This window comes from Catenuloplanes atrovinosus, from assembly GCF_031458235.1.
Lineage (GTDB): Bacteria > Actinomycetota > Actinomycetes > Mycobacteriales > Micromonosporaceae > Catenuloplanes > Catenuloplanes atrovinosus.
Genome location: NZ_JAVDYB010000001.1, coordinates 7,465,001 through 7,522,671 on the forward strand (window position 1 = coordinate 7,465,001; position 57,671 = coordinate 7,522,671).

Here is a 57,671-nt window from a genome sequence, read left to right on the forward strand (position 1 = left end):
CGCGGCCGCGCGCGGCACCCGGATCAGCGCCTGCTCCAGATCGAACGGCCACGGCGTCCAGCCCTCGGCCTCGGCCCGGCTCAGCCGCGCGAGCAGCACCTCGGCGTCGAGCGAGCCGGTCACGTGAGTGGGCGTCGCCATCAGGAACGGCACCGGCTCACGCCGGAGCCTGACGGAGAGCTCGGAGATCCGCAGCGCCAGCAGGTCGGCGGGTGAGCCGGTGACGCCGGCGCGCTGCGCGAGTGATGCGTCCTGCCACGCGTCGCGGATCGCAGTGATCATCCGCTGCCAGGCGCGACCCTGGCGGTCGCCCCGGTCGCTGATCAGCTGGCGGAGCGCGACCCCGAGCAGGACCGTGCGAGGCAGGCGGTTCCACCCGGCGTCCGAGAACGCATGGGCGTACCGCTCGAGCACCGGCAGCACCGCGTCGGTGAGCGCCGCCCGGTCGCCGGCGGCGTTGAGCGTCACGATCGCGGCGAGGAGCCGCTCCCAGCCGACCGCGGTTTCCTTCCCCGGCTGCACGAGGGTGACGAGTTCCTCCGCCAGCTCGGCGACGCCGGCGATCGGCGGCGGCATCTCCGCGACCGGCGGTGGCGGCGGCAACGCGCCGGCGGCCTCGTCGGGGCCGGGGTCCGGCGGCGCGCTGCCGAAGATCTCGGCGGCGCGGCCGGGCAGGTCGCCGCCGAGCGCGACGGCGTGACCGGCGAGCAGCGCCACGTCGTCCGGGTGGAGCCGCGGCACCTGCCGGGCGATCAGCGTGAGCGCGCGCTCCTGGATGTCGAGCGCGGGGTGGCCGAACGCCACCGCGACCGTCTCCAGGATCTCGGCGCGCCGGTCCGGCACCCGGCGGGTCACCTTCTCCAGCCAGGAGAGCTGCGCCTTGACGAGCACCTTTTCCTTGCGGAGCAGGACGCCGGCGCTGGCGTCGAGCAGCGTCTCCAACTTCAGCCGGCCGGCCTCGTCGACGGTGCGGAGCATGCGCTGCGCGAGGCCGGCGACCGGGGAACCGGCGGCGGGGAGGAGTTGCGCGTAGTCGTGCGCGTGCGCGGTGAGCTCGTCGAGCGTGGGCGCCAGGGCCTCGTGCAGCGCGGTGAACGTGCGCAACGCGGTCGGCTTGTCGCCGCGCAGCAGCCGGTCGAGCGTGCCGGACAGCAGCTCGCCGCGGTCGAGGCGGCCCTCCGCGGCGAGCCGGGCCAGCGCGAGCGGGAAGTCCGGGGTGTCGTCCCCATCGCCGTCGCCGGTGGCCGCGCCCAGACCGTCGAGCTCGAAGAACGCCGGGAGCAGCAGGTCCAGGTACGGACTGTCGCGGAGCCGGTCGACGAGCGGGGCCGGGATCTCCCGGCGGCGGGGCGGGGTGAGCTCGCTGAGCCAGCCGCGCGCCACCGCCTCGGTGACCGGCGGCATGGTGCCGGACTCCCGCAGCATCGCCTCGACGAACGTCCACTCGCCGGACCATTCGACCGTCTGCGCGTTGATGTCGCCGGCCAGGCGGGTGGCGAGATCGCCGAGCCACGGTGGGCGGCGGGCGCGCACCAGGTCGAGCAGGTGCGGCAGCGGCACACCGCCCCAGCCGTCGCGCATGGTGCGGCGGGTGAGCAGCGCCGCGGCCTTGGCGGCGGACGGCGCGGTGCCGATCACGATCAGGCCGAGGCCGGCCGGCTGTGGTGGCAGCGCCGGTTTCCACCAGTCGTCGCCCTTGAGCGACCTGATGTGCGCGTCGACCAGCGGTGCGACCGCGAGTCGGCGCTCCTCGGGCATCTTGGTGAGCAGGCGGACCACGCCGGTGAAGTCGTTGTTGCGCTGGCGGCGGTCGAGCCACTCGAGGAGCGTGCCGGCGTCGGTGGGGAGCTCGGCGGTCATGCGCGCGTCTCCGCGGGCTCGTCGAGGTCGGCCGCCTCGCCGGTGCGGACCATGCGGACGGCCAGCGCGTGCTTGCACGGGCCGCGGTCGCCGCGGTGCTTGGCCCACCAGGCGCAGGTGCAGGTGAACGTGTCGTCGGAGACCACGCGCACCCGGTAGGTCTCGGCACCGCTTCGTACCGCCGCGGTCTCGCCGTCGATGGTCACGGCGCCGGAGGTGACCAGCGCCCGCGCGTGCACGAGCCGCGGGTTCATCGACGCGGCCGCGGCGGCGTCGTAAGGGAGCGTGCGGTGGAAGTAGCCGGCCTCGGCCACGTCGTAGCCGACCCGGCCGGCGGTGCCGAGCTGGGTGAGCGCGTCGCGGACGCGCGAGGCGGGCAGGCCGGACGCGACCGCGAGCGCGTCCACGTCGACGGTCGGGTCCCAGGAGAGCAGCGCGCTGATCAGGTCTGCGTCGTCGGCCGCGTCGTCCGCGGCGAGCGACTCCAGGACCGCGCCCTCGCCGGAAAACCCACGGTACGGCTCCGGGGAGAGCGTGAGCGACAGGCGCATGGCCGGCGAGCTGAGCTCCCAGGTGCTGGCGACCGGGCCGCTGCCCGTGGCGACCGGCGGGCCGTAGACGCGCAGCGTGGTGGCGAAGCGCAGGAACGGTCGGAGCGCGACGAGCCGGCCGGCGCCGGGGAGGCAGACCGCGCCGGGCACCGGGCGGGAGGTCAGGCGCAGCGAGCGGCCGGCCGGGACGGCCCAGAGCACGCCGCGCTCCGCCACCGGCAGGCGGTGCAGCAGCGCACGGGCCTCGGCGGCACCCACCTCGGCGCGCGGGTCGAACCGGGACGTGATCACCTGGGCCTCGGCGAAGCCGCGCAGCCAGCGGGACGGCAACGGCACCTTCCGCTCGACCAGCGACCCGTCGAACGTGGTCACGGTGAGGTCGTCCGGGCCGACCGCGAGGTGCATCGGGTCGGCGCGGCCCACTCGCGAGAGCGCGCGCTGGAGCGGCACGTTGACGTCGACGTTGGTGGTGCCGTGGGCGATGATGCTGCCGTCGACGCCGGCCGGCAGCACGTCGAGCCGCGCGTAGACGCCGCAGCAGCCGGAGAACGACTCGAACCGCAGCCGGTCGGAGCCGGCCGTGACGACCGGGTCGAGGCTCGCGGGGCTGACCGGCCGGAAGTATCGGGTGCGCGCGACCTCGGCGACGGCCAGCAGGCCGACGGCGGCGGCACCGGGCTGGGTGAGGAACCCGTCGAAGAACCGGGGGTGGGCGGACGGTCCGCCGGACGTCTGAAGCGTGAGCCCGCCGTCCGGCACGAGCGCCGAGTGATCGAGGTAGGCGTATGCCGCCGCGTTGGCCATGCGGTCACGCTAATAGTGGGGTACGACACTTCCAGGCCACGTCGGCGGGCTCGATTCCGTCTACTCCTCGCAACGACGTACCGCTGGGCAGTTTTTGAGCTGGTCTTGAGCAGTCGGTCCAGGGATCGTCGACCAGGGTTTGGCGCCCGCGGAGGGTGGGCGCCGTATGGGGGGAGTCGGCCGGTGCGGATGCGTGCGGGTCTGGTCGTCGGGGTGTTCGCCCTGGTCACATCGTTGTCCGCGTGCGGAACCGCCTCGTCCGCGGAGAGCGAGTGGCGGGTCGGGGACGTGACTACGGCGCCGGAGACCCCCAGCTCCAGCCCGAGCCCGTCGCCGAGCCCGAAGGCGGTGACCGACGAGCAGGTCCCGGACAGCGGCGAGGGCGCCTACGACACCGCCCGCGGCTCGCAGCACGTGATCGGCACGGGCCGGACGCTGATCACGTACCGGGTGGAGGTGGAGCGCGGCGTCGACTGGGGCGAGCTGACGCCGGTGATGACGGACGACTTCGCGGCCTCGATCGAGGACGTGCTGGAGCACCCGCAGGGCTGGATCGGGTCGGCCGAGAACCCGGTCACCGAGCCGGAGCACGGCGTGCACAACCAGTCGTGGCGCTTCCAGCGGGTCAGCGGGCCGCAGTACAGCGTGCGCATCCGGCTGGCCTCGCCGGGCACGGTGGACAACGTGTGCCGGTCGGTCGGGCTGGACACCGAGGGCAAGTTCTCCTGCAAGGTCGGCAACATCATCATGATCAACCTGCGGCGCTGGTTGCAGGGCTCGGGCGTCGCGACGGTGGACGAGTACCCGGCCGCGGTCATCAACCACGAGATGGGGCACTACCTCGGGTTCGACCACCAGGGCTGCTCCGGCCCGGGCGAACTCGCGCCCATCATGATGCAGCAGTCGCTCGATCTCGCGGGATGCAAGCCGAACGTCTACCCGTTCACGAAGGACGGCGAGTTCGTCACCGGGCCGTACCTGCCGAGCTAGGGCTTAGAGCGTCGACGCGAGCCGGTCGGCGAGCAGCCGGGTGAACCGGGACGGGTCGGACAGTTCGCCGCCCTCGGCCAGCAGCGCCATGCCGTAGATCAGCTCCGCGGTGTCCCGCAGGCCGGCCGCGTCCGGCGACGCCGCGTGGGCGGTGCGCAGGCCGGTGACCAGCGGGTGCGTCGGGTTCAGCTCCAGGATGCGCTTGACGTGCGGCACGTCCTGGCCCATCGCCCGGTACATCTTCTCCAGCGTCGGCGTCACGTCGTGGTCGTCGCCGACGATGCACGCGGCCGACGTGGTCAGCCGGGAGGAGAGCCGGACCTCCTTGACGTTCTCGTCCAGCACGCCGGCCATCCAGCCGAGCAGCTCCGCGAAGTCCTTCTTCCGCTGCTCCTGCTCCGGCTTGGCGGCCTCCTTCTCCTCCTCGGACTCGAGGTCGACCTGCCCCTTCGCGATCGACTGGAGCGGCTTGCCGTCGAACTCGGTGACCCGCTCCACCCAGACCTCGTCGACCGGGTCGGTGAGCAGCAGCACCTCGTACCCCTTGGCGCGGAACGCCTCCATGTGCGGCGAGTTCTCGATCATCGCGCGGGACTCGCCGGTCATGTAGTAGATGTGCTGCTGACCGTCCTTCATCCGGCCGACGTAGTCGCGCAGCGTGGTCACGCCGTCCTCGGAGTGCGTGGACGCCGCGGACACGATGTCCAGGATCGCGCCCTGGTTGTCCGTGTCGTTGATCAGGCCTTCCTTCACCGCGCGGCCGAACTCGCGCCAGAAGGTCTGGTACTTGTCGTTCTCCTTCTCCTGCAGATCCTTGATCGTCGACAGGATCTTCTTGACCAGGCGCCGGCGTACGGCCTGGATCTGCCGGTCCTGCTGGAGGATCTCCCGGGAGATGTTCAGCGACAGGTCGTGCGCGTCGACGACACCCTTGATGAAGCGCAGGTAGTCGGGGAGCAGCGCCTCCGCGTCGTCCATGATGAAGACGCGCTTCACGTACAGCTGCGGGCCGCGCTTGCCCTCGCGCATGAACAGGTCGAACGGCGCGTGCGACGGGATGAACAGCAGGGCCTCGTACTCGAACGTGCCCTCGGCCCGCATGTGGATCGTCTCCAGCGGGTCGGTCCAGTCGTGGCTGATGTGGCGGTAGAAGTCGTTGTACTCGGACTGCTCCACCTCCTTGCGGGGGCGGGCCCACAGCGCCTTCATCGAGTTGAGCGTCTGCGTCTCGTACTCGACGGTCTCGTCCTCGCCGGTCTTCTCCGTGGTCATCCGGATCGGCCAGGAGATGAAGTCCGAGTACCGCTTGACGATCTCGCGGATCTTCCACTCGGAGGTGTAGTCGTACAGGTGGTCCTCGCTGTCCTCCGGCTTGAGGTGCAGCGTGACGCTCGTGCCCTGCGGCGCGTCCTCGACCGCCTCGATCGTGTACGTGCCCTCGCCGGCGGACTCCCACCTCGTACCCTCGGACTCCCCTGCCTTCCGGGTCGTCAGCGTGACCCGGTCGGCGACCATGAAGGTCGAGTAGAAGCCCACGCCGAACTGGCCGATCAGCTCCGCGTTCTCCTTCGCCTCGCGCAGCTTCGCCAGCACCTCCGCGGTGCCGGACTTGGCGATCGTGCCGATCAGCCGGACGACGTCCTCCCGCGACATGCCGATGCCGTTGTCGCGCACGGTCAGCGTGCGCGCCTCCCGGTCGGCCTCGATCGCGATGTGCAGGTCCGTCGTGTCCGCGCCGAGCTCCTTGTCGACCAGCGACTCCAGGCGCAGCTTGTCGAGGGCGTCGGACGCGTTCGAGATGAGCTCCCGCAGGAAGATGTCCTTGTTCGAGTAGATCGAGTGGACCATCAGCTGCAGCAGCTGGCGCGCCTCGGCCTGAAACTCCAGCGTCTCGGTGCTCATGTGACTCCGTGACTCCTCGGGTCGAATCGGTCGCGGAAAAGTCCCGCAGAAATGAAGAATAAAGCCGATTGTGCGCCGGCCCCGGCACCGGTAGCTTCCCGTGCCGACACGGGGAGGAATCCAATGACGACAGCGTTCCGGGCGCTGATCTCCATCATCATGCTGGCCGGCTTCTACCTGGTGGCGCTGCTGCTGTTCGTGGCCGGCACCGCGCTCGCCATCTGGGTCGGCAGCAACACCAGCGGCACCGCGGCCGCCAAGTTCGGCTTCTTCGTCTTCGCCGCCACGGTGTGGGCCGTCGGCTACGGCACCTGGAAGGCGCTGCGCGCGCAGAACGGCGACCCGCACGGCATCCCGCTCAGCCGGCAGCAGGCGCCGTACCTCTGGGCCACCGTGGACGAGTTGGCGCAGGCGGTCGGCACCCGCACGCCGGACGAGATCTTCCTGGTGCCGGCGGTCAACGCGGCGGTCTCCGAGAAGAGCCGGCTGATGGGCCTGATCGGCGGGCGCCGCACGCTGCAGATCGGCATGCCGCTGTTGCAGACCTTCACGGTGGCGCAGCTGCGCTCCGTGCTCGCGCACGAACTCGGCCACTTCTCCGGCTCGCACACGCGGCTCGCGGCGGTGTCGTACCGGGGCCGGATGGCGATGGGCCGCACCATCGAGCATCTCGGCGCCGGCAACCTGGTCGGCTACGTCTACCGCGGGTACGGCCGACTGTTCCTCCTGGTCGACAACGCGGTCAGCCGCCGCCAGGAGCTGGAGGCCGACCTCGCGTCCGTGCGCGTCGCGGGCCGGGACGCGGCAGCGAGCGCGCTGGAGGAGGTGCGCGTGCTCGCCGCCGCCTTCGACTTCTACCTCTCCCGGTACGTCGGCCCGGGCCTGGACGCCGGCGCCGCGCCGGACGACCTGTTCGCCGGGTTCCGCGAGCTGCTCACCGCGCGCGCGGACGAGATCGCCGCGCTGCGCCAGGCCGAGTTCGAGGAGCGGCAGTCCCGGTGGGACAGCCACCCGCCGATCGGGGTGCGCGTCGCCGCCATCCAGGCCGCGCCCGAGCCCGCGGTCACCCCGGACGACCGGCCCGCCGAGGTGCTGCTCCCCGGCATCGGGCAGGCCGGGCTGGCGCTCCAGCAGCACATCTTCGGCGGCCGGAACCTGACCGTGATGCCCTGGCAGCAGTTCATCGGGCACGGCGCCAGCGGACGCCTGCAGGAGAACATGGACGGCCTGCTCCGCGCGCTGACCCGGGCGGTCGGCACGCCGGTCACCGACGTCGGCGTGGTCCTGGACCAGATCGAGGCCGGCCGGCTGTCCGTGATGGCCGCCGCGATCTTCCCGTCCGCCTCGCCGGAGGAGGCCGCGAAGCTCTTCGCCGACCCGCTCGACGCGCTGTTCTCGCTGGCCGCGGTCCGGTCCGGGGTGGCGCGATGGGATCACTCGTGGACCGGCGCGCCGCGGCTGCTCGACGCGCAGGGCGCGGAGCTGGACCTCGCGCCGGTCGCGCTGCTGGCCGTCGACCCGGGCACGCTGGGCGAGGCGCGGGCCCGGCTGGCCGCGCTGGGCATCGACGTGACCGCCGCGAAGCAGGTGGCCGCCACGGTGCCGCTGCGCCGCGCGTCCGTGCTGGCCGGCGTGATCAACATGAGGGTGGCGGGCGCGCGTACCGATGTGATCGTGCTGGACACCGGCCTGGCGCTGGTCCCGTCGTTCGGCCGGATGACGATGGCGCACAAGATGCGCGGCCGGGTGATGGACTGGGTGCAGAAGGGCGACGCGGAGGCCGTGGTGTCCACGCCCGGCACGCGGTACCTGCCGCTGGAGGAGATCGCCTCGGGCGGGCAGATCCGCACGTTCCCGAAGCGGTTCGAGGTGGTGCTGCGCAGCGGGGAGCGGGTGTACCTGGACTGGTCGTTCCAGGCGGAGGACCAGAACAACGCCTATGCCCGCCTCCGCGAGCTGCTCAAGGCCGCGTCATCCTAAGATCAAGATCATCCGGGGGTACGGCGGGCGCCGCACCCCCGGATGTTTCATGTGAAACAGGGCGGTTCAGCCCTTGATCTGCTGCCGGCCGCTGTTGCCGGACCCGATCTCGATCCGGCGCGGCTTGGCCCGGTCGGACACCGGGATGGTCAGCGTCAGCACGCCGTTGTCGTACACGGCCTCCAGCTTCTCGGTGTTCAGCGTGTCGCCGAGGAACAGCTGCCGGCTGAACACGCCCATCGGCCGCTCGCTGATCACGGACTCGGTGCCGTCCTTGGTGCGGCGCTGCCGCTGCGCCCGCACCTGGAGCACGTTGCGCTCGACGGTCACGTCGATGGAGCCGGGGTCGACGCCCGGCAGGTCGAAGTAGACGTAGAAGGTGTCGCCGTCACGCTCGGCGTCGACGTGCATCACCGCAGGGCGGGCACTGGTGCCGGTCAGCTGCTCGAACACGCGGTCGAGGTCGCGGAACGGGTCGGTACGCAGAAGCATGGTCATCTCCTCCTTGGTGCCCCTTCACCAAAGCCTCGGTCGGGTCCGCTTACTTGAGTGTCCCCGACTCAACTCCCTCTTCAGAGATACAACGCGGCACGGCGGCCGTCAAGCCCTTCGCCCGTCATGAGCTGGTAAGACGCCCGATCATGGAATGCGCCGCGGCCGTGACCAGCGACCGGTCGTAGCTGACCACGAACTCGAACTGCCGATCGCCGTCCGGCCCGGTGTCGCCGAGATCCCGGGCCATCAGCGCCGCCGCGGTATGCGCACCGAGAACCACCACGGTCCACTCGCTCGCCAGCGGATCCTGGATCTCCAGAGCGCCGCCGTGCACGCCCGGCGCCGGCCACCGCGGCATGTCCACGCCCAGCGCCGCCACGAACGGCAACTGCGCCGCCAGCTCCGTGAACCGCCGAATCGTGGACGGCCGGAAGAACTGCACATGCTCGAACGCCGCGAACAGCACCGGCGGCACCGGCGCCTGCAACGCCATCAGCTCCAGCGTCTTCGACAGCGGCACCAGCAGATGCTTCGGCGCATGCCGGATATGCCGCCCCGAGCCGATCAGCTCATACGGAGTCGCACACAGCGCCGCGCCGATCGGCCGGCCCGCGAACCGCTCCGGCCGGAACGTCGACGGCGTGAACCGCCGCTCCCCACGGCTCCACAACCAGCCCTGCCCGAGCGTGGCACCCAGCACCAGCGCGCGCGTCAAATCCTCGGCCGTCTCGATCCCCTCCGCAACCACCTCCGCACCGGTCTGCTCCGCGTACGCCCGGACCGCCCCCGCGACCACCACCGTCTCCGGATCCTTGACCGTGCGCAGCAGCTTCAGATCGAGCTTCACCACCTCCGGCCGCAGCAGCGGAATGAACGCCAGCGACTCCGGATGCACCCCCACGTCGTCCAGCGCGATCGCGCAGCCGGCCGCGCGCAGCTGCTCGGCCCCGGTCAGCACCGCCGCGAGATCCTCCGCCAGCGCGCGCTCGGTAATCTCGACCACCACCTGCACGTGCGGGGCACGGGTGGCGAGCGCCTCCAGCACGAGGTCGAGCCGCTGAGTCAGGGTGGTCGGCTCAAGGTTGACGAACAGCGTCACAGGGCGGCCCTGCGACAACTCCTTCGCGTCCGTCAGCGACGCGCGCAGGGAGGCGCGCTCCAGATCCGCGAGCCGGCCGGCGGCCCGGGCCGCGTCCAGCAAGGCCATCGGGGAGCGCAGGGCCGAGTCCTCCGGCCCGCGGAGCAGCGCCTCGAAGGCCAGCACCGCACCGGTGTCCAGATCGACGAACGGCTGGTACACGCAGTGCACACCACCACCGGCCAGCACCTCATCGACCCCGGCTGTCGCGCCGTCCCGCGTGTCCATGAACCCCATAACGATCCATTCGGCACCCCAGCCGCTCTGCTGAGCCCCTCACCCCAAGCGTCGCGTGCCGCCCATGCCACGGCGAAGCCCCGATATCCGGTCATGCGGCGACGCGGCCAGCATGGGGATGGCCGGGTCGTGATAGTCGTGGACCTCGACGCGGTCCTTGTGCCCTGCGGGAGGCCGAGAAGGGGCCGGCGTTCGGCATCCTGATCAACAGCCGGTACAGCAGGCACTACCTCGGTCTTCCAGGCTCGGGGATCGCTTCTGCCGCCGCGACGGCGAAAGCTCGGTGGTGTCAGCTCCACAGCACGCCGCAGGGAGAGCCCGATGCCGAGTACCTCGACCGCTGCCGTACCGTCCCCCGCCCGATCACCGAAGCGCCGCCGTGTGGTCGTATCGCTTGCCGCCGCCGGCGGGATCGCGCTGAGCAGCATTTTCGCGGCGCCCGTGGCGCACGCGGAATTGACCGGCGGCCATCGCTCGGACACCGTCCAGCAGAGCGCGGACAGGCTGGTCAAAGACGCCCAGTTCCCCGGCGCGCTGATCTCGGTACGCGAGCCCGGCGGCCGGGTCCAGAACTACACGGCCGGCGTCGCGGACCTCAAGACGAAGACGAAGATGCCGGTCGACGGCCGCATCCGGATCGGCAGCAACACCAAGATGTTCACCTCCACGGTGCTGCTCCAGCTCGTCGGTGAAGGCAAGGTCAAGCTCGACGAGCCGGTCGAGACGTACCTGCCCGGCCTCGTCCGGGGGCCCGGCATCGACGGCAAGAAGATCACTGTTCGCCACCTGCTGCAGCAGACCAGCGGACTGCAAGACTACGACGACGTGATCTTCGAGGACTTCCTCAACGCGCTCGGCACGTTCTACGAGCCGCACGACCTACTGGACATCGCGCTCGCCCGCCAGCCCGAGTCCGCACCGGGTGAGAAGTTCGCCTACTCGAACACCAACTACATTCTGGCCGGCCTGATCGTGCAGAAGGTGACCGGGCGGCCGGTCGCCGAACAGATCACCAAGCGCGTCATCGAACCGCTTCGCCTGCGGGACACCTATTGGCCGGCCGAGGGAGACAAGACGATCCGGGGCACCCACCCGCGCGGCTACTTCCCGGCCAACGACGGCAAACCGCCGGTCGACATCACCGAGTCGGAGGCCTCGCCCGCCTGGTCCGCCGGTGCCCTGATCGGCACGCCGAGCGACATCAACCGATTCCTCACCGGGCTGCTCGGCGGCAAGCTGCTCAAGCCGGCCCAGCTGGCGGAGATGAAGAAGACGGTGGACGCCCCCGGCTTCGACACCGTGGGCGGCTCGCGCTACGGCCTCGGCATCGCCACCTTCAAACTAAGCTGCGGCGGCTTCTCCTGGGGCCACGGCGGCATCGCGCCCGGGTACGTCTCCCAGGTCGGCATCACGTCCTCCGGCAAAACCGCCACGGTCGCCGTGACCTCGCTGATCGGATCCGAGGAGCAGGCCGCGGCCATCGACAAGGCGCTGGACGCCGCGCTCTGCAGCTGATCCAGCCCTATCCCTGGTGCCGCCCGCCGCTTGGCGCGGGCGGCACCGTCCAGATCCGGCACGCCCGCGGCAACCGCAACGACATCATCCAACTGCTGCCATTCTCGCCAGTCGTGGCTGAGCGGGGACTGCCCGGGTTTAGTTGCCTCGCGGATTGAGTGGTTCAGACCGCGGTCGCGCGCCTGTTAACTGGCTCAAATTCGATCGGGGCGAGCCGGCCAAGCCGGTAGCGACCGGGAGCTCATGACGCCGTTGCCGACGGCGTAGGTGCAGTAGCCCTGCCAGCGCTGTTCGTGGGTGAGGTCAGTCGGCCTGGACGACGATGCCGGTCCTTGGTCGTGGCCGCCGCGGCGAGATACCGCGGATGCGCGGCATCGGCGTGCCGAGGTCGTCGACGCCGGGCGTCGCCGTGACGTACGACGTGCCGTAGCCGAGCGCGGCCCGGTGAATCGCGGACCACCGAGCGTCCCAGGCCGTTGGCCTGCCACCAACGCCACGCCGGCGCCTGAGCGCTGAAATCCAACCGCCGGTACCCCTCGATGTAGCACGCCGTTGACGACCTGGGGCAGCAGATTCGTCCGTAAGCGTTCGGCGAGCAGCTTGTATTCGGTGGTCGCGGTCTTCGGCATGTACGGGCCGTCGTGGTCACCGCGCAGGTACCGGTCGATACGGTCAAGGCAGGCCCGCTCACTGCGAAACCTGGACAAGATCGACCTAGCTATAGCCGCGGCATCCGATTGACTGAGTGGCACTCTTCACTACCTCGGATACATTGAGAGAATGCCGAGCGAGCACACCCGACGGACACGGCCCGGCGGACCGCCTCCGATGGATCTTGGCCCCATCATCTGGGCGGCCGAGAACGCAAAAGACATTGCCGTGTACGTAGGCAGTTCGATCGTTGCCGGCGTGGCGGCAATTCTGCCTACGAATATCTGCGCGCCGCACTAGCCCGCAGGTGGGCGCGAACTGGTAAGTCCACTCCGGCCGACCACAACGACGTAGTCGCTTTCGCCATATCTGCGGTCCACGAGAGGTGCGGACAACTCGGCATATCGCGGCCATCCAATGACACTCTCCGTGAGGTAAAAGCCGCCCGCAACGCGGACGATTCCTGGACTGTCGATCTCGACTGGGGAGCCGTGGCTGCGAATTTGATCATCAGGCAGGACCCTGAGGGACTTCCCTACGAGAAGGTCCATTTCGTCAAGCATCCCGAGCTCTAAAGTGCCCACACTCCTCCCAGAGCGTTCGCGCTTGCTGGAGCCGGCGGCGAGCACGTCGGCGCGGGCGAGAGGGGCGAGCACCGGGGCGGCGAGCGCGTTGACTTTCCGCGGGGACTCGCGGTGTTCCTTGCCGAACGACACGCCCAGCGGCTTGGCCGGCGGCGGGCGTTGAGCACGTGTCGGCGGATGACCGATGTGGCGCAGGGTCTTGTCGACGATCGCAGCGTTCATGCTCTCGGTGCCGCGGCTGCTGAAGTCGCCCGTGCGGGCGCGCATGTCCCAGCCGACCGCCGAGCGCGGGGGGCGAGCACCTGCACAACGCGTCGCGGTAGCGCTCGCTCCACACGTCGATGTATGACTTCCAGCCGTACACATCGGCGAACATGGCGACGACGTGGTACCGGCCGAACACGTGGCCGCACACGTCGTCGACGAGCTCGCGCTGCACCTCCCAGCCGTCGCCGGCCGGACCGTCCGGGCCTTCCCAGACCGCGGCCAGGTCGAGCAGGCCGTCGCTGATGCGGCACAGTATGAGCGCGGTCGCGTCGTCGGAGCGGGAGCCGTCGAAGCCGACCGCGACGGTCTCGCCCGGGGCGATGAGGTCATCGACGGCGCACGCGTCCCATTCCGGGGCGGTGATCCATGCGTCCTCGGCCGCCACGATCTGATTGAGGTAGAAGCGGCGCGCCTCGCTCGGCAGGGTGATCGGGTCGTAGATCTCCTCCACGAGCCGGTCCAGGTCGGCCCACGTGCTGTCGCCGTACGCGGGTGCCAGGCCGGCGCGCAGGCTCACGGGGTCTGCCATGTCGGTCTCGGGTGGAGCCTCGCGGGAGTCGTAGCCCGCTGGTGCGGCCCTCGGCCATCCCCTGCCACGCCTCGTAGGACTACTCCGCGACGGAGTCCAAGCCGGGCTCGTGGGCGTTGGTCAGCTCGACCAGGCGGGCCGCGCCGTCGCGGGACTTGCCGAGGTTGCGCCGGATGACTCTCGCCATCGCGTGCCCCTCGTTGTTCGCCATCCACTGCTGCGCCTCCCCGGCGATCACCAGGGCTGGCCGGCCACCCTCCAACGCGCGGCCTCGGTGGTGATCAGGTCGTTCATCGCTGACCACAGGGCGGCGAGCATCTGCGCGGAGACCCGCCCGGAGTGGAGGTGTCGGGTCAGGTCGAATGCGATCAACTTTGCAGCGGCCCAGTCGGACGGCTCGTAGAACACGGCCTGCCCGGACTCGGCCAGAGACCGATACCAGTGCGCGGCGACCTGGTGGGCGGGGAAGTCGAGCGGCGGCTGCTCCACCGGCGCGCGGGGCGGCCACGACGGTGGCCGGGTCGGACTTGTTGCGCCGGCGGCGCTGAGCGTCGCGCTTCGGCACCGGGCCACTGGTACCCATCCGATCACCCCCTTCCGGCGTCAGGTCCAGCAGGCGCCGTTGTCACAGGTGATGTCGTCGGCCGGGGAGTCGAACCCGGGAAGTATGTCGGGCGCCGGCGGTATCGCCTCGGCCAGAGGCCGGGCGTAGCGGGTCAGCCAGACCGAGTCGCGGCCAAGCTCGGCGCAGCGCGCGTTGAGCGAGTCCTCGAGGTGGCATGCGCGCGCGAACAACTCCGGGTCGTCGCGCCGGCGCTCGGCTCACGTCGCCGGCCGTGTGAACGGGCAGAACCAGCACGCCGACTTGCCCGGGACAGGTAGGCCGGCCTCCCGGATGATCCGCAGGCACGCCGACCGGTCCAGGCGCAGATCCAGCAGCGGATACGTCACCCGCTCGTAGCGGTGCTCACGCCGGTTGTGCACGCGGTGCAACTCGTCGAGCGAGATCCCCACCGCCACCGTCGCCGGCCGCGCTGGCGTCGCGCCGTTCTCCCGCAACCACCCGGCCAACACCTTGATCTTGAAATCCGCCGTACAGCTCCGGGTGCCCGGAGCACCGTTCGACATCCGAACCGATATCGGCAACGACCGCGAGCCGGCCCGGGTTAGCCGACCGCACAGCGTCTCCGTCGTCCCGTCACGGCGGGTCCGCCGGCGCTCGACCAGCTCGATACCGTGCCGGCGCGCGTACGGGCCGGCCACGTCGCGTATGTAGGCGAGGGTCGACGGATGCTCGGAGTCGGCGCCCACATTGGCGAACACGAGCGTACGGAAGTCGATGCGGTCAGCCGCGGCGAGCGCCAAGAGCGCGGTCGACTGCACACCGCCGCCGTAGGAGACCACTCGGAGCGTGGACACGCTGACCCCCTTACCGTCTTACTGACAGGTTCTGGTCAGGGGGTTTGTGTGTGGCGGCTAGCGTCAATGGGATGGACGGATGGGCTCTTGTCGTCTCCATTGCGGCGCTCGGGATTTCGATCCTGGCGGCTTGGTATACGCGAGAGACGGCGCGACGTGACCGCGAGCGTCGGCATGACGAACTTGCCCCACGGTTCCGCCTGACCTGCCGACCTTGGGGCTCCGGTATGCAGACGCTACGGCTGGGCGTAACACTGATCGGGCCACCGTCGCTTCGACGACTGCACGCCTTCCAGCTCTCGATTCGAGACCCGAATCCCCATCGCGGCGGACCGAAGCCCGAGGACGGCGGGCCGGTGTGGTCTCCGTACAAGTTGCAGCCTCACGCCGGCCCGATCTTCAATCCACCGCACGACCCGGGAGCCGATTCGGCCGGTGTGACGTGCCCAACCAGCGGGATGGCGCAAGGCCAGGAGTTGGTATTCCAGCTCATCCCAACCACGCCAGCCCGTGAGGGGCAGACCGACGAAGCCTGGCGCGCGGAAATCGGCACGGTAGTCCGTTTCACATTTGAGTCTCGGCATAAAGACTGGGAGCAGGCTTGGATTCTCACGCCGGAAATCGACGTGGGGGCGGGCGGCGAGGAGCTAGCAGGACTCCACCAGCGCGAGATTCGAGCGGATTTTCCCTAAATGCGAGTGGTTGATCGGGGTTGCTTCTTGATCGACTGGCTTCAGCACAAACGATCGGATAGCTTGCTGCTCACTCGACAGTGCAGTCGAGCAACGTTCGCATTGGAGTATCGATGGAAACCGAAGACAAGCGGAAGCTGCGTACAGCCTTTATGAACTGGCTGTTCGAGGTGACCGGCGGTAGCGAATCGGAAGGGATGCACGCTGCGGGCTTTAAGGTCCCGGATGGCTGGACCGGGGCGCAGCCAAACGAGAATGATGTCTGGGACGCGCTGAAGTTCCTAGAAGGCGAGCGGCTCATTCGCGCGCATTGGCCGTTGGGTGGACTGCCGACCGTTATGCTGACGCACCGCGGCATCCGCGAGATGGAAAAGGCGATCGAGGAGCCGAAGAAGAGAACCGAGCACTTCGTTCCGCTGATCAATATCATGCACGTCGGGACGATCGTTGGCTCGCAGATCTCGCAAGGGAGTCCTGGGGCTCACCAGTCCGGCACGTTCAACGTCAATCAGCGCGAGAGCGCCGAGAGCTTCGTCGCCGCCGTGCGCAAGATTCTCGACGAGAACGAGGTCGATCCGACGGTCAAACGCCGCACAGAGCGGGACCTGACGATGATGAACGATGAGCTTGCCGAGGCAGAGCCCCGGTGGCGGATTCTTCGCACCATGGCCGAATCCGTCAGTGACGCTCTCGTCAAGGCCGTTGGGACTTCCGTAGCGGGTGAGCTTCTCAGCTCATGGCCGATTTGAGCTGCGGGTAGTCAGCAGATACTTCACTCTGCGTGTAAGCCGGCAAGCCGTAAACCCGTACAGGATCCCAGGTGCTATGACGTTCCGGTGTCGGCGCCCTCAGAAGGACGTCGGGGTGGCGGGCGTTGGCGTTCCGCCAGCGCAGGTATTTGTGTAGTTGGCGGCTTTGGGCGGTGTGGTTGGGGTGGTTGGAGCCGGCCATGACGAACGTGCGGAGCGGTCCGAACTGGGCCTCGATCGGGTTGGCCCAGGACGCGCTGGTCGGCGTCAGGCACAACTCGACCTTGTTCCGGGCCACCCATGCGCGGATCTTCGCGGTCTTGTTCGCCGAGAGGTTGTCGAGGATTACGTAGATCGGTGCGCCGTCCGGCCGCGCGGCTCGGATCGATTTCAGTGCGGCGAGGCTGTGGTCTGCGCCTTTGCGGTGGCGAACGACTCCCCAGAGCTAATCGTCGCCGAGGCTGTAGCAGCCGTGGAAGTAGCGGATGCCGTGCGTGCGGTGATAGGTGGCAGGCAGCCGGCCAGGCTCACCGGCCAGCGCCCATCTCGCTCCCTGCTGCGGCCGGATCGCCAGCGGCCCGAACTGGTCGAAGGCGAAACATCGGTCCGGGAATGCGTTCGTGACGTGCTCTATCCGGCCGAGTTTCGCGTCGAAGTCAGGGTCAGTCGATTCCTTCCAGGTCCTCGTCCGCTGCCAGGACACGTCGTTGGCGTGCAAGAGCTGCCGGAGTCGTTCCGGGCTGAGGACCACTCGCCGGTTGCTGTCCCGGCCAGCGAGGTAATCGGCAAGTTTCCGCAGGCTCCAGCGGGTGAAAGGCCGGCCGAGCCGACGCGGATGAGATGTGGCCGTCGCGACGATGAATGCCTCATCGTCTTCACTGATCTGGCGGGGACGGCCGCCCGCCCACTGAGGGTTTAAGCAGGCCAAGCCCATCTGGTTGAACATGTGGATCACATCCCGGACCGTGTCCTCGTGCGCGGCGACCAGCCGGGCGATCGCCGGGACCGGCGTCCCGGACGCCGACGCCATGATGATCAACGCCCGACGCACCCGGACCGAGTCGTGTTTGCCGCGCCGGACGAGTTGTTGCAGCCTGCGGCCCTCGTCCTGGGTCAACCGCCGTGCCCGTAACGGCTCGGCCACCCCACACCACCCACCCTCATCAACAACAATGCTGACGAGACTGCCCTCGGTCTACCGCCAGGCGGCGCAAGCCGCCCGGCGTGTCTCAGACCCGGTGAACGTTCGTGGACAGCCCACTAGCCACGGCGCGAAGGCCCAGACGCCACGACTTGACATTGCCAGGCAACAGAGCGCGGATATCTAGGACATACAACTCAGGCAAAATTCGCGAAGCCGTAATCCGGGCCATAACGAACCACGGACCTGTCGGTTGATCTTGTGCGGACTTGTGCCTGGCACGGAAGTTCGCACAGTCGCGCCAACCAGTCTGAAGGCATCGAGGTCAATCGAATGTTCAGTCCACGCAGCGAGCAACCTTCCCGGCCGCGCTCGGACGAAACCGCGACGGCCGCTGACCGCTCTACTGTCTCTCCCTCGAGAGGTCACCCTCGCCAGGTGTATACCCTTCCTCCATCATCAAGTTGGCTAGAGGCAGCATCCGCTGGCCTCATCGCCCGTGGAGGTACGGACAAGATGCCGAACGAGCGCACAACGGAAGACATCGTCCGGGAGCACCTCAAGCGGACCGCGACTGAGGGCCAGCAGGTCGACGAGCAGACGTCAGGACTACCTCGGATCAAGCAAGCACTTGCCGCAGCCAGTAAGGCCGGCGCCGGGGCAGGTAAGCCCGAGTTCATCATCACATTTCCCACGGAGGCGCCGGACCTCGTCATCGTGGTCGAATGCAAAGCTGACGTTAGAAAGCACGAAAGTTCAGATAGATCAAAGCCCGCCGAGTATGCCGTGGATGGCGTTCTTCACTACTCACGCCACCTGGCTAGCTACTACGATGTCATCGCCTTGGCTGTCAGCGGGACCACTAATGACCAACTTCAGGTGTCCACTTTTAGGCAGCTTAAAGGAAGCCCTCAACCTGAACTGCTGCAGTCTCCGCATGGAACACCAACGTCCCTGATACCAGTCCGCGATTACATCGACTTGCTCACGTTTGACCCGGCCGTGAAGGCAAGGACCGAAGCGGAGTTGATCGCCTTCAGTCGTGACCTCCACAACTATATGCGGGACTATGCCAAGCTTTCTGAATCCGAGAAGCCACTCGTCGTTTCGGGAATCCTTCTAGCCTTAAGAGATGATGCATTTTCCCGAACATGGAGCCGACTTAAGGCGCGACACTTGGCTACGGAGCTCTATGCTGCTATCGAGCGCGTAGCCATTGATGCCGACATTCCAGAAAAGAAGCGAGTGACTATGCTCGCGCCATACCAGTTTGTGAAGACACACCCGGAACTTACCCGCCAGAATAGTCAAGGTGAAACCCCGCTTAACCGCCTGATTGGTGACATCGATCGCCATGTTCGGCCCTTCCTCCAGGCTTACCATGATGTAGATGTAATCGGTCAATTCTACGGCGAGTTTCTCCGGTACACGGGCGGAGACAAAAAGGGCCTTGGAATCGTCCTCACCCCACGGCATTTGACTGAGCTTTTTGTTCGGATCGCCAACGTAAGCCCTCTCGATACAGTTGTGGATACATGCGCCGGCACTGGCGGATTCCTTATTTCTGCGATGATGGAGATGGACCGCCGAGCGGGAGCAGACATGGAACGACGAATTGAAATCCGCAGACGGCAACTTGTGGGTGTCGAGCAACAGCCGCATATGTTCGCCCTAGCTGCTTCAAACATGATCCTTCGAGGTGATGGTAAAGCGAATCTCTACCAGGCATCTTGCTTCGATGCCGATGTAGTCGCTTTGCTGAAAAACTCCGAGGGAAATCATCGCCGACCAACTATCGGGTTGATCAATCCTCCTTTTTCCCAGAAGGGCGAGGGCCTCCATGAACTAAACTTTGTACTCCAACTGCTCGACATACTTGCACCCGGCGGGACCGCGGTGGTCGTGCTTCCCATGTCATGCGCAATTGAACCGCATCCCGTGAAGAAGACTCTGCTGGAAAGACATACCCTTGTTGCACAAATGTCTTTGCCGAACGACCTCTTTCACCCCGTGGGCGTCATCACCTGTGCCATGGTTTTCAAAGCGCACGAGCCACATCAATACTCGCCGCAGCCCACCTGGTTCGGCTACTGGAAGGACGACGGCTTCGTCAAGACAAAGGACCGGGGCCGCATCGACCTTAACGGGAAGTGGTCCGCCACCGCGGATAGTTGGGTGGCCGCGTACCATGCAAAATTAGTGCAGCCCGGCCTGAGCATAGCCCGCAAAGTTGATCACAAAGACGAGTGGTGCGCTGAGGCATACATGGAGACCGACTACTCAACTATATCGCGTAGCGATTTTGAGGCATCCTTGAGAAATTATGCGATCTTCCGCCTCGTTCACGGCGGCCCCGAAAGCGCAGACCACGAAGGCCAGGACTAGGCAATGTACGTACCTCTTTCGGAACACTTTTTGATTGAGTACGGGACATCCTTGGCGCTCAACAAGCTGACGATGTCAGACGGTGACAGCGGCATCGCTTTTGTTTCCCGAACCGCCAAAAACAATGGTGTGTCCGCCTGGGTCGAGAAATTGCCTGCAACGCCGCCCCTGCCAGCTGGCCTTCTAACCGTCTCTCTGCGCTCCCGGAACCACGCTCTCGCCACTTTTGTTCAACCCCGCGACTTTTACACAGGATTTCACGTATTTGTGCTACGCCCAAGGCATGCGATGTCAATCAATGAAAAGATCTGGTGGGCGCAATGCATCGAACACAACCGATATCGTTACAATTTCGGACGGCAGGCCAACAGGAGTTTGGCTGATCTTTTGGTACCCAATTCGGCACCAGAATGGGTTAGCCTAGTTGTCCCTCCGCGTTTAACGTCAACCTCGACGGAGGACCTAGCCGACCTGAATCAGGTGCCATGGTCGAAGATTTCTCTGACCGACGTATTTGACATCAAACGCGGCAGCGGTGGCACCACCCGAGATCTACGCGAGGGCGCCACTCCCTTTGTAAGCGCAATCGCTCACTCGAATGGCATCTCCGCCCGCGTTGACCGGCTGGCCGCTCACCCAGCAGGTTCCATCTCGGTCGTCAGCAACGGCAACGGCGGGATGGGTTTCGCCTTCTACCAACCTGAGGCCTTCGTGGCCTCAGGTGATGTCTCCGTACTGGAACCTCACGAGCCGTTAACAGTAGGCGCGGCACTCTTCATATGTACCGTCATCAAGAACGAGCGGTACAGGTGGCACTTCAACCGAAAATGGACTACTTCGCGCCTAAAAGATTCTGGGATCTATCTACCAGTCGATGGTAACGGAAAGCCGTATTGGGCATTAATGGAGAAGTACATGCGCTCATTGCCCTTGGCGGATCTAGCGTTAGAATAGTGTTAGCGCCGGCCGGACAAAGCGGGCGCAATGGCAGCCTGCGAGGAAGTTGCGATCCAGAAAGGCCGCGCCATCGAGGGGCCCTTCTCGAGGCTCGTAGGCTGGCTCCGCTGGTACGCCCACGCCGTCGCGCTTGCTCCGTAGGACAGACTTAAGGTTGTCCCGTGCGCCGGCACGCAGATGCAGTGCGGGTCGCCACTGATACCGGGGGTGTGTCGGGCGCCAGGCCCCGCCGTGGCCGGCACGGCAGCGGCATTCCGGGCGGCTGTCGACCAACAGCGGCGGGGGGACGATCGCCGAAGGCGGGCCGGAGGAGTCAGCCACCGAGCTCGTCATGCGAATCTTCGAGCGTCTTCACCACGTGGGTCAGGTGGTGTGCCGTAGCCCAGGCTCGGCCATCCTGCCGCGTTCCCGGGGCCGCCGACCATGGCGGTTCGTTGCGCGATCTCGGCATCACCCCCGGCAGCCCGGTTTCCCCGTCGCACGGACTCGTCACAGGCGACGGTCAGAAAGGGAAGCGTTCGGCTGCCAACAGCAACGCGAGATCCTGACTGCGGTCAGGGCCTCGGCGCTCCCCTGGCACCCGAACCAGACAACAGTGGCAATGTCCGCTCCCCTTGCCGGTCACATACAGCCCGGTCTCGATCTTGTCGCGTCCGCTAGCTGTAGCTGGATACTCTTGCACGGGCACTCGTAATAATGGGCAGCCTGCTGATTCGCACAGTTGATCTTAAGTAGGCAGGGAGGCTCTGTGCAGCTGAGTAGGGTGCACATCCGAAACTTTCGGAACTTCGCCAACCTCAAGATCGACCCGTTCCCGAATCCCGCGGTGATCGTCGGTGAAAACGGCGTCGGGAAGAGCAATCTGTTGTTCGCTCTGAGGCTGGTCTTGGACCCCGACTTCCCTGACCGGCGTCGGTGGCTACAACCGGACGACATCCATGACGGCGGCCCACCGATGACGGACGATGCCGAGGTCTCGGTCCAATTCGAGCTGACCGATTTCGACGAGGGCGACGACGCACGAAGCGAACTCGACGGAGCGATCGTCGACACGGATCCCTTGGTGGCACGGCTGACCTATCTCTTCAAGCCGAAGACCTCATTGGCAGCGGTGCTGGGCACCGCAGCGAGGCCGCCGCTGACGCCGGATGACTATCAGTGGACGATCTATGGCGCCGACGATCCGTCCAACGCGATGCTGGCCGCCAAACGCTACGCGGCCTTGTCGGTGCTGCCCCCGCTCCGCGATGCCGAGGGAGACCTCGACCGACCCGAGCGCAGCCCGCTCACCCGGCTGCTTCGAGAGCTGCCCCCATCGGACGCGAATCTCGGCGATGCGTTGCGCGCGATGCAGGCGGCCCGCGACAAACTGGGCCGGGATCCGAACTTACGAAAAGTTCGAGGCATGATCCATGACCGCATTGCCGATATGGCCGGTCCGCAGCTTGTCCTGGCCCCGTCGCTGGCGTTCGCCGGCCGCCAGGAGGACTTGATACAGCAAGGGCAACCCGCAGTCACCGTCGGCACTCCACCACCTGCGCACCACCTTGCGCGCGGCGCTGAACCTAGCCGTACGCGAGGAGCTGATCGCATCGAACCCGGCCCGGCACGTCGAGATCGTCGGCTACCGGCGCCCGCACGCCCAGGTCTGGACGGAAGGCCGCGTCGAGCAGTGGGAGCTCACCGGGGAACACCCGACGGTCGCCGTGTGGATCGCCGCACAACTCGCGTCGTTCTTAGAGGGCGTCGTCGAGGACTCCCTGTTCGCGTTCTGGTGGCTCGCGGCGCTACGCGGGCTGCGCCGCGGCGAGCTCTGCGGGCTGCGATGGGCGGCTGTCGACCTTGACCGCGGACTGCTGTTCGTCGAACGCCAGCGCACCACCGCCGGCTACACCGTCATCGAAGGCGAACCCAAGACCGCCGCCGGCCGCCGGGCCGTCGCCCTGGACAAGCACACCGTCACGATCCTGCGTCCACACCGCAGCCGCCAGCTCACCCACCGAGACAACGCCACGGCAACAACCAGGTATGGATCGACTCCGGCTACGTCTTCACCCGCAAGGACGGCGAATCGATCAACCCGAGCTACGCCACCACCCGGTTCCGGAAACTCACCAACCGCGCTGGCCTACCCCCGGTCCGGCTCCACGACCTCCGCCACGGCGCCGCCTCCCTCGCCCACGAAGCCGGCGCGGACCTCAAGACGCTCCAGGACCTGCTCGGGCACTCCAGCATCGTGGTCACCGCCGACACCTACACCAGCGTCCTACCCGATTCCCAGCGCCGCTGCGCCGACGCCACCGCCGCCCTGGTCCTGGCCGCGGCCCGGCATACCCGCAAACGCATCAAGGAAAAGGCCGCCAAGAACCGGTCAGCGGGGCGCGGCGAAGAAGAGACACCTTCGGAGGAACGGCCCACCGGCAAGAAGCGAAGCCACAGGTCACGCAGCCGCCGCCACCCGTTCCGCCACGTAAAGTGACGACACCCATGTGCCACCCACACGCCACCCAACCTGCACAAAGGCTGGACAACGAAAAAGGCCCGAACTGCGTTTCCGCAGCTCAGGCCTTAAACGAAGAAGTGCGCCCGAAGGGACTCGAACCCCTAACCTTCTGATCCGTAGCACGTTTCCGCAGGTCCAGGCCGAGTACATGAGCTGAGCGCCTCGCCGATCGATAGCCGCCACTCGGACGTGCTGATGCGGTCGCGCCCGTGCTGAAACGGTCGCCGACATCCGATCACCACCGGATCACCACGCGACGCCATCACGCTGCGTAGGAACCGCTTAATCAGTACGGCTCAAGCGAAGAGCCAAGGCCCCCTGCCGCCGAGGCTACTGCGTCATGACATCCCGCCGTTGCGACATGCGATCACCTACGGATCACCATCCTCGACGCGGCTGCGACCCATCACCCCGAGCCGCCGCCGAGGACAGTAACCCTGAAGGAAGGCATCCGATCCATAGATCAGACCGCCTGATCACTCGCCGCTTGACCGTAGGAGTTGTCACCCCTGGTCCCGCAGCTCTTCGAGGCTGATGCCGAGGGCCGTCGCCAGGGACAAGACGGTGAAGTAGCCGGGCTCGATCACATGTCCTCGTTCGATCTTTCTGAGCGTTGACACAGCGACCTGTGCAAGAGCTGCGAGCTGCTCCTGGGTCATTCCATGCTCGTCACGCAACGAGCGCAGCCTCGTTCCGAGCCGCTTCGCTTCCTCACGGAACCGGCTCTCCTCTCGCTTCGCGCGCCCCGCTGGCATGTCAACCAGCGTAGTGATAAATTTTGAGCGGTCAAGATTTATCACTTAGGCCCTCAGTCGCGGACGAGGCGCTTTCGCGTCGCTACAGGGGTCAGCTCGACGGCTCCTCGTCAGGCAGGATGGACCCAGGGGAACCGGACAGCGGCAAGCGAAGGGCGGGTGTGAGGCTCACGTGGCAACGGCAGACCAAGTGAAAGCACTCGTCAAGAGCCATGGCGAGGGCGACAGCGCACGCTTCTACTCTGTGGCGTTGCAGGTAGCCGCAAGTGCAGCGCGTAGCGGGCAAGGCCGATTCGCTCAGGAGCTACGCGACCTCGTGGACGGCCTTCAAACCCGGCCAAGTCGTATCACTAATGCTGGTCGACCGGTTCCTGTTGCCCGTCCGCGAGGTGAGCTCGCCGACCTTCTGACCGTCGCATATCCCGATAGCCGACTCGCGGACTTGTGTCTTGAGGATGGTGTGCGGCAGCGGCTAGATCGGGCGTTGCTCGAGCAGCGTCAGCAAGACCGCCTCCGGGAGCGAGGTTTTCATCCGCTGCGTCGGCTATTGCTGCTCGGCCCTCCCGGGACCGGCAAGACGATGACCGCCAACGTGCTCGCCGGTGAGCTGCGCCTGCCCTTGTTCACCATCCGGCTTGACGGCCTGATCACGAAGATGATGGGCGAGACGGCCGCCAAGTTGCGCCTAGTCTTCGACGCCCTGGCGGAGACGCGCGGGGTGTACTTGTTCGACGAATTGGACGCCCTAGCCGGCGAACGCACGCTGGGCAACGACGTCGGGGAAATCCGGCGAGTCCTCAACTCGTTCCTTCAGTTCCTCGACCAGCCCGACTCGCCAAGTCTCTTAATCGGCGCGTCGAATCACCCGCAGCTACTCGACCGGGCACTGTTCCGACGATTCGATCTGGTAGTGGACTACCCACTACCAACACGCGACGTCGCCCGAGCGGTCATTCGCAACCGATTGGCTACGATGAGTCCGCGGCGTTGGGCGTGGGAACGAGTTGACGAGGCTGCAGCCGGCCTGAGCCACGCAGAGATCACCGTCGCCTGCGAGTTGGCAGCGAAGGAGGCCATCCTGTCCGAGCAGCAGCACGTCACGATCGCCTCGCTGATCGTCGCACTGAAAGAACGGCGACGCGCAGCGCCTGGCGTCCGATAACCCATGCAACCTCGCAACCGCGTACATCTCATCCTCCGCGCCCGCGCATCCGCCGAGCCGTATACCCGTCCCCCGGGCGGCGGGGGAGGCGCACAAATTCCTGCCCCGACGGACCGGCAGTCGCACATCCAGCACCTCCGCGACCAACTTGAGGAAGTCGAAGCCACCGCCGCCAGTTCCCGCACTGATCGGCCCTACGCCGTCGACGGCGCTATTGACGGCGTCTACCTGGGGTTCGACAGCTTCCCGGGCATTCATCTGGCTCTCGAATCACTCGATCCACGCGCCGGTCGGCAGCACCCTGAACTCATTTCCGTCCAGGAGGTCGCCACTGCATCAGGCGTAGTGGAGCACGCGACGGTGTTCGTGCCCGACGGAACAATGGGATACTTCATCTCGCGGCTGCAGGAATACGCAGAGACAGCGGCACAAGACAACCCCCGCCATCGCAACCTCATCGACCGCATCCACCAGATCAGTCTGGCGACGATCGAAACGCTATGGACTGATCCACCTGGTGAGTTCCCCGAACCGACCACCGTGGTGTGGTGGGAGGTCTGGCTACGCCGACGCGATGGCGAAGAGCTGACTCGGTTCAGACACTTCGCTTCCCAGGCCGATATCCAGGTCAGCGGGCAAACGCTCGGCTTCGGTGAACGCGTCGTCGTCTTGGCCCACGCTACGGCAGAGCAACTCGCCGGGGCCCTTGACGTCCTCGACGATCTTGCTGAGCTCCGTCGTGCGCACGAGCTGACACCGATCATTGCGTTGGAGCCCGCCGCTGAGCAGGCCGACTGGGTCACACAACTGGCGACGAGAACCCGACCAGCCGACACGGATGCTCCCACGGTCTGCGTTCTCGATACCGGAGTACACCGCACCCACCCGCTGCTCGCGGGCTCGCTATCGGAATCCGACAGCCACGCCAGCGACGCCAGCTGGGGCATCCATGATCACGACGGGCACGGCACCGAAATGGCCGGCCTGGCGCTGTACGGGCCGTTCGGCGACGAACTCCTTTCGAACCGCGAGATTCGACTCCGCCATCGACTCGAGTCCGTGAAACTGCGGCCGCCACCACCGCGGTTTAACCCGCCAGAGCTCTACGCCGCCGTCACCGCCACTGCAACCAGCCGGGTCGAGATCGCCGCACCCGAGAGACGGCGGGTCTTCTCGCTGGCCATGACCGCCAGCGACTCCACCGGGCCCGACGGAGCCTCTGCAATCATGATCGGCCAGCCGACATCCTGGTCCGCGTCCATCGACGCACTGGCCGCGGGCCGATCCGTCGCCACAACCAGCGAAGGGCTGGTCTTCGTCGAGGCACCAGACAACGACGGACGCCGACTGTTCCTCGTCTCGGCCGGAAATGTCGATTCATCACGCTTCGAGACAGACCACCTGCAGCGAAGCGATCTTGAAGCGGTCCAGGATCCCGCACAGGCATGGAACGCTCTGACAGTCGGTGCCTACACCCGCAAAGACAGCCTCGCCACAGCCCGCCGGGACTGGAACGGCTGGACACCCGTCGCGTCACGAGGCGAACTGTCGCCCCACTCACGCACGTCGGTCGCGTACCACTCCGCATGGCCCGTCAAACCGGATGTGGTATTCGAGGGCGGCAACATCGCCCGTTCTCCGGACGGCACCAGCTTCGACACCCCCGAAGAACTCCAACTGCTTACCACCAGGGCTCCGTTGAGAGACTCCCGACTACTGTCGGTTACCTGCGCCACCAGCGCCGCGACCGCGCAGGCCGCACACCTCGCCGCATCCATCATGGCGGACTACCCGTCGCTGTGGCCTGAAACGGTGCGCGCCTTAATCGTGCACTCCGCCGAGTGGACCGACGCCATGCGCATACACGTAGACGACGCCACCAAGAAAGCCGATCTCCGTGCCGTTCACCGCCGCTACGGCATGGGCGTACCCGACCTGGAACGCGCCACCCGCAGCGCGGGCGATGCGCTTACCCTCATCGCCCAGGATGTCATACACCCGTTCCGTAATGGTGAGACATGCGAGATGCACCTGCACGATCTTCCGTGGCCGGCTGACATCCTCGCCGACCTGGGTGACGCGACGGTCAGACTCCGGGTCACCCTGTCTTATTTCATCGAGCCGAACCCCGGACGTCGAGGCTGGAAAGGCCGATACAGCTACGCCTCCCACAACCTGCGCTTCGACATACGCCGGGCAACGGAGTCCACCGACGATTTCCGTAAGCGCCTCAACCGACGCGCTCTCGCCGAGGAGGAAAACCGGCCTCGCAGTGCCGACGACACCGGACGCTGGACTCTGGGCCCTACCCTGCGCACCGCAGGCTCACTACACACGGATATTTGGGAGGGCACCGCAGCCGACCTGGCAAATCGCGGCGCCATCGCGGTCTACCCGGTAACCGGCTGGTGGAAGGACAATAAGCGCCGTGACGGCAGCGACCTCGGCGCCCGTTACGCGCTCGTGGTATCGATCGAGACTCCGGAGTCAGAGGTGGACATCTGGACACCCGTCGCACAACAGATCGGCGTGCCAGTTTTGATCGAGATCTCCCACCACTGATCGTTGGGAGATAGCCTGGATCGTTCTTCTGCCAAGGCCACCACCCCGCCCCTGGCTGGTAGGTCCACCACGTCGGGAACTGCAACCACCGACCGCAACCGACCCACCCGGTGTGCGGGCTGGCAGCGCCCCGGACTGACATCACCACGGTATTTGTCAGACTTCCGACCTAGCTATGCCACTCCTCGGTTTACGACCGTGACTGCTTTGCCCGTATACCGCCCGGCCGAGTAGGCGCGAGGGTCTAGCCGGATGATTCTCTTCGGCGACTCGCGTCGCGGTCGACGTACCCCGCAACGCGCGGGTGACTCCGGTCGGGGCAACCGGCCGCATGGGCCTAGGCTGGGCGCTTGCACGGCACACGGTTGAGCGCAGAGGGTGGAGCGGGTGCGGAAGTTGACGTTGCCGCAGTTGGAGCGGCATCTGTTCGCGGCGGCGGACATCCTGCGGGGCAAGATGGATGCCTCCGAGTTCAAGGAGTACATCTTCGGGATGCTGTTCCTGAAGCGCGCATCGGACATGTTCGACGCCGAACGGGAACGGGTCCTGGCACGCTACGCCAGCCGCGGCGAGCAGGACGCCGAGCACCGCGCCGAGCAGCCCGAGTCGTACCGGGAGGCGTTCTTCGTCCCGAAGACCGCCCGCTGGCACCACCTGCGCCGGCTGCACGACAACGTCGGCGACGGCATCAACAAGGCGCTCTCGGCACTGGAACAGGCCAACCCGGAGTCGCTGGAGGGCGTGGTCCAACACATCGACTTCAACCGGCAGGTCGGCAACTCCCGCATCCCCGACAAGAAGCTGCGCGACCTGATCGCCCACTTCAGCCATTACCGGCTGCGCACCGAGGACTTCGAGTTCCCCGACCTGCTTGGCGCGGCCTACGAATATCTAATCAAGGAGTTCGCGGACTCGGCCGGCAAGAAGGGCGGCGAGTTTTATACCCCGCGCGCCGTGGTCCGAATGATGGTGCGGCTCGTCAAGCCGACCGAAGCCATGAGCGTGTACGACCCGTGCTCCGGCTCAGGCGGCATGCTCATCCACGCCAAGGAGTATGTCGAGGAGCACGGCGGTAACCCGCGCAATCTGCTCCTGGCCGGGCAAGAGAACGCAGGCAGCGTCTGGTCCATCTCGAAGATGAACCTTCTGCTGCACGGCATCCCCGACGCGAAGATCGAAAACGACGACACCCTGGCCAACCCGCGCCACGCCCACAGCGGCCAACTCGACCTGTTCGACCGGGTACTGTCCAACCCGCCGTTCTCGCTGAACTACTCGAGCGACGGCATGAAGTACAGCAACCGCTTCCGGTGGGGTTGGGCGCCCGAGGGCGGCAAGAAGGCCGACCTCATGTTCGTCCAGCACATGGTTGCCGTCCTCAAGAACAGCGGCGTCGCCGCCACCGTCATGCCGCACGGCGTGCTGTTCCGCGGCGGCGCCGAGCGGGAGATCCGCACCAACCTGCTCAACGACGACGTCATCGAGGCCATCATCGGGCTGCCGCCGAACCTGTTCTACGGCACAGGCATTCCCGCCTGCGTGCTGGTGCTGCGTGCCCCCAAGAGTAAGCCAGCCGCCCGGACGAACAGGGTGCTGTTCATCAATGCCGACCACGAGTATGCTACCGGCCGCGCACAGAACTACCTGCTGCCCGAGCACATCGAAAAGATCGTGTACGCGTACGAGGCATTCACGGACATCCCCGGCTACGCCCGCGTGGCAACCCGCGACGAGCTGCGCGACAACGACGACAACCTCAACATCCGCCGCTACGCCGACAACGCCCCACCGCCGGAGCCGCACGACGTGCGCGCCCACCTTCACGGCGGCGTACCGAAGTCCGAGGTCGCTGACAAGGCCGACCTGTTTGCCGCGCACGGCTTCACTTCCAACGCCGTGTTCGTCGACCGAGACGACGCCTACTACGACTTCGCGCCGGGCGTCGACCGTGCGGCGCTCGACACCCTGGTCATCGACCATGCCGGGGTACGCGGCCGGGAGGCGACGCTGGCCACCGCGCAGCGCGAGTGGTGGGACGAGCACCATAAGCTCGTTGTCGAACTGCCGTCGACGAAGCGGCTGATGGCCGCCCGGACCGAGCTGATCGACTCCTTCACCACGGCGCTGCTGCCGGTCGGGCTACTTGACCGGTTCCAGATCGCGGGCGTGATCGTACGCTGGTGGGACTCCAACCAGTATGATTTGCGCACTTTGACCACGCACGGTTTCGGTGGCGTGGTTGACGGCTGGGTCACAACTATCGGCGCCGCGCTGGAAGACGAGCGGTCGAAGATCGACCCGCTGGAACACCGGCTGGTGCCGAAGCTGGTTCCCGAGTATCTGGAGGAGTTGGCCTCTGTCGAGGCACAACGCGCCGAGCTCGACGCGCAAATCAAGGCGGCTACAGCCCCGGCCGACGAGGATGACGAGCCGGCGGAGGAGGACGCCGAGGATGGGGTCAGCCCGGCGGAGCTGAAACGGCTCAAGGTGGAGCTGACCAAGGTGCGCAAGCGGCAGCGGGAGCTGAAGGCCGACTTCGTCGCCACCCTGAATCGGGCGCGGGCTGCGCTGGCCGGCCCCCAGGAGCAGGACCTCGTGATAGAGATCTGGAACGAGGACCTGACCGCGCACCTGGACGGGTACGTGGCTGCCCACCGTCGCCAGGTGGTCGCCGCGTGCCAGCACTGGTGGGACCAGTACGCCGTCTCCCTAGCCGACGTTGAAGCCCAGTGCGTCGCCGCCAGTGTCCAGCTCACCACCTACCTCAAGGAGCTGGGCTATGCAAAGTGAGGATCGCCGCCAACCTTGGCCGATGAGGCGACTTGGAGACCTTGCAACCAAGATCCAGGACGGTACTCACTTCTCACCGTCGTCGAAGACCGGCCCTTTCCGGTACTTGACGTCTCAGAATGTGAGGTTGGGCTATCTAGACCTCAGCAAGTCGGGTTGGATTTCCGCGGCGGAGCACGGTCAAATCTACCGTCGTTGCGATCCCCAGCGCGGAGACCTCCTACTGACGAAGGATGGCGCAAACACCGGCAACGTGGCGCTAAACACACTGAACGAGCAGTTCAGCTTGCTGTCAAGTGTGGCAATGATTCGGTTTGACGAGGCTAGAGCGCATCCTTCGTTCTTTCTTCAGTACCTTGCCTCACCGGAAGGTCAGGCAAGGCTGAAGGATCAAGTGTCGGGTAACGCAATTACCCGACTTACGCTTGCCAAAATCCGGAACTTCGTCGTGCCTGCACCGCCGACTAGAGTACAGCGGCAAATCGCGGAAGTCTTGAACTCGGTAGACGAGTCCATCCGCTCCACCGAGCGCGCGATCGCTAAATTGGGACGAACGTCCAGCGCTATGCTCGCAGATCTATTGCGAGCAGGTGACGGATGGAGGCGGCTGCGGTTGAGAGAACTGCTTGCTGGTGCGCCGAAGAACGGCTATAGCCCAAGGGAAGCTGAGACGCCGACGGGGACCTTGATGCTCGGCCTGGGTTGCCTGACGCCCCGAGGATTTGTTCCACGTCAACTCAAGCATGCGCCATCTGGTGACTCCGCACTGCGGCGGGCGATTCTGGTTGACGGAGACTTGCTTATGTCCAGGGCGAACACTCGGGAGCTAGTTGGTTTAGTCGGTCGCTATAAAAGCGTTGGATTTCCGTGCATATACCCTGACTTAATGATGCGGCTTACGCCTACGAATGAGATGCGTGCAGCTTTTCTTGAACTGATTTTGAGGTCGCCGTCCGTTCGTAAGCAGATTCAAGCGTATGCGGTGGGAACATCAGAGAGCATGGTAAAGATCAGTGCTGCCGTGGTTCTCAACTTGCGTGTGGCAGTGCCTTGTCTCGAAGAGCAGGATCGGATAGTTGCTACCTTTCTACGCTGCGACGCGCAGCTAAACGCGCTTACCCAGAAACAAGAAAAGCTGCAGCGGGTAAAGCGGGGGCTGATGGAAGATTTGCTAACAGGGCGGGTACGGCTTCCGGTGGAGAGGACTTAGCGGCGTGGCGTCGGAATACGAGCGGGTCGAGCGCCCGCTGGCTGAGCAACTCGTGCGGATGGGCTGGCGGCATATCGAGGGCACCAAGGCCGACCCGCCAACCGTCACGGGCCGCGAGAATTTCCACGACGTACTGTTGCTCGACCGGCTCCGCACGGCCCTGCGCCGGATCAACCTCAACGACGAGGGCCGGGAGTGGCTCGACGACGGTCGGATCAGGCAGGCCATCTCTCAGCTCACCCGGCCGCAGGCCACCTCGCTGCTGGAGATCAACGAGGAGCTGACCGAGAAGCTGCTGCACGGCGTCACCGTCGAGGGCGTGCCGGGCTGGCACGGCGGCCGGGACCGTACCGTCCACTTCATCGACTGGACGAGCCCTGACCCGCTGGAACGCAATGACTTTCTGGTGGTCAATCAGTTCCGGGTCGACCCGCCCGGGGGGCGTACTCCGATCTGGCCGGACGCCGTACTGTTCGTTAACGGCATACCGGTCGTTGTGGTGGAGGCGAAATCCCCGACGAAGGCCGACCCGATGGGCGACGCGATCGACCAGCTCCGGCGGTACGCCAACCAGCGCGGCTCGGTCGAGCCAGAGGGCAGCGAGCGGCTGTTCCATACCAGCCAGTTCCTGGTCGCCACCTCGTTCGACGAGGCGAAGGTGGGCACGTTCACCTCGTTAGGCGAGCACTTCGCGGAGTGGAAGACGACGGCGCCCCTACCGGAGAAGGCCGTAGCGGGCGAACTGAGCGTGGCGCGGTTGTCGCCGCAGCAGCGCTTGGTCGCGGGGATGCTGCACCCAGCCCGGCTGCTAGACATGGTGCGGCACTTTACGCTGTTCATGCAGCCTGAGGACCGGAGAATCAAGGTGATCGCGCGGTACCAGCAGTACCGGGCGGTGCAGGCCACCGTCGACCGGCTGGTCACCGCGCCGACCCGGGCGCAGGACGGCACGCACGACCGGCGGGGCGGGATCATCTGGCACACCCAGGGCTCCGGCAAGAGCCTGACCATGGTGTTCCTGGTCCGGGCAATGCGTTCGCGCCCGGCGCTGGTTGGGTTCAAGGTCGTTGTGGTTACCGACCGGCGCGATCTGCAGCGCCAGCTTGCGGCGACTGCCGAGCTGACTGGCGAGACAGTGCACACCGCCACTAGCGTGGCCCAGGCGAAGGATTTGCTCGCCACGCCGGGCAAGGCGCTGACCTTCGTGATGATCCAGAAGTACCGCAACCCGGAGGTCGGCAAGGATGCCGACCCGGAGCTGAAGACCATCGGTGAGTTGGACGCCTCGCCCGAGGTGCTGGTGCTGGTGGACGAGGCGCACCGCTCGCACGCCAGTGCGCTGCATGCCGCGTTACGCACGGCCCTCCCGAACGCCGCGCGGGTTGGCTTCACCGGTACGCCGATCATCATGGGTGCGAAGAAGAAGACCCACGCGGTCTTCGGCGACTACCTAGACCGGTATGACATCCGCCAGTCGCAGGCGGACGGCGCCACCGTGCCGATCGTGTACGAGGGCCGCACCACCCGCGGCGGCGTCGCAGACGCCGACGACATCGACGAGTTCATCGATCTGTACGGCCTCACCCCCGAGGAGACCGAGCAGGTCAAGCAGCGCTACGCCACCAAAGCGCACGTCAACGAGGCCGAGCAGCTCATCGCCGCCAAGGCACGTAACATGCTCCGCCACTACGTCGACGTGGTGCTGCCCAACGGGTTCAAGGCGCAGGTGGTGGCCAGCAGCCGGCGGGCCACCGTCCGCTATCGCACCGCGTTCCTGGCCGCCCGCGACCAGCTGGTGGCCGAGCTGGACGCCCTGGACCCGGTGTGGCGCGAACCCGGGGCCCTGGCCCGAGTTGACCGGCTGCCGGCCAAGCGAGCCACGCTGGTGCGCGCCTGGCCCTACCGGGACGTCATCGCCGCCCTGGACTTCGTCCCGATCATCTCCGGTGCGCAGAACGACCCGGCCGAGCTGGCCGCGTGGACCAGCGGCTACGAACAGGCCATCGAGGATTTCAAGGCCAAGAAGCTGCCCATGCCGGGCGTGCCAGCCGAACAGATTAGCCCGGTCGCCATGCTGATCGTCAACGCAATGCTGCTGACCGGCTTCGACGCCCCCCGCGAACAGGTCCTCTACCTCGACAAGGCGCTGCGCGAGGCCGACCTGCTCCAGGCCATCGCCCGGGTCAACCGCACCGCGCCCGGCAAGACGGCCGGATACGTCGTGGACTACTACGGCGTCGCCCACCACCTCGCGCAAGCGCTGGAGGCATACGCCCCGGACGACATCGAGGGCGCGCTGACCAGCCTGGATGATGAGGTGCCGCGGCTGGCCGCCGCGCATGCCGCCGTCCGGCAACTCTTCGCCGGCATCCAGAACTTCAGCGCCGTAGCTGCGCAGGACGCCTGCGTGGATGCTCTCGCGGACGAACGGCTGCGAGCGAGGTTCGAGACCGCGCTCAAGACGTTCACCCGCAGCCTGGAGATTGTGCTGCCGGCGGAGAAGGCGCTGCCGTACGTGGCCGACGCCAAGGCGTTCGGGACCATCGCCCACCTCGCTCGGCGCCGCTACCGCGACCACACGCTGTTCGACGTGCGGGTCTACGGCGAGAAGGTACGGGCGCTGATCGACGCGCATGTGCGCGCGCTGGGCATCGAACAGAAGATCCCGCCGATCTCTATCACCGCCGCCGACTACGCCGAGAAGGTCAGCGGACTGAACAGCCCACGCGCCAAGGCGTCGGAGATGGAACATGCCATCCGCCACCACATCAGCGAACATATGGACAGCGACCCCGCCCACTACCAGCGGCTGTCCGAACACCTGGAGCAGATCCTCACCGAGCTGAAGGACCAGTGGGAGCAGCTCGCCCTCGCCCTGGCCGACTTCCTGCCAGTGGCGACCGCTGGGCGCACCGAGGCCACCCACGGGCTCGACCCGCGCACCGAGGCGCCGTTCCACGACCTCATCGCCCAGGCCCTGGCCGACAACGGCCGGCCCATCACCCCCGAGCGTGCGGGACCACTGCGGCAGGCCACCATCGACGTCGTGCACCTCATCCGCGACGACGTACGCTTGGTCGGCTTCTGGGACAACCCCCACAAGCGCGAACAGCTCCGCCGCGCGGTCTTCGCCCGCCTCGACGATACCCGGCTGGAGGACGGCAGCGACCTGTTCGACTATGCCACGCTGCGCCCACTGGCCGACCGGCTCCTGGAACTGGCCAAGCACAACCATCGCCGGCTGGTGTCGCCGACGTGACGCAGGACAAGCCATGAGCGTGAGCGAAGCGCTGCCCGACACACTGCTCATCGGGGACCTCCACTTTGCGGTCCGCGAGTCGCCGCGCCGATCCACCGTCGGCATCACCGTCGACCGGGACGGGTCGCTGCAGCTACACGCCCCAGCTGGGTGCCCGCCGGACGCTTTAGCCGCGTGGGCGCACTCTAAACGCATATGGGTCTACCGCAAGCTGGCCGAGAAGGACGTGCTGCTATCAGCCTGGCCGGTCAAGGAGTTCGTCAGCGGCGAAGGGTTTGCCTACTTGGGGCGTAGCCATCGCCTGCTGATTACCGACACCGACCAAGTACGCATGGAACGCGGCAGACTGCTATTGTCCCGCGCCATAGCGGCCGGACCGGACCCGGGCGCCGCGCTGGTCCGATGGTACCGCGGCCGGGGCCAGCGTTGGCTTCCTGGCAGGATTCGTCCCTGGGCGGACCGAATGGGACTAATCCCCGCCAGGGTGGACGTGCGGGACCTTGGCTACCGGTGGGGATCGCTAAGCGCCAACCGGCGTCTCAACATCCACTGGGCAACGCTGCAGCTCCCGCCGTCCCTAATTGACTACGTCCTCGTGCACGAGTTGACCCACCTGGCACATTCGCAGCACACATCCGCATTCTGGGCCACGGTCGAACGCGCCATGCCCGACTACGAACGCCGCAAAGCCGACCTCCTCCGGGCGGGCGCCAGGTTGTGGATGGGCTGACAATCGGTGACGATGGTACACCATAAGCGGCATTCCGGGCGGCCGTCGACGAACGGCGACGGGATGACGATCGGCGAAGTGGCGCCGGAGGAGTCAGCCGCCGAGTTGGTCGTGCGAATCTTCAAGCATCTTCACCACGTGGGTCAGGTGGTGTGCCGTACCCCAGGCTCGCCATCCTGCCGCGTTCCCGGGGCCGCCGACCATGGCGGCTCGTTGCGCGATCTCGGCATCACCCCAGGAGTACGCGGCGCCTTCTGCCGGCCAGTGATCCGCCGCCACCAGCGATGCGCAGAGGTCGTACATGCCCTTGTGGCCGTTGCCGTCTCGCGCCCACCGATATATCCACCACACGTCCTCGTCGGTGTACCGAAGGTTCGGAGGCGGAGGCCATCCCTTGACCTTCATCTTGGGATGGGCGATGCCGTAGTCCCCGAAGACGATGTCGGGTTCTTGGAGGCGCCTCCAGAGAGCCAGGTCGCGTCTGGGTATGGGGGTCGCGATGTTGTACGGAAGGTCACCGATCGATTCCGGCATTGCCCCTGAAGCCACCGTGATGGATTCCCACGGATAGCGCCGCGCCCACACCAGGCACTTCCGTGCCAGCGCTTCGACTCTGCCGATGTCACGTTCGGAGCGAACGTCGAAGAAGTCAAGAACAAGTGCTGACTTCTCGATAGTCGTCCCCGCTCGCCGGCAGAGCTTGGCCAGCGACGCTTCGGCTTCATCTTCATCAGGATCGGCGATGTCACCGCCGAGCCGGATGACAACCTGCCCATCATGCATCTCCGCAGCCTGTCCAGCCTCGACCAACCGGCGCTCGGAGTCGTTCAGATGGAGAACCGGCCGGATGGGGACACACCAGTCGGCGAAATCGTCGGCGATAGCTTGCAGCGGTCCTCGCCAGGCTCCGTCCGGATCATCCAGGTAACGAGCGTCGACTGCCGCGGCCATACCCCGCGGTATTACGTCACGGGCCTTCTCGGCGAAGCTGTGGGCGTCCTTGATCGGATCCCCGCTCGTGGGCGGCACCTCGAAGACCGGCATTACCTTCGCCGCCAGCGCTTCTGGCAGATGGTCGATGGCTTTGAGTTCACCTTCCCGGCCCTTAAGTATGGGCATGTAGACCACGGCGCACCCTTCGCTGGCCATCCACGCTTATTCCTCAATAGTGCACTCTAAGTAGCCTTCCAACAACAGCCGGTACTCGCTCTGCTACGTAAAGGCGGCTACCGCAGAGATCAGCGGGCCCCACAGTGATTACCTTCGCCGTGCTGACCGCCAGAGCGAGGGTGGTCACCTACTCGGCTGACGGAGGTGGTCGAGACCGTCGTGATCCAGTCACGCCACAGCCCCGGACGTGGCGGACGAGTCCCCAGTCAGAGACCTGGCAGCCGACGGCGCTCACCCGATCCGACGCTGGTCCAGACGGGGCAAGCTGGGCTGGCCGAGTCCTCGCGAGTGCCAGTCGCGACGCGCAACAGGTCGGGTGGGTCAGTGAGACGTAGCCGGAGGTTGCGTTCGTCCTACAGGACCGCGACGGCGCCAGATCGACTCTGCTCGCCGCCTACGCGGCGACCCCGATCCGGCATGTCTTCGCCGACCAGGGCTTCGCCGGGAAGCCCATCGAGTGGGCCAAGAATCTGCTGCACACCACGATCGAGATCGTCCGCAAGCCCGCTGATCAGGTCGGCTTCGCCGTCCACCCCCGGCGGTGGGTGGTCGAGCGGACCCTGGCCCGGCTCACCGCCTACCGAACGGCTGGCCCGAGACTACGAACGGCACCCGGAGACCTCTGAAGCCATGATCCGCGGGGCTGCCATCGCCGACACTGCCCGCCGCATCACCCGCGGTGAACCCGCCCAGCGACAGGCCCGCCACATCTTCGACTGGACCGGATCAGCCCCTCCCAAAACACGCAGTTAGACCGAAAGTCACACAAATTCCGGTAAGGCGATCTCGGTGTATGGTCCGAGGCCCGTTCGGTATCGCTGAGTTTTGTGACGGAGACTCTCCATAGTTGGCACGTGTGATTCAAAGCACAAGTTTGGCTGCGTAAATTTGGTTTGGAACTAACACCCGCCATCTGCGCTGCATTTTGATCAACCAATTCGGAGCGACATTCCCCGGACCGCCGACCCTAATGGTGACCGGGTGTATTCGGGGTCGCGCGCTGCGCGTTCGGCTGCGAAGAATGACGCCGTCCAAGTTGGACAGCAGGGGCAACGATGGGGGTGCCTGTAATGAGTCGTACCCATTTTTGGGTCGGCAAACAGTCGATGGCGCGATTGAGTATCGCGATGTCGGCCGTGCTGACGGCTGGAGTCCTTCCGGTGCTGACCGCCGGAGCGGCGTCCGCCGTGCCGGCGGCCGTACCGGAGCAGGGCTCGGCGGCCGTCGACTGCTCGGCACAGCCGGACGAGGCGCGGGCCATGGCAGCGGCCCGAGCCTGTGCGAAGCCGATCGAGAATCTCGCGGCGCGCACGGAGACGCAGGACGTCGTCGCGAATCCGGACGGCACCTGGACCGCGAAGATCTATGCGGGTCAGGTGCGGATGCGCGACGAGAAGAACCAGCTCGTCGACATCGACACCACGCTGCGTGCCGCGGCTGACGGCTCGGTCGCGCCGGTCGCGCACCCGGGCGGCCTGAAGCTGTCCGGCACGGTCGGGGACGGCGAGCACGAGCTGCTCGGCATCGACGTCGGCGGCAAGCGGGTGAGTCTCGGCTGGACCGGGGCGCTGCCCACGCCGGTGCTCGACGGTAACCGGGCGATCTACCCGGAGATCCGGCCCGGTGTCGACCTGGCGATCCAGGCCGACCGTACCGGTGTGGAGCAGTTCTTCATCGTGAAGAACAGGGACGCGGCCGACCAGGTCGCCGGGATCGAGGTACCGATCACGGCGGACGGCCTGACCATCGCCAAGGACGGTGGTGGTGGCCTGGTGTTCAAGGAGAAGGACACCGTCGTCGGCACGTCGCCGACGCCGGAGATGTGGGACTCCTCGATCGACCCGGCCACCGGTGACCCGAGGCGCATCGCCCGCGTCGACACGCAGCAGACCATCCCGGCGGCTGGTCGGGCGACCGTGGCGCTGAACCCGGCCCAGGCGTTCTTCGACGATCCGGCCACCGTCTACCCGGTCATCGTCGACCCGCAGATCAACCCGCTCGGCATCACCTTCGACACCTACGTCAAGGAGACCGAGACGATCGACCGCTCCGGTGCGAACGACCTGGAGATCGGCCTGACGACGGGCAACCGTACCCGGTCCTTCATCCAGTGGGACACCAGCGGCCTGATCGGCAAGCACGTCACCGCGGCGACGGTCAACCTCTACAACTGGTACTCGCAGTCCTGCACGGCCGCCCAGTGGGAGGTCTGGACCACCGGTGCCGCCAGCTCGGCGACCCGTTGGGACAACCAGCCGGCCTGGCTCACCCGGGAGGTGACCAGCACCGCGACGAAGGGGCACAACTCCTCCTGCGCGGACGGCTGGGTGTCGGTCAACGGCACGTCGTTCATCCAGCGGGCCGTGAACGCCGGGCAGTCCCGCGCGCACATGGGTCTGCGGGCCACGGACGAGACGTCGTTCGACAGCATCGGCTTCAAACAGTTCCGCTCCAGCCAGCCGTCCGCGCCGGACCAGCAGGGCCAGCAGCCGTACGCGGTCGTCACCTACAACAGCTACCCGAACGCGCTCGACCCGCTGAAGCTTCAGCCCGGCGACGCCGCGGAGACCGGCACCCGTACCCCCGCCATGAAGGGTGTCTTCAGCGACCCGGACGGCGGGACCGGCCGGGTCGACTTCGAGGTCTACGACCGCACCGGCGCCACGCTGCTGACCAACGGCTCCGGCGGCACGGTCGGCAACGGCGCCGAGTCCGCCTGGACCGTGCCGAACGACAAGCTGACCGCGAATACCACGTACAAGTGGCGGGCTCGCGGGCACGACGGCACGCTGGCCGGGCCGTGGTCGGAGTGGCGTTTCATGACGACCTCGGACGGGTCACCGACCGGTGAGCAGGGCCGCTTCTCGTTCCAGGAGCAGAAGCTCACCGACCGGCAGGAACTCAAGGTCAACGTCGCCAACGGCAACCTGTTGCTGAAGGCCACCGACCTGCAGATCCGCGGTACCGGCACCGACCTGGTGCTGGACCGCTACTACAACTCCCGGTCCACCGCGGTGTCCACGCTGGGCAAGGGCTGGACGCTCGGCACCGGCCAGGACGTCAAGCTCGCGTTCTCCAAGGCGGACCACGCCACGGCCGACATCACCTTCCACGCGCCCAGCGGGTTCACCGCGACGTTCGTCAACGACGGCGCCGGAAAGTGGCGCACGCCGCCGGCCATCGACGCCGATCTCACCCGCGACACCGGCACCGGCGAGCTGCGGCTCAAGTTCGACAAGAGCGAGGGCAGTTTCTACTTCGCCGACTCCACCGGGCGCCTGCTGCGCAGCGTGGACAAGAACAACAACAAGATCACCTTTGGGTACGACGGGTCCGGCAACGTCACGACGATCACCGACACGCAGGGTCGCGTGGTCCGGCTCGCCTACGCCAACGACCGGCTCGCCACGATCACCGATTCGGCGGGCCGGGAAGTCCGCCTCACCTACACCACCGCGAACAACCTGCAGACCGTCACGGACACGGACGGCGGCCTGACCCGTTACGACTACACGTCCGACCGGCTGACGAAGATCACCACCCCCGAAGGGCGGGTCGTCAACCTCGGCTACGAGCCGGACACGTCGCGGATGCTCGACTTCTACGAGCAGACCAACCCGGGCGGTACGCCGAGCGCGGCGCGGTACACGTTCACGTACCACGCCGGGCGGACCGAGGTGACCGACCCGAACGGCTCGGCCACGTCGTCCACCACGGATGGAATCACGACGCACACCTACGAGGTGCGGGACCGGGTCAAGGAGGTCAAGGACGCGCTCGGTCACAAGCAGTCCAAGGAGTACAACGCGAACGACAACGTCACGACCATGACCGACGCGCTGACGAACGTCACCACGTTCGCCTACGACGCCAACACGAACAACCTGACGTCGGTGGGCATCATGACCGGGGCGACGTCGAAACTGGCCTACGGCGACACGTCGCACCCGCACTCCGTCTCCGAGCAGGAGGACCCGCAGGGCAACAAGATGAGCTACTCCTACGACGCGGCCGGGAACAAGACCGCGACGGAGAGCTCACAGTTCCCCGGTCAGAAGATCGAGGAGTCGGACTACAACGACAACGGCACGGTCAACTGGCGCGAGGACGCGAAGGACGTCCGCACGAGCTACAGCTACGACGCCAAGGGCAACCTGACCAAGGTCGACAACCCGGCGCCGCTCGGCGACATCACGATCGAGCCGGACGAGCTGTCACGGATGACGGCGCAGACCGACGGCAAGGGTCAGGAGACCCGCTACGAGTACGACGACCTGGACCGGGTCGACAAGATCGTGTTCGAGGGCGGCAAGGTGGTGGACTACACCTACGACCGGGACGGCAACCTGACACAGATCGCCGACCCGACCGGCATCACCACGCTGACCTACGACCGATTCGGCCGGATGACCGGGAAGACGGCCCCGAACGCGGCGCCGATGAGCTACACGTACGACGCGAACGGCAACCTGACGACGTACACCGACGGCGGCGGCACCGTGACCTACGCGTACAACGCGGTCAACCTGGTCACCTCGGTCACCGAGCCGGGTGCGTCCGGGCCGATCACCATGACGTACGACGACAACAACCGGCGCACGTTCATGTACCTGCCGACCACGCCGCGCATCACGGTCGAGATGAAGTACGACAAGTCCGGCCGGCAGACGTCGATCGTGGCGACGAACGACTCGACCAAGGCGAAGCTGACGTCCTTCTCGTACACGTACACCAAGGACGGCAAGGACACCGCGCTGCGGCAGTCGGTGACCGACCTGACCGGCACCACCAACTACACCTACGACAAGCTGAACCGGCTGACCGGCGCGTCGGGTGCACTCTCCCGCAGCTACAGCTACGACGAGAACTTCAACCGGACCTCCAAGACGGAGAACGGCACGCAGACGTCGTACACCTACAACGACGCGCACCAGCTCACCAAGGCCGGCGCCACCACCTACTCCTACGACGCGAACGGCAACACCACCGGCTCGTCCACGGGCTGGGCGTTCGACTACAACGCGGTCAACAACCAGACCACGTCGATCACCGCACCTGGCGGTGACCCGCTGGTGCCGACCTACGGCGGCGCCGACCAGACCGAACGCCGCAGCGTCGGCCTGGTGACCTACGCCACCTCGGCCCTCGGCGTCTCGTCGGCCAAGGGCGCCGCGGCCGGCACGGGTGCGCCCCTCACGCCCGACACGGTGCACCCCAGCGCCGGACAGACCCACTACTACACCAGGGACAACAGCGGCAGCCTGCTCGGTTTGCGCAACGGAGGCGAGCGGTACTACTACCTCGTCGACGGCCTTGGATCGGTGGTGGCATTGGTGGACAGCAGTGCCCAGAAGGTCAACTCGTACAGCTACGACCCGTACGGCATCCAGCTCTCCGCCACCCAGCGGGGAGTCGCCAACCCCTGGCGCTACGCCTCCGGCTACTTCGACGGCGGCACCGGCCTCACCAAGTTCGGCGCCCGCTACTACGACCCGTCCCTCGGCCGCTTCACCCAACGCGACCCCAGCGGCCAGGACCTGCCGTACACCTACGCCGGATGCGATCCGGCCAACAATACCGACCCGACCGGCCTGTCTTTTTCCTGTGATGCTATGGGTTGGGCTACCAGTGCTGTTGGGATTGCGGTCGGAGGAGCTCTCGGCTTCTCCGCTGGTCTTGGTGTAGGTAGTGGGCCCGGAGCGGCCCTCGGTGCTGTAATCGGGGCCGGAGTGGGCCCGGCAGTAACTTCTATGTGCAGTAATTACCAGGACGGCAAACCGGTGAATTGGGGTGACGCTGCATCGGCTAGTGGATTCACTATATTTACCGGTCTGATCGGTCTTTTGCCGTCCACCTTCGTATAGCAATAAGGTGCTGCACGTGGGTTCGTGAGAACGACTCGCGGCACCGATTTGTGAACCGCGTCTATTCCGGAGATGACTTTCAATTCGCTTGATCGAGGCCGGGGTGTCGTCATGAGCCCCGGCCTCCTGCGTGATGACCCCGCATGATTCAAGCGGGCGGAGGTCGGCGTGTCCGTGTCGATCGGGCTGATCGATTCGGTCGCCGTCTACGGTGTCGGCCGTTGCCCGAGTGGATCGCCGCCGTAAGGTGGCCGTCTACTGTGTATGGTCGAGGACCAGAGAGGGTAGGTCCAAGGGCGTGAGACCGCGCCAAGTGCTGACGACGATGGCCGCAAGCTGCCCGGCAGTGTCTCCGTTCCTGTTCACCCCTCCAACGACCAGCCACGGGACCATCGCACGCGCGTCGTGCTGGTGGTGCCGGCCGCCCCTCTATTCGCCGCGTCCGGGGTGTTCGGGTTCGACGTCGTGGCGCGGCGTCGACACAGGCTACCCTCCGACGTGCGGAGCGGCGGAATCTTCGTCGATCGGACCCGGCGAACTCGTGGTGTTCACGTTGTACTCGACCGTGGCGCTCGTCATCCGGTCCAAGACCGGCCGCGCCGACCAAGAAAGGCAGGACCGGTTGTGAAGAATCGTCGAAGAGTGATTCTTGCATCAGTGGGCTTCGGCGCATATCTCGTTCTTCTGCTCGCCGCCGACTCCATATCAGCGCCTCGGTGGGCACCGGTCGCGGCTGGTCTGTTCATCGTGGGGCTGCTTGTCGGGTGGACGGTGATGCACTTCGTGAACACGTCCAGGGCGGCACGCGGGCGGCGCTTCCTCGAGGACGGGCGCGGAGATGTCGCGGGCACCCTCGTGCTGAGGCGGGGCGGGCTCGCCGAAGTTGGCTTCCTGCGGCGGATGAAGGTGAGGGTCGACGGGACCCTGGTGGCCATGCTCCCGCACAACGGTGAGGTCTCTGTAGATCTCGCGCCGGGGGAGTATGAGATCTCCGCCCAGATCGGTTCGTTCGGCGGCGAACCGTTGCGGGTCCCGATCAACGAGGGCGAGACCGTCGCCGTGCGTCTGTCGACCGAGATCCCCGCGGACCTCGCGCTCGGCGTGCCTCGCGCCTCGATCCGCGCCGAGTTGATCTAGCTTTGTCAATCCTGGCAAGGCCTGAAGGTCGATGTCGCATGAAACGTTCGCGGTCACACCGACCTTGGCCGCTATCGAGCAAGTGCGTCTGCATTAGAAGTGCGCTGGCTGTGAGCGCTTGAGATTAGAGCGAGGTCGGCAGTCTTATCACTGCCGACCTCGCCGTTCGAGAGTTGAGAATTAAGGAAACCGGTCGCTCGATCGAATCCGCTGTTGCGGAGCACGAGGATAGTGATGTCGCCGTGGGCTCGTCGACCGGCGAGTAGGTCAGTCCAGGAGGACGTGGTGGACCTGGTTGGAGATGACGGTGGTCCCGGCTGGGAGGGCGCGTCGGCGGTCATTCCATGTCGGGTCGCTGAGGTGGGCGACGTAGTCGCGCAGCGCGAGGTCCCCGCTCGGGGTGGCGCACACTACCGAGATCCGGCGGCTGCTTCCGATCTGCGGAGCCTCGCCGAGTTCGACGGTCGTGTGATGGTCCCCTGGTGAGGTGAGCGTTGATGCCAGCGGCTGTCGTTGCGGGAAGTACATCTGTGGGGTGCTGCGCTCGGCGAAGACGACGAGCCAGAACGTCTCCTTCGGTACCGCGGGTCCGTCGACGGCGAGTTGTGCGGTAGGGCGGCGTCCCGCGCCGGAGATCGTGAGGTGGACGCGTTGGCCGCGGCTCGTGGCGCACGGGTCGTAGCTGAACAGGTTCGACCTGATGCCTTGCCAACTGTAGGCGGGCACTGTCTGTGGGAAGAGCAGGTTGATCGGGGTTAGCGCGGCCAGGGCTGCGCTCACCCCGGCGGCGACGTGACTCGGCCGGGGCCGGCCGCGCCACCACTGCACGATGAAGAATCCGAGTAGACCGGTGACGGCTGCCGCTTCCGTACACAGCAGGACTCCTTTCGCCGGTGGTGGGAGTAGGGAATTCAGCAGCGGCGCCGCCACGATGAGCGCACAGGCGGCGGTGAAGGCGAGGATCTGCCGGCGTTTATTGCCCGGTCGGTCGCCGGAGCCGGGTGGTGCCGATGGCTGGTCGCCGACGGCTCCGAGTGCCGTCGATGGCTGGTGGTCCGTCATGAGTCCTCCCAGGGTGTACCGGGCGGGCCGGGCCGCGGACCAGGGTCAGCGGCCCGGCGCGCCGGGAAGAGATGGGTCAGACGCGGGACCAGATCGCGACCCAGTCGATCTGGACGTTGCCCGCGGCGGTGTCCGACGGGCCGGAGGACGTGGTTTCCGTCTGCAGCACCCAGTGCATCGGCGTGTTGGGCAGGTACGCGGTGTTGGTGTCGTTGCCGATGGTGACGCCGTCGAGGATGAACCGGACGCTCTGCGGGGTCCACTCGATGACGGCGGTGTGCCAGGTCGCGTAGGTGGCCTGAGTGGAGTAGGCCTCCTGCGCCTGCGGGTTGCCCCGGTGGTGCATGAAGGCGTTCATGGTGCCGCTGAGGTTGCCCTCGGGGAAGTCGATCTCCCCCTCGTTCCAGTCGTTGGAGTCCGGCCAGAGCAGCCAGGCGGTCTTGTAACCGGTCAGGTTCGCGGTCTGCTGAGCCCGGAACCGCACGGCGTAGCGACCGTAGGTGAGCCCCTCGTAGGCGCTGGCGTGTCCTGGGATCTTGGGTAGCGGTGCGGCGACGAGGTGGGTGCCGTTCTCGGTGTGCAGGTGCATGTTCATCAGCCCGCCGTTGACGCTGATCACCTTGCCGGGGCTGTATGTGCCGTGGCCCGAGGTGTCGCTGAACCCGTTGTAGGCGGTCCACTTGCTCGAGACGGCGGCGGGAAAGCTGCCCAGCGGCACGTTGGTGGCGAAGTCGTCGACGAACACCTGGTCCCAGCCGGGAAGGTCACCGACGGGCAGTGGCTCTCCCGACGGGTCCTTCGGGAAGGCCCCGGTGCTCCACAACTGCGCCGGTCCGGCGTTGCAGGTGTACACCCAGATCGGGTTGCCGTTGGTCGTGACGCCGCCCTTGTCCGCCAGACAGAGACCGGAGTTGTTGTTGACGATCGTGCCGTTGGCCTTCACGGTCCAGATCTGCGCCGGACCGCCGTCGCAGTTCCACAGCCACACCGGCGTGGTCGAGACCGTGCCCGCGTTCTTCACCGCCAGACAGTGATTGCCCTGCACGCGGATCGTGCCGTCGCCGGGAAAGGACCACTGCTGCCGCGCGAGCCCGCTGCAGTCCCACAGTTGGATGGGATTTCCGTTAGCGGTATTTCCTTCTTTGTTGTCGAGGCATTTGCCTCCGATTCCGACGATGGGGCCGGTCGGGCCCGCCGCCGCCGACGCGGCGACCGGCTGCATCACCGCCACCGCGGCGATCAACAGCAGGGCCGACAATGCCCCGATACGCCGCCAACTCGCGGAACGGTGAAGCCGTTCGTACGGTCGCATAGCGCCATCCTTCCGTCAGGAGATGAGTGATCGGCCTTTTCACCCTGACGCGTATTGCCGCCTCTCGTCCCGACTGGAACGATCCGAAACACATCTCGGAACCGTCCCACGCGCGCAGCCGGAACGTCCCAGACATGAAACGGACTCACCGAAGGTCTGACGTGATGACCGAACCCTCGCGGCGGCGCCGCCCCGCCCCGTTACAGCCTCTCGACAGCGCTCTCCCACCCGAGATCTTCGCCCTCGCTCAAGAGCTGCGCCTCGGTCGCGACAAGACGGGGCTGACCGTGAAGAAGCTGGCCATCGTAACCCGATCCTCGTCGACTTCGGTGAGCCGATGGCTCAACGGCCTAGACATTCCCGGCGTGGACCAGGCACTGGGTTGGGCCGAGGCATGTGGCACGGACACCTCACGCATGCACCATCTCTGGCAACGAGCATCCAGCGCCCGAGGACCGCAACGGGAGACCACACCCGACCACGGGCCCGCACCCGCACCCGCACCCGAACCTGAGCGTGAGTCGGCATCCGTCTCTCCCGTTGCCACTCCTCGGCGCCGCCAAGTTCTTCCCCGGCGCGGAGTTCGCCTTGCGGCCCTGCCAGCAGGTCTGGTAGCTGTCGCCACCGTCGCCGCGCTTACGCAGATGCGGGGCGAACACCAGACTCCCCCGGTAACCGAACCGCCGGCAACGACTACCGCTGTGGCGCCGGAATCCGCCACTCCCTGCGCCGAGCCGCGCCTCAGCGTGCCACCGGATTCCAGCGTCGCGTTCGATATCGTCGTGGACCCGGGTTGCCCACCGGCCCCGGGTCGTGAGCGGTGGATCGTGGTGCAGCTAGATGAAGTCGGCCACGACTTTCACACACTCTATTATCTGAAATGGCGAATCGAATATCCAACCGGACGATACCGAATCCATTCAAAGCCCGCCAACGTGGGTGTTCCCCGCATCTATTTCGTCATCGAGGTCACCAGTCAACGCTACGCCGAGCTAATCGCTCAACGGCAGACAGAAGACGGCGGCCTCTTCGAGCTGTCCGGCGTGCAAATCGTCTCCAATCGCGCCCCGAACACAAGGACAAAACGCTAGACCGCGCCTCGCCCGGACCATTCACGGCAGGTCAGCCGTATCACCGACGGTCATCACCGCCGACGTCGTGGTCACCGCCCGCCCGCGCGCCAGCTCCGACAGGTTGATTCGTGGCACCGGCCCGGCGAGTCGGCCGCCGCCGGTCTCGAGCCGCTCACTATGCGTCCCACCGGCAGGTCAGTAGCGTCGCCCGGATCGACGCGGGCACCCCGGACACGTCGATCCCGGACACCGTGTCCCGACTTTCAACGGGTCCGGCCGCTCGACGCACCAGGGCGACACCGTGCTCAACCTGATCGGTCAGCCGTCGATACGCGCGCCTTATCCCTCCGCCGGGTGACCCTCCGGCCGCGTATCTCCCCTCACCATCAAAGGCAGCAGTCGATGGCGAAGGAGACCGGGCTATGACCAACACCAGCGCAACATTCAAGCGATGCGGATGCCGCAACAGCCACGGAAAACGCCTGGAACAGAACTGTCCCCGGCTCACCGAGCGCGGCCACGGCTCCTGGTACTTCCAGTGCTTCGCGCCGAACCTGTTCGGCCGATCCGCACGCATCCGTCGCGGCGGTTTCTCGTCGCAGGCCGCTGCCCGGCAGGCGCGGGAAGAACGCTTGGCCGACAACACCGCCCGGCGCCGCGGTGACGGCTGGACCGCCGAACGGTGGCTACGGCACTGGCTCGACACCCGCACCCGGATCCGGCCGACCACCCGGCTGCACTACACCCGCGACGTCGAACTCGTCCTCATCCCACGCATCGGCCACTACCGGCTCTCTGATCTCGACGGTCCGCTGCTGCGGGCGGTGTTCGCCGAGATCGCCCAGACCACCAACGCCAAGGGCCTTCCACAATCCCCGTCGGCGCTCAATCACCTGCGCACCACCCTGCGCGCCGCGCTCAACCTCGCCGTCCGCGAGGAGCTGATCGAGTCGAACCCGGCCCGGCACATCGAGATTCACGGCTACCGGCGCCCGCACGCCCAAGTCTGGACCGACGGACGCGTCGAGGAATGGCAGCGCACCGGCGAACACCCATCGGTCGCGGTATGGACCGCGAAACAACTCTCCACGTTCCTGGAAGCCAACGTCGAGGACTCGCTGTTCGCGTTCTGGTGGCTCGCCGCCCTACGCGGCCTCCGTCGTGGTGAACTCTGCGGCCTACGGTGGGCCGCCGTCGACCTCGACCGCGGGCTGCTGTTCGTCGAACGGCAACGCACCACCGCCGGCTACGACGTCGTCGAAGGCGACCCCAAGACCGCTGCCGGCCGCAGAGCCGTCGCTCTGGACAAGCACACCGTCGCGATCCTGCGCCAGCACCGCCGCCGCCAACTCGACCGCCGCGACCGCCGACACGCCGCCAACATGACGTGGGCCGACTCCGGCTACGTGTTCACCCGCAAGGACGGCCAGCCGATCAACCCGAACTACGCTACCACCCGGTTCCGGAAACTGACCGAACGCGCCGGATTGCCGCCGGTCCGGCTGCACGACCTGCGACACGGCGCCGCGTCGCTGGCCCACGAGGCCGGCGCCGACCTGAAGACCCTGCAGGACCTGCTCGGACACTCCAGCATCGTCGTCACCGCCGACACCTACACCAGCGTCCTGCCCGACGCCCAACGCCGCTGCGCCGACGCCACCGCAGCCCTGGTCCTCGCGGCAGCCCACCACACCCGGAAACGAATCAAGCAGAAAGCGGCGAAGAACCGGCCCGCCGGACGCGACGAAAAACAAACCACCCCAGCCGACAAGCCCGATCAGACCACGCACCGCCGCAGGTCACGAGGCCACAAACACCCGCGCCGTCACGGAAAGTAGTGACACCCATGTGCCACCCACACGCCACCCAACCTCTACAAAGGTCGGACAACGACAAAGGCCCGAACCACGTTTCCGCAGTTCAGGCCCCGATCGAAGAAGTGCGCCCGAAGGGACTCGAACCCCTAACCTTCTGATCCGTAGTCAGATGCTCTATCCATTGAGCTACGGGCGCTTGCTCGTTGCTTGCTCAGTCAGCATACACACCTGACTTTCGCGCGGAGACTCCGGGATTCGAACCCGGGAGGGGCGGTTAACCCCAACCGCATTAGCAGTGCGGCGCCATAGACCAGACTAGGCGAAGTCTCCTCGGCGGCCCCAGGGCCACCGCCGGTTGAGGATACCGTGCCCGTCCCCGTGCGGGCAAAGCAACCTCCCTGGCCACGCCGGAAGGGGGTGCGACGAAGATCCTGGCACGGTCTCCGAGCTGCAAAATCGTGGTCAACAGCTAGGCTACCTGGGCATGGAGGACCATGCGGAGGGCACTGAGCGCGGCACCGAACCGCGGCGGCCGGCGAAGCGGGTGAAACCTCGGGCGCGGCCCTCGCAGGCGCCGTTCCGAGCCGCGGAATCGGACCGGGCGGAGGCGGAGCGCGAGAAGTCGCCGCGCAAGGCGCCGCCGCCGGCGGTCACGTTCCGGCCGCCGGTTCCGCCGCAGGTCACGGCGGGTGATGAGGCTAAAGATCAAGAGCCTTCGGGGGTACGGAACGAGCACGCGGACCCGCCGGAAATCAGTGATGTGACGGTGCCCACGCCGCCGGTGCGTAAATCGCCGGCGCGGAAGGCGGCCGCTGGGGGCAAGTCCGCGGGGGCGGGCCCGAAGGCGCCGGCTCCGCGCAGGGCGTCGTCAGCGGCGAAGGCCTCGCCGGCGCAGAGTCCGGAGGCGGCGGACGGTGGAGCGACCGCGCCGGGCCGGGAGGCCGAGGCGGACCCGGTCGAGCCGGTCGAGCCGATCAAGCCGATCAAGGCAGCCAAAGCGGCCAAGGCGGCCAAGGCGGCGCGGAAGGCGGTCTCGCCTCGCAGAGCCAGCACGGCGAAGCGCTCCGAGCCGGTCCTCGTGCAGCCGGAGAGCCCGGCCGAGGCCGAGGTTGCCGAAGTGGCGGGGCTGACCGGGGCGACGGGGTCGCCCGTGGAGTCCCCGGTCGCGGGTGTGCCCCAGGCGGAGTCTCCGGTGGTGGAGTCTCGAACGGTGGAACCCGAGGATGCCTCGCGCGGGGAGGACTCCGCGTCAGAGACGCTAGTCACAGCGGCCTCGGCTGATGCGCTGGTGGAAGCTGAGGGCATGCCCACAGAGGACGTACTGGTTCCGGAGTCGGACGAGAAACGAATGGAAGACACGGCCGAGGCGGAAACCTCGGCTCTGGTTCAGGCGCGGCCCGAGGCGGAGGCTCCGGTCCACGCCCAGGTCACGGCGGCGGGGGTGCGGGCGAGCATTCTGGAGCGGCCGGGGCACGCCGGGGAACTGCTGGCGCTGGCGGCGGTGGAGACGCTGGGGCCGCGGGCGCGCGAGTGGGCGCAGCGGACGCGGGAGCTCTATCCGGCGGCGGACGCGGACGGGCTGGCGCGCCTGGCCACGATGCGGTCGGCACGGATCTCCGCCGCGACCGGCGTGCTGGCGGGTACGACCGGTGGGTACGCGCCGTTCGTCGAGTACGCGTCCGTGGCGTGGGTGCAGGCGTCGGCGGTGTTGCGGGTGGCCGCGGCCTACGGTGCCGACCCGGTCGATCCGGAGCGGGCGGTGGACCTGCTGGTGCTGCTGCGCCTGCACGCGAGCCGGGAGAGCGCCCGCGCGGCGCTGGACAACGCGGCCGGCGAGCACGGCGGCGGGCTGCTGCGCGCGCATCCACTCGAGGGCGTGTGGCGGCTGGCCACGCCGTTGGCCGCCCGGATCGGCGGCTGGCTGGCCCTCCGGACGGCGGCCCGGCTGATCCCGGGCGCAGCGGTCCTGGTGGCCGCGCTGACCGACGCCGCGGCCACCGATCTGCTGGCCGCTCGCGCGATCGCCCACTACCGAGGGCTGACCCGCACGATGTGAAGCCCCTCCGCGAACCGAAGACCGCGTCCGCATAGCGACTGCGACCGATGTGCGGTGCGCCATGGCCGCGAGCGGCGCCGGGGTGCGACTGCGGTTGTATCCCCCGGCCGCAGCCGGACCGAGGCCGCAGCCGGACCGAGGCCGCAGCCGGACCGAGGCCGGACCGAGGCCGCAGCCGGACCGAGGCCGGACCAAGGCCGCAGCCGAACCAAGGGCGGACCGAGGCCGCAGCCGAACCAAGGCCGCAGCCGGACCAAGGCTGCAGCTGAATTGAGGCCGCAGCCGGACCGAGGCCGCAGCCGGACCGAGCCCGCAGCCGAACCGAGCCCGCAGCCGAACCGAGCCCGCAGCCGGGTCCGGTCCACGATCGGGCAACCGCGGCTCGCGGACCGCTCCCCGCGATCCGCGGTGCCGCTCTTCGGCCGGCCAGCGATAGCCGTCGCCGTCAGCCGCGACGAGGACGACGAGCTTTGCCCATATCCGAAATATCAGACAGGGCGGCGGGGGACTACAGATGTCCACGTCGCCGGTCATGGCTTGGGAATCGCTCGATGAGAGTGCAGCGCAAGGCGAGTGACGTCCGTGGCAGGTGGGACGGGGGAGCAGCGCCTCGATGCCGGTGGGCGTGCACGGCAGCGGGCCGGGCAGGCCGAGCGGGGGCGAAGCGACGACGGGGCCGGGACGCGCGGCCGGGTGTGGCGGGGCGGCGTGGCGGGCGTGGGGTTGGGGAACCAACGACGGGACCGGCTCCGATGCGGCGGTGGAGCGGCGGCGGAGCCGGCGCGAGGTTTGCCCGCGGGAGCAAGCCCACAGCGACCACGCCGGTAGTGGGAAAAGCGGCTTTTGCGCAGTTTCTATAGGCCTCAGATCCAGGAGACGTGAGGGGCCAGGAGGGCGTAGCCGACGAAGGCGACGATGTCGAGCAGCGTGTGGGCGACGATCAGTGGCATGACGCGCTTGACGCGGAGGTAGAAGAGGGAGAAGACGACGCCCATCACGATGTTGCCGATGAAGCCGCCGAAGCCCTGGTAGAGGTGGTAGGAGCCGCGGAGGACGGAGCTGGTGAGGATGATGGCGGGGATGCGCCAGCGCAGGTGTTCGAGGCGGCGCATCAGGTAGCCAACGACCAGGACCTCTTCGAGGATGGCGTTCTTGGCGGCGGCGAGGATGAGCACGGGGACGGTCCACCAGGTGTCGTTCAGCGCGGAGGCGACGACCGTGGTGTTGAGACCGAGTTCGCGGGCGACCAGGTAGAGGCCGAGGCCGGGGATGCCGATGCCGGCGGCGAGTGCGGCGCCGGAGCCGAGGTCGAAAAGCGGGCGGCGGAAGTCGAGGCCGAGTGAGGCGGCGCGTTCGCGGGCGAGCAGGTGGAGGGCGAGCGCGACCGGCATCAGGGCGAAGACGATCCGCAGCAGCTGGAGGGTGAGGTCCAGGTATGGGCGGTCGGACGCGGCGGGGTTGAGCGTGGACGTCTGCGCGGACAGCGGCGTGGACGCGGTGAGCCGGGCGACGATGTTGACCAGGGAGAAGACCGCGGACTGGCCGAGGGAGAGGCCGAAGACGATCAGCAGCTCCGCCTTGATCGTCCGGTCGCGGTGGGCGAGGTCGTCGGGGGCGGTGAGCGGCGCGGTCACCCACATACTGTGCCCCATCCGTGTCCGGTCGCACAGTGCGTCCGGCCGGGCCGCCGCGCGAGGTCAGACGATCGCGGGCAGGCCGGCTGAGGGAGCACGGAGGGCCGATGGGTGACCTGTCGCACCTGCTGAAGGAGAGCTGGGCCCTGGTCGAGGAGCGGCAGGACAAGCTCGCGGGGTACTTCTACGCGCGGATCTTCCTCTCCTGTCCGGGGCTTCGGGACCTGTTCCCGGTGCAGATGGACGTGCAGCGGGCGCGGCTGCTGGGCGCGATAGTGACGGCGGTGCAGAACCTGGACGAGCCGGAGCGGCTGGACGGGTATCTGCGGGATCTGGGCCGGGACCATCGGAAGTACCAGGTGGAGGCGGAGCACTACGCGGTGGTCGGCGACGCGCTGCTGGAGTCGTTGCGGACGTTCGCGGGGGAACGGTGGACGCCGGAGTTCGAGCGGGCGTGGCGGGACGGGTACGAGCTGATCGCGCGAAAGATGATCGAGGCGGCCGCAGCGGAGACCAGTCCGGCGTTCTGGGTGGCGGAGGTGCTCAGTCACGAGCGGCGCGGGCGGGACGTGGCGGTGATCACGGTGCTGCCCGGGCAGGCGCTGGAGTACCGGGCCGGTCAGTACGTGAGCGTGGAGTGCCCGGCGTACCAGCCGAGGGTGTGGCGGAACTATTCGATGGCGAACGCGCCGCGCCGGGATCAGACGCTGGAGTTCCACGTGCGGGCACGCAGCACCGGGTGGGTGTCCGGCGCGCTGGTCCGCCGGGTGCGCGCCGGTGACCTGCTGCGGCTGGCGGCGCCGATGGGCTCGATGACGCTGGACCGCCGGTCGACCCGGGACATCGTGTGCGTGGCGGGCAGCACCGGGCTGGCGCCGATCAAGGCGCTGCTGGAGGAGTTGACCCGGTACAACCGGACGCGCTGGGTGCACGTGTTCTTCGGCGGCGGCACCCGGGAGGATCTCTACGACCTGCCGGAGCTGCGCGCGATCGCGGCCCAGCATCCGTGGGTGTCACTGGTGCCGGCGTGCAGCCGGGACGCGGGCTTCGACGGTGAGCACGGGAACGTGTCGGAGATCGTCGGACGGTACGGGCCGTGGAGCGACCACGACTTCTACGTGGCCGGCTCGTCCGGGATGGTGCACGCCACGCTGGCCACGCTCGCCACGCTGGACGTGCCGGCGGCCCGCATCCGGTATGACGCGTTCGGCGTTCAATAGCGCCAGGGCAGCCCGCCGTCCTGGTACTCCTCGATCGCGACCGGGCGGGCGCCGGGCGGCATGCGGTCCAGGTAGAGCCGGCCGTCCAGGTGGTCGATCTCGTGCGCGACCAGGCGCGCCATCGCCCGCTCGAACGTGCTGACCACGCGGGTGCCGTCCCAGCGGTCGTGCTCGACCTGGATGCGCAGCGGGCGGCGGACCGCGCCGCGCTCGTCGAAGAAGGACAGGCATCCCTCGTACTGCACGTCGGTCTCCGCCGACTCGATGACCACCCGGGGGTTGAGCAGCACCAGCGGTTCCGCGCCCGGGTTCGGCGGCCGGATCAGCGCGACCGCGACCGGCAGGCCGAGCTGCGGCGCGGCGAGCCCCATGCCCTTGCGGAAGTCGTGCAGCGCTTCGATCCGGCCGGCCGCCCGGTGCAGCTGCTCGACCACGTCACGCGCCTCCCTGCCCTGCTCCGGCAGGACGAGCTGGCGGGCGGGCTCGGTGAGCCGCGGGTCGCCGCGCTGCACGATGCCGGCCGCGCGCATGCGGTCACCGGCCCGGTCGCCGACGGCCGGCGCGGCGCTGCCGCGGAACCGCCAGGACAGCTTGTAGCGCGCGTTGAGCGGCGGCTCCTCGGTGGACCACTCGAAGACCGCGCGGCCGTCCTCCTCGTGCCGGGTGAACGGCGTGCGCAGCGGCGCCTCCTCCGCGGACAGCGACGTCTCCTCGCCCCACACGGTGGGGTCGAGGTCGGCGGGGAAGTCCAGCCGGACCGTGAGCTGCCGGGTGGGCAGCCGGACCGCGCGCTGGAACCACTGGCCCCACTTCTCCTCGGCGACCGAGTACGCGTACTCGATGGTGGTCCGCTGGCCGGGGTAGAGCGGGAACCGGCCGTTGTCGTTCTCGAACAGCAGCCACAGCTCCTTGTCCGCGTCCCGGTCGCGCTTCTTCCGCCAGCGCATCGGCTCCCGCGCGTACGGCGCACCCCAGAACGCGGTGAGGCGCAGCTCCTCGAAGGAGAGCGGGTGGTCGCGGTGGTGCCGGTTGGAGCGGTCCGGGTCGCCGGGATAGCGGTCGACCGCGACCTTGACCATGTAGCGGGTGACCGGCTCGGTGCCGGCGTTGTAGAGCGCGCGGCGGATCACGCACCGGTACTCGCCGTCGGCGTAGCGCAGCTCGGCGATCTCCTGCTCGACGACCAGGCCGGTGCCGGGCGGCAGCCACTGCTCGGGCACGGGCGGGTCGCGGTGGGTCAGGCCGCTGCTGCGGACGTGGCGGAGCTCGTCGTACTCCTGGAAGCGCTGCCAGATGCGGCCGCCGGCGTCGAGCACGGCCTCGGCGCGGCGCGCGAAGTCCTCGGTGGGGCGGTGGCGGCGGCCCTCGACGTGGCTGACGTAGGACGGGTCGAAGCCCATCCGCGCGGCCAGCTGCTTCTTCGTCATCCCACGGTCGGCACGCCACTGGGACAGTTCGGCGGCGAACGAGTCGGCCGCCCGCTCCAGCGGCGAGGTCGGCGATGTCGGCTGTGCAGTCATCACGCGTCCTTCTCGGCTCCCGGGGCTCCAGTGTCCGTTGCACGACCGAACACCCGTGAGTGAGTAGCGCGTTACGGACAGAAGTCTTGACAAAACCGGCGCAGTCGTACACACATCGCAGCAAGTCGAATACCGACAGTGACCTGGCCGGAGCCTAAATGCCGATTTAGCGGGAATGATCAGGCCGTTGGCGGAGACGCGCAAAGTGTCACCGGTATGGTCATCGTGAGTAACCACGCGGGCGAACTGGCCGCCAAGTCTGGTTAGGCTATCCTTAGCGAGCTATGGTGAACCGTCGGTCCGACGGCGAACGATTCAACGAGGTGGCGGCGGCTATGCGGCGATGCATCCGGCTCACCGGCTCCGGTGTGGAGCCACCGCGGAGCACTCCCGCGCCGATCACCGACGGTTATTCATTCATCACCCAGGTCGGCGACGCCGAGTGACCACGCTCGTCCATCACCGGCCGGCAGCGGCCGAGCCGTTCGCGCCGATCACCGCGACGCTCCGGGCCGCGTTCGGTGCGGCGTACCCGCTGCCCAGCCTGCTGCCCGGCCTGCTGGCGCACCGGCGGCCCGACGGCTGGATCTCCGGCGCGGACCTGATCACCGGCGACGCGCTGCCCTCGCTGCTCGACGCGGCCCGCCGGCTCTGGCACGCGCAGCCGCACGCGGCCGCGGCGCTGGCCTGGAAGCACTACACGTACTGGGTGGCGCTGCCGGCCGTGGTGGGCTGGGCGGGCGCGCGCCGCGTCCCGCTGCTGCGGCCCGCGGACACGCTGATCCGGGTGGACGACCGGGCGCCGCTGCTGCGCGTCGGACTGTCCCCGTCGATCGAGGTCGCGGTGCTGCCGACCGACCCGCTGGCGGTCTCCGGCCGGCCGGGCGTCCGGGTCGCGGCCGACGAGACCGACCTGCTGGCGATGCTGCGCGGCGCCCTGCTGGACCAGCACCTCACGCCGCTGCTCGACCGGGTGCGTGGCCAGGCCCGGGTGGGCGCGCGCACGCTGCTCGGCTCGCTCGCGTCCGGCGTGGCCCAGGGCGTGCTGCGCACCGCGGACGTGCTGCCCGGCCGCACCGTGGACAACATCGAGACGCTGCTGGGCGCGCTCGGCGTCGACGACCTGGTGGAGCTGGCCCCGGACGCGGACGGCCGGCTGACGGTCCAGCGCCGCACCTGCTGCCTGGCCTTCACGCTGCCGGCGCCCAAGGTGTGCTCGGGCTGCTGCATAAAGCAGTGAGGAACAAAAGCCGGCGGGGGTACGTACCCCCGCCGGTTTTTCATGCACAGGTCCTGTCCACAGCCTGTGGATAGAACATGTGTATGAACGAGTCTCAGCTGGTCGTGCTGGTCAGATGCCGCACGTCCCAGATCCACACGCCCTCGACCCAGGTGGGCTGGAAGCCCAGGATGTCGCTCATCGCGCGCCGCATCTCGATGTCGTGCGTCTGCGGCGGCAGCACGACCAGGCCCGCCTCCCAGAAGCGCAGGTCCTCGAGCGTCTGGGCGCGCCGGGTGTCGTCGACCTTCGGCACCCAGTAGCCGGCCCACAGGTTGTAGAAGTACTGGCTCGTCGCGGTCGGCGGCGCGGCGAACGCGCCGGTGCCGTCGACCGGGTTGCGGTAGAGGCCGTAGCCGCGCGGCAGCCGCATGTCGTTGCCGGTGATCGCGGACCAGCGGGCGGCCGCCGGGAACGTGGCGTCCGGTAGCGGCAGCGTGACCACCGTGTGGTCGGCGTCGACGTACTCCCGCCAGGTGCCGTTCGTGATGAACGCGGGCGTCGGCATCATCGGCTGGGTCAGCAGCGGCGTCGGGAACATCGGGATGAGCGCCAGGGAGAGCAGCACCGTGGTGGCCAGCCGGACCGGCAGCACCGCCTTCGGCCGGTCCAGCACCAGCCCGTTGGCTCGTTGCACACCGAGCGCCAGCAGGACCGCGATCACCGGCGCGACCGCGAGCGCCCACCGGGTGGGCACCACCGAGTTGAGG

40 protein-coding genes, 2 tRNA genes and 1 pseudogene (2 of these 43 running past the window's edge) are annotated in these 57,671 nt (G+C 67.3%); 23 read left to right on the plus strand and 20 right to left on the minus strand.

All coding sequences use genetic code 11. The features are described from left to right. Both J2S41_RS33240 and J2S41_RS33245 read right to left on the minus strand, forming a co-directional pair. Nucleotides 1–1,860 carry the 5' portion of a DUF6493 family protein gene (locus J2S41_RS33240; protein WP_310373930.1) on the minus strand. It extends 828 nt beyond the left edge of the window, so 1,860 of the gene's 2,688 nt are visible here — the first part of the coding sequence; it begins with the start codon at nucleotides 1,858–1,860; its stop codon lies beyond the left edge, outside the window. Beyond that, on the minus strand, nucleotides 1,857–3,215 hold the full coding sequence (locus J2S41_RS33245) for a DprA-like winged helix domain-containing protein (RefSeq protein ID WP_310373932.1): 1,359 nt from the start codon (nucleotides 3,213–3,215) through the stop codon (nucleotides 1,857–1,859). Before J2S41_RS33245 ends, J2S41_RS33240 begins: the two co-directional genes overlap by 4 nt. A gap of 189 nt (nucleotides 3,216–3,404) precedes the next feature. Here J2S41_RS33245 and J2S41_RS33250 point away from each other — a divergent pair, with 189 nt between their 5' ends. Next, nucleotides 3,405–4,205, plus strand: coding sequence for a DUF3152 domain-containing protein (locus tag J2S41_RS33250; RefSeq protein WP_310376710.1), 801 nt, complete (start codon nucleotides 3,405–3,407; stop codon nucleotides 4,203–4,205). Nucleotides 4,206–4,208: 3 nt separating this feature from the next. On the opposite strand, the gene htpG is transcribed toward J2S41_RS33250, so the two are convergent. Beyond that, entirely contained in the window at nucleotides 4,209–6,107 is a 1,899-nt protein-coding gene (gene htpG, locus J2S41_RS33255) for a molecular chaperone HtpG (RefSeq protein WP_310373934.1), read from the minus strand. A gap of 123 nt (nucleotides 6,108–6,230) precedes the next feature. Between htpG and J2S41_RS33260 the strand changes: the two genes are divergently transcribed. Beyond that, nucleotides 6,231–8,087, plus strand: a complete 1,857-nt coding sequence (locus J2S41_RS33260) for a M48 family metallopeptidase (protein ID WP_310373935.1) — start codon at nucleotides 6,231–6,233, stop codon at nucleotides 8,085–8,087. A 66-nt stretch (nucleotides 8,088–8,153) separates the two neighbouring features. On the opposite strand, the gene J2S41_RS33265 is transcribed toward J2S41_RS33260, so the two are convergent. Beyond that, nucleotides 8,154–8,579, minus strand: coding sequence for an Hsp20/alpha crystallin family protein (locus J2S41_RS33265; RefSeq protein WP_310373937.1), 426 nt, complete (start codon nucleotides 8,577–8,579; stop codon nucleotides 8,154–8,156). Nucleotides 8,580–8,703: 124 nt separating this feature from the next. Next, nucleotides 8,704–9,948 carry a sensor domain-containing phosphodiesterase gene (locus J2S41_RS33270; protein WP_310373939.1) on the minus strand — a complete coding sequence of 415 codons (1,245 nt, stop codon included), beginning with the start codon at nucleotides 9,946–9,948 and terminating at the stop codon, nucleotides 8,704–8,706. Nucleotides 9,949–10,278: 330 nt separating this feature from the next. Between J2S41_RS33270 and J2S41_RS33275 the strand changes: the two genes are divergently transcribed. Beyond that, nucleotides 10,279–11,472 (plus strand): serine hydrolase domain-containing protein, encoded by a 1,194-nt coding sequence (locus J2S41_RS33275; RefSeq protein ID WP_310373941.1) that lies wholly within the window; start codon nucleotides 10,279–10,281, stop codon nucleotides 11,470–11,472. 1,206 nt (nucleotides 11,473–12,678) lie between these two features. Here the strand turns inward: J2S41_RS33275 and J2S41_RS33280 are convergent. The 5 genes from J2S41_RS33280 to J2S41_RS33300 all read right to left on the minus strand — a co-directional run bounded on the left by J2S41_RS33280 (nucleotide 12,679) and on the right by J2S41_RS33300 (nucleotide 14,922). Beyond that, nucleotides 12,679–13,491, minus strand: a complete 813-nt coding sequence (locus tag J2S41_RS33280) for a hypothetical protein (RefSeq protein WP_310373944.1) — start codon at nucleotides 13,489–13,491, stop codon at nucleotides 12,679–12,681. Between the two features lie 91 nt (nucleotides 13,492–13,582). Then, nucleotides 13,583–13,741: a hypothetical protein gene (locus J2S41_RS33285; RefSeq protein ID WP_310373946.1), complete on the minus strand. Its 159-nt coding sequence runs from the start codon at nucleotides 13,739–13,741 to the stop codon at nucleotides 13,583–13,585. Beyond that, a complete protein-coding gene (locus tag J2S41_RS33290) occupies nucleotides 13,738–13,992 on the minus strand; it encodes a phage terminase small subunit (protein ID WP_310373948.1) in 255 nt (84 codons plus the stop codon). The genes J2S41_RS33285 and J2S41_RS33290 overlap by 4 nt, the downstream gene beginning before the upstream one ends. A gap of 114 nt (nucleotides 13,993–14,106) precedes the next feature. Continuing rightward, complete coding sequence (locus J2S41_RS33295) at nucleotides 14,107–14,298, minus strand: hypothetical protein (RefSeq protein WP_310373949.1); 192 nt, start codon at nucleotides 14,296–14,298, stop codon at nucleotides 14,107–14,109. Between the two features lie 27 nt (nucleotides 14,299–14,325). Then, on the minus strand, nucleotides 14,326–14,922 hold the full coding sequence (locus J2S41_RS33300) for a phosphoadenosine phosphosulfate reductase (protein ID WP_310373951.1): 597 nt from the start codon (nucleotides 14,920–14,922) through the stop codon (nucleotides 14,326–14,328). 71 nt (nucleotides 14,923–14,993) lie between these two features. Between J2S41_RS33300 and J2S41_RS33305 the strand changes: the two genes are divergently transcribed. Beyond that, nucleotides 14,994–15,614, plus strand: coding sequence for a hypothetical protein (locus J2S41_RS33305; protein WP_310373953.1), 621 nt, complete (start codon nucleotides 14,994–14,996; stop codon nucleotides 15,612–15,614). A gap of 113 nt (nucleotides 15,615–15,727) precedes the next feature. Next, a complete protein-coding gene (locus J2S41_RS33310) occupies nucleotides 15,728–16,363 on the plus strand; it encodes a hypothetical protein (protein ID WP_310373954.1) in 636 nt (211 codons plus the stop codon). On the opposite strand, the pseudogene J2S41_RS33315 reads toward J2S41_RS33310, so the two are convergent. Beyond that, nucleotides 16,344–17,507, minus strand: a pseudogene (locus tag J2S41_RS33315) (IS630 family transposase). The gene J2S41_RS33310 and the pseudogene J2S41_RS33315 overlap by 20 nt on opposite strands. A 513-nt stretch (nucleotides 17,508–18,020) precedes the next feature. On the opposite strand from J2S41_RS33315, the gene J2S41_RS33320 reads away from it, so the two are divergent. The 4 genes from J2S41_RS33320 (at nucleotide 18,021) to J2S41_RS40020 (ending at nucleotide 23,325) form a co-directional block, all read left to right on the plus strand. Next, nucleotides 18,021–19,889 (plus strand): HsdM family class I SAM-dependent methyltransferase, encoded by a 1,869-nt coding sequence (locus J2S41_RS33320; RefSeq protein WP_310373955.1) that lies wholly within the window; start codon nucleotides 18,021–18,023, stop codon nucleotides 19,887–19,889. Nucleotides 19,890–19,892: 3 nt separating this feature from the next. Continuing rightward, the gene (locus tag J2S41_RS33325) at nucleotides 19,893–20,843 is read left to right on the plus strand and encodes a restriction endonuclease subunit S (protein WP_310373957.1); all 951 of its coding nucleotides are present in this window, start codon (nucleotides 19,893–19,895) and stop codon (nucleotides 20,841–20,843) included. 766 nt (nucleotides 20,844–21,609) lie between these two features. Continuing rightward, nucleotides 21,610–22,692 (plus strand): AAA family ATPase, encoded by a 1,083-nt coding sequence (locus J2S41_RS33330; protein WP_310373959.1) that lies wholly within the window; start codon nucleotides 21,610–21,612, stop codon nucleotides 22,690–22,692. 228 nt (nucleotides 22,693–22,920) lie between these two features. After that, the gene (locus tag J2S41_RS40020; protein ID WP_510183745.1) at nucleotides 22,921–23,325 is read left to right on the plus strand and encodes a tyrosine-type recombinase/integrase; all 405 of its coding nucleotides are present in this window, start codon (nucleotides 22,921–22,923) and stop codon (nucleotides 23,323–23,325) included. Nucleotides 23,326–23,852: 527 nt separating this feature from the next. On the opposite strand, the gene J2S41_RS33345 is transcribed toward J2S41_RS40020, so the two are convergent. Next, nucleotides 23,853–24,104 carry a helix-turn-helix domain-containing protein gene (locus J2S41_RS33345; RefSeq protein WP_310373962.1) on the minus strand — a complete coding sequence of 84 codons (252 nt, stop codon included), beginning with the start codon at nucleotides 24,102–24,104 and terminating at the stop codon, nucleotides 23,853–23,855. Between the two features lie 484 nt (nucleotides 24,105–24,588). Here J2S41_RS33345 and J2S41_RS33350 point away from each other — a divergent pair, with 484 nt between their 5' ends. From J2S41_RS33350 to J2S41_RS33375, 6 genes are all read left to right on the plus strand, one after another. Further along, entirely contained in the window at nucleotides 24,589–25,266 is a 678-nt protein-coding gene (locus J2S41_RS33350) for an AAA family ATPase (RefSeq protein ID WP_310373964.1), read from the plus strand. Between the two features lie 3 nt (nucleotides 25,267–25,269). Beyond that, entirely contained in the window at nucleotides 25,270–27,828 is a 2,559-nt protein-coding gene (locus tag J2S41_RS33355; protein WP_310373966.1) for a S8 family peptidase, read from the plus strand. A gap of 387 nt (nucleotides 27,829–28,215) precedes the next feature. Continuing rightward, nucleotides 28,216–30,618 carry a type I restriction-modification system subunit M gene (locus tag J2S41_RS33360; RefSeq protein ID WP_310373968.1) on the plus strand — a complete coding sequence of 801 codons (2,403 nt, stop codon included), beginning with the start codon at nucleotides 28,216–28,218 and terminating at the stop codon, nucleotides 30,616–30,618. Nucleotides 30,619–30,640: 22 nt separating this feature from the next. Next, on the plus strand, nucleotides 30,641–31,828 hold the full coding sequence (locus J2S41_RS33365) for a restriction endonuclease subunit S (protein ID WP_310376712.1): 1,188 nt from the start codon (nucleotides 30,641–30,643) through the stop codon (nucleotides 31,826–31,828). A gap of 4 nt (nucleotides 31,829–31,832) precedes the next feature. Continuing rightward, a complete protein-coding gene (locus J2S41_RS33370) occupies nucleotides 31,833–35,087 on the plus strand; it encodes a type I restriction endonuclease subunit R (RefSeq protein ID WP_310373970.1) in 3,255 nt (1,084 codons plus the stop codon). A 13-nt stretch (nucleotides 35,088–35,100) separates the two neighbouring features. Beyond that, on the plus strand, nucleotides 35,101–35,817 hold the full coding sequence (locus tag J2S41_RS33375) for a M48 family metallopeptidase (RefSeq protein ID WP_310373972.1): 717 nt from the start codon (nucleotides 35,101–35,103) through the stop codon (nucleotides 35,815–35,817). Between the two features lie 93 nt (nucleotides 35,818–35,910). On the opposite strand, the gene J2S41_RS33380 is transcribed toward J2S41_RS33375, so the two are convergent. Then, the gene (locus J2S41_RS33380; protein WP_310373973.1) at nucleotides 35,911–36,966 is read right to left on the minus strand and encodes a beta family protein; all 1,056 of its coding nucleotides are present in this window, start codon (nucleotides 36,964–36,966) and stop codon (nucleotides 35,911–35,913) included. A 431-nt stretch (nucleotides 36,967–37,397) separates the two neighbouring features. Between J2S41_RS33380 and J2S41_RS39965 the strand changes: the two genes are divergently transcribed. The 3 genes from J2S41_RS39965 (at nucleotide 37,398) to J2S41_RS33390 (ending at nucleotide 43,988) form a co-directional block, all read left to right on the plus strand. Then, nucleotides 37,398–37,613, plus strand: a complete 216-nt coding sequence (locus J2S41_RS39965; RefSeq protein ID WP_374728296.1) for a hypothetical protein — start codon at nucleotides 37,398–37,400, stop codon at nucleotides 37,611–37,613. A gap of 501 nt (nucleotides 37,614–38,114) precedes the next feature. Beyond that, entirely contained in the window at nucleotides 38,115–42,851 is a 4,737-nt protein-coding gene (locus J2S41_RS33385; protein ID WP_310373974.1) for an RHS repeat-associated core domain-containing protein, read from the plus strand. 657 nt (nucleotides 42,852–43,508) lie between these two features. Then, nucleotides 43,509–43,988, plus strand: a complete 480-nt coding sequence (locus J2S41_RS33390; protein ID WP_310373976.1) for a hypothetical protein — start codon at nucleotides 43,509–43,511, stop codon at nucleotides 43,986–43,988. 267 nt (nucleotides 43,989–44,255) lie between these two features. On the opposite strand, the gene J2S41_RS33395 is transcribed toward J2S41_RS33390, so the two are convergent. Both J2S41_RS33395 and J2S41_RS33400 read right to left on the minus strand, forming a co-directional pair. Continuing rightward, nucleotides 44,256–45,050 carry a hypothetical protein gene (locus J2S41_RS33395; RefSeq protein WP_310373978.1) on the minus strand — a complete coding sequence of 265 codons (795 nt, stop codon included), beginning with the start codon at nucleotides 45,048–45,050 and terminating at the stop codon, nucleotides 44,256–44,258. A gap of 76 nt (nucleotides 45,051–45,126) precedes the next feature. Then, on the minus strand, nucleotides 45,127–46,362 hold the full coding sequence (locus J2S41_RS33400) for a ricin-type beta-trefoil lectin domain protein (RefSeq protein WP_310373979.1): 1,236 nt from the start codon (nucleotides 46,360–46,362) through the stop codon (nucleotides 45,127–45,129). Between the two features lie 164 nt (nucleotides 46,363–46,526). Between J2S41_RS33400 and J2S41_RS40025 the strand changes: the two genes are divergently transcribed. Beyond that, a complete protein-coding gene (locus J2S41_RS40025) occupies nucleotides 46,527–47,453 on the plus strand; it encodes a helix-turn-helix domain-containing protein (protein WP_510183743.1) in 927 nt (308 codons plus the stop codon). A 404-nt stretch (nucleotides 47,454–47,857) separates the two neighbouring features. Next, nucleotides 47,858–49,273: a tyrosine-type recombinase/integrase gene (locus tag J2S41_RS33410; RefSeq protein ID WP_310373983.1), complete on the plus strand. Its 1,416-nt coding sequence runs from the start codon at nucleotides 47,858–47,860 to the stop codon at nucleotides 49,271–49,273. 102 nt (nucleotides 49,274–49,375) lie between these two features. On the opposite strand, the gene J2S41_RS33415 is transcribed toward J2S41_RS33410, so the two are convergent. Then, nucleotides 49,376–49,448, minus strand: a tRNA-Arg gene (locus tag J2S41_RS33415). Nucleotides 49,449–49,492: 44 nt separating this feature from the next. Further along, a tRNA-Ser gene (locus J2S41_RS33420) sits at nucleotides 49,493–49,582 on the minus strand. Between the two features lie 1,018 nt (nucleotides 49,583–50,600). Here J2S41_RS33420 and J2S41_RS33425 point away from each other — a divergent pair. Next, the gene (locus J2S41_RS33425; protein WP_310373984.1) at nucleotides 50,601–51,308 is read left to right on the plus strand and encodes an EcsC family protein; all 708 of its coding nucleotides are present in this window, start codon (nucleotides 50,601–50,603) and stop codon (nucleotides 51,306–51,308) included. Nucleotides 51,309–52,171: 863 nt separating this feature from the next. On the opposite strand, the gene J2S41_RS33430 is transcribed toward J2S41_RS33425, so the two are convergent. Next, on the minus strand, nucleotides 52,172–52,942 hold the full coding sequence (locus tag J2S41_RS33430; RefSeq protein ID WP_310373985.1) for a CPBP family intramembrane glutamic endopeptidase: 771 nt from the start codon (nucleotides 52,940–52,942) through the stop codon (nucleotides 52,172–52,174). A gap of 107 nt (nucleotides 52,943–53,049) precedes the next feature. Here J2S41_RS33430 and J2S41_RS33435 point away from each other — a divergent pair, with 107 nt between their 5' ends. Then, entirely contained in the window at nucleotides 53,050–54,162 is a 1,113-nt protein-coding gene (locus J2S41_RS33435) for a globin domain-containing protein (protein WP_310373986.1), read from the plus strand. Here J2S41_RS33435 and J2S41_RS33440 read toward each other — a convergent pair. Next, nucleotides 54,156–55,682 (minus strand): peptide deformylase, encoded by a 1,527-nt coding sequence (locus tag J2S41_RS33440; protein ID WP_310373988.1) that lies wholly within the window; start codon nucleotides 55,680–55,682, stop codon nucleotides 54,156–54,158. The two genes, J2S41_RS33435 and J2S41_RS33440, sit on opposite strands and share 7 nt — an antisense overlap. Before the next feature lie 442 nt (nucleotides 55,683–56,124). On the opposite strand from J2S41_RS33440, the gene J2S41_RS33445 reads away from it, so the two are divergent. Continuing rightward, on the plus strand, nucleotides 56,125–56,922 hold the full coding sequence (locus J2S41_RS33445) for a hypothetical protein (protein WP_310373989.1): 798 nt from the start codon (nucleotides 56,125–56,127) through the stop codon (nucleotides 56,920–56,922). 94 nt (nucleotides 56,923–57,016) lie between these two features. Here the strand turns inward: J2S41_RS33445 and J2S41_RS33450 are convergent, their stop codons facing one another. After that, nucleotides 57,017–57,671 carry the 3' portion of a DUF6311 domain-containing protein gene (locus tag J2S41_RS33450; protein WP_310373991.1) on the minus strand. Its footprint extends 1,208 nt past the window's final position, so the window shows 655 of its 1,863 coding nt (coding positions 1,209–1,863); its start codon lies beyond the right edge, outside the window; the stop codon is at nucleotides 57,017–57,019.

Excerpts from the sequence above, each read along its gene's own strand:
- J2S41_RS33245 (WP_310373932.1), bottom strand. The coding sequence starts at position 3,215 with ATGGCCAACGCGGCGGCATACGCCTACCTCGATCACTCGGCGCTCGTG.
- J2S41_RS33250 (WP_310376710.1), top strand. The coding sequence starts at position 3,405 with ATGCGTGCGGGTCTGGTCGTCGGGGTGTTCGCCCTGGTCACATCGTTG.
- htpG (WP_310373934.1), bottom strand. The coding sequence starts at position 6,107 with ATGAGCACCGAGACGCTGGAGTTTCAGGCCGAGGCGCGCCAGCTGCTG.
- J2S41_RS33260 (WP_310373935.1), top strand. The coding sequence starts at position 6,231 with ATGACGACAGCGTTCCGGGCGCTGATCTCCATCATCATGCTGGCCGGC.
- J2S41_RS33265 (WP_310373937.1), bottom strand. The coding sequence starts at position 8,579 with ATGCTTCTGCGTACCGACCCGTTCCGCGACCTCGACCGCGTGTTCGAG.
- J2S41_RS33270 (WP_310373939.1), bottom strand. The coding sequence starts at position 9,948 with ATGGACACGCGGGACGGCGCGACAGCCGGGGTCGATGAGGTGCTGGCC.
- J2S41_RS33275 (WP_310373941.1), top strand. The coding sequence starts at position 10,279 with ATGCCGAGTACCTCGACCGCTGCCGTACCGTCCCCCGCCCGATCACCG.
- J2S41_RS33305 (WP_310373953.1), top strand. The coding sequence starts at position 14,994 with ATGGACGGATGGGCTCTTGTCGTCTCCATTGCGGCGCTCGGGATTTCG.
- J2S41_RS33310 (WP_310373954.1), top strand. The coding sequence starts at position 15,728 with ATGGAAACCGAAGACAAGCGGAAGCTGCGTACAGCCTTTATGAACTGG.
- J2S41_RS33320 (WP_310373955.1), top strand. The coding sequence starts at position 18,021 with ATGCCGAACGAGCGCACAACGGAAGACATCGTCCGGGAGCACCTCAAG.
- J2S41_RS33325 (WP_310373957.1), top strand. The coding sequence starts at position 19,893 with ATGTACGTACCTCTTTCGGAACACTTTTTGATTGAGTACGGGACATCC.
- J2S41_RS33345 (WP_310373962.1), bottom strand. The coding sequence starts at position 24,104 with ATGCCAGCGGGGCGCGCGAAGCGAGAGGAGAGCCGGTTCCGTGAGGAA.
- J2S41_RS33355 (WP_310373966.1), top strand. The coding sequence starts at position 25,270 with ATGCAACCTCGCAACCGCGTACATCTCATCCTCCGCGCCCGCGCATCC.
- J2S41_RS33365 (WP_310376712.1), top strand. The coding sequence starts at position 30,641 with ATGAGGCGACTTGGAGACCTTGCAACCAAGATCCAGGACGGTACTCAC.
- J2S41_RS33375 (WP_310373972.1), top strand. The coding sequence starts at position 35,101 with ATGAGCGTGAGCGAAGCGCTGCCCGACACACTGCTCATCGGGGACCTC.
- J2S41_RS33380 (WP_310373973.1), bottom strand. The coding sequence starts at position 36,966 with ATGGCCAGCGAAGGGTGCGCCGTGGTCTACATGCCCATACTTAAGGGC.
- J2S41_RS33385 (WP_310373974.1), top strand. The coding sequence starts at position 38,115 with ATGTCGGCCGTGCTGACGGCTGGAGTCCTTCCGGTGCTGACCGCCGGA.
- J2S41_RS33395 (WP_310373978.1), bottom strand. The coding sequence starts at position 45,050 with ATGACGGACCACCAGCCATCGACGGCACTCGGAGCCGTCGGCGACCAG.
- J2S41_RS33400 (WP_310373979.1), bottom strand. The coding sequence starts at position 46,362 with ATGCGACCGTACGAACGGCTTCACCGTTCCGCGAGTTGGCGGCGTATC.
- J2S41_RS40025 (WP_510183743.1), top strand. The coding sequence starts at position 46,527 with ATGACCGAACCCTCGCGGCGGCGCCGCCCCGCCCCGTTACAGCCTCTC.
- J2S41_RS33410 (WP_310373983.1), top strand. The coding sequence starts at position 47,858 with ATGACCAACACCAGCGCAACATTCAAGCGATGCGGATGCCGCAACAGC.
- J2S41_RS33425 (WP_310373984.1), top strand. The coding sequence starts at position 50,601 with ATGGAAGACACGGCCGAGGCGGAAACCTCGGCTCTGGTTCAGGCGCGG.
- J2S41_RS33435 (WP_310373986.1), top strand. The coding sequence starts at position 53,050 with ATGGGTGACCTGTCGCACCTGCTGAAGGAGAGCTGGGCCCTGGTCGAG.
- J2S41_RS33440 (WP_310373988.1), bottom strand. The coding sequence starts at position 55,682 with ATGACTGCACAGCCGACATCGCCGACCTCGCCGCTGGAGCGGGCGGCC.